The organism is Streptosporangium sp. NPDC002607 (genome assembly GCF_053592655.1).
The window spans coordinates 1-56,793 of sequence record NZ_JBSFWD010000052.1 but is presented as its reverse complement, the minus strand read 5'-3'; the positions used below and the strand labels follow the sequence as shown (position 1 = coordinate 56,793).

47 protein-coding genes and 1 pseudogene are annotated in these 56,793 nt (G+C 70.4%); 20 read left to right on the top strand and 28 right to left on the bottom strand.

The window, feature by feature from the left end; all coding sequences use genetic code 11:
* Positions 1–376 (top strand): annotated as a pseudogene (locus ACWD3H_RS38565) (hypothetical protein); the annotation flags it as partial.
* 85 nt (positions 377–461) lie between these two features.
* Here the strand turns inward: ACWD3H_RS38565 and ACWD3H_RS38560 are convergent.
* On the bottom strand, positions 462–1,208 hold the full coding sequence (locus tag ACWD3H_RS38560; protein WP_355556232.1) for an SDR family NAD(P)-dependent oxidoreductase: 747 nt from the start codon (positions 1,206–1,208) through the stop codon (positions 462–464).
* 85 nt (positions 1,209–1,293) lie between these two features.
* Here ACWD3H_RS38560 and ACWD3H_RS38555 point away from each other — a divergent pair, with 85 nt between their 5' ends.
* Together ACWD3H_RS38555 and guaA are read left to right on the top strand one after the other, a co-directional pair.
* Positions 1,294–2,127: an SDR family NAD(P)-dependent oxidoreductase gene (locus ACWD3H_RS38555; protein ID WP_451958506.1), complete on the top strand. Its 834-nt coding sequence runs from the start codon at positions 1,294–1,296 to the stop codon at positions 2,125–2,127.
* Between the two features lie 36 nt (positions 2,128–2,163).
* On the top strand, positions 2,164–3,735 hold the full coding sequence (gene guaA, locus ACWD3H_RS38550; RefSeq protein ID WP_451958509.1) for a glutamine-hydrolyzing GMP synthase: 1,572 nt from the start codon (positions 2,164–2,166) through the stop codon (positions 3,733–3,735).
* 161 nt (positions 3,736–3,896) lie between these two features.
* On the opposite strand, the gene ACWD3H_RS38545 is transcribed toward guaA, so the two are convergent.
* Together ACWD3H_RS38545 and ACWD3H_RS38540 are read right to left on the bottom strand one after the other, a co-directional pair.
* Positions 3,897–4,946 (bottom strand): YVTN family beta-propeller repeat protein, encoded by a 1,050-nt coding sequence (locus ACWD3H_RS38545; protein WP_451958505.1) that lies wholly within the window; start codon positions 4,944–4,946, stop codon positions 3,897–3,899.
* Positions 4,947–5,030: 84 nt separating this feature from the next.
* Positions 5,031–6,332 (bottom strand): Dyp-type peroxidase, encoded by a 1,302-nt coding sequence (locus ACWD3H_RS38540; protein WP_451958504.1) that lies wholly within the window; start codon positions 6,330–6,332, stop codon positions 5,031–5,033.
* A gap of 343 nt (positions 6,333–6,675) precedes the next feature.
* On the opposite strand from ACWD3H_RS38540, the gene ACWD3H_RS38535 reads away from it, so the two are divergent.
* On the top strand, positions 6,676–8,019 hold the full coding sequence (locus ACWD3H_RS38535) for an acyltransferase family protein (protein WP_451958503.1): 1,344 nt from the start codon (positions 6,676–6,678) through the stop codon (positions 8,017–8,019).
* Here ACWD3H_RS38535 and ACWD3H_RS38530 read toward each other — a convergent pair.
* Complete coding sequence (locus ACWD3H_RS38530; protein WP_355556244.1) at positions 7,923–8,741, bottom strand: polysaccharide deacetylase family protein; 819 nt, start codon at positions 8,739–8,741, stop codon at positions 7,923–7,925. The genes ACWD3H_RS38535 and ACWD3H_RS38530 overlap by 97 nt on opposite strands.
* 265 nt (positions 8,742–9,006) lie before the next feature.
* Between ACWD3H_RS38530 and ACWD3H_RS38525 the strand changes: the two genes are divergently transcribed.
* The gene (locus ACWD3H_RS38525) at positions 9,007–10,509 is read left to right on the top strand and encodes a hypothetical protein (protein ID WP_451958502.1); all 1,503 of its coding nucleotides are present in this window, start codon (positions 9,007–9,009) and stop codon (positions 10,507–10,509) included.
* 9 nt (positions 10,510–10,518) lie between these two features.
* On the opposite strand, the gene ACWD3H_RS38520 is transcribed toward ACWD3H_RS38525, so the two are convergent.
* The 3 genes from ACWD3H_RS38520 to ACWD3H_RS38510 all read right to left on the bottom strand — a co-directional run bounded on the left by ACWD3H_RS38520 (position 10,519) and on the right by ACWD3H_RS38510 (position 16,125).
* Positions 10,519–11,646 (bottom strand): glycosyltransferase, encoded by a 1,128-nt coding sequence (locus ACWD3H_RS38520; protein WP_355556249.1) that lies wholly within the window; start codon positions 11,644–11,646, stop codon positions 10,519–10,521.
* Positions 11,643–14,495, bottom strand: coding sequence for a bifunctional glycosyltransferase/CDP-glycerol:glycerophosphate glycerophosphotransferase (locus ACWD3H_RS38515; protein WP_451958501.1), 2,853 nt, complete (start codon positions 14,493–14,495; stop codon positions 11,643–11,645). The genes ACWD3H_RS38520 and ACWD3H_RS38515 overlap by 4 nt, the downstream gene beginning before the upstream one ends.
* A gap of 151 nt (positions 14,496–14,646) precedes the next feature.
* Complete coding sequence (locus ACWD3H_RS38510) at positions 14,647–16,125, bottom strand: NAD(P)/FAD-dependent oxidoreductase (RefSeq protein ID WP_451958500.1); 1,479 nt, start codon at positions 16,123–16,125, stop codon at positions 14,647–14,649.
* Positions 16,126–16,583: 458 nt separating this feature from the next.
* Here ACWD3H_RS38510 and ACWD3H_RS38505 point away from each other — a divergent pair, with 458 nt between their 5' ends.
* The 4 genes from ACWD3H_RS38505 to ACWD3H_RS38490 all read left to right on the top strand — a co-directional run bounded on the left by ACWD3H_RS38505 (position 16,584) and on the right by ACWD3H_RS38490 (position 23,254).
* The gene (locus tag ACWD3H_RS38505; RefSeq protein ID WP_451958499.1) at positions 16,584–19,994 is read left to right on the top strand and encodes a bifunctional glycosyltransferase/CDP-glycerol:glycerophosphate glycerophosphotransferase; all 3,411 of its coding nucleotides are present in this window, start codon (positions 16,584–16,586) and stop codon (positions 19,992–19,994) included.
* 228 nt (positions 19,995–20,222) lie between these two features.
* Complete coding sequence (locus ACWD3H_RS38500; RefSeq protein ID WP_451958498.1) at positions 20,223–21,173, top strand: CDP-alcohol phosphatidyltransferase family protein; 951 nt, start codon at positions 20,223–20,225, stop codon at positions 21,171–21,173.
* Positions 21,174–21,198: 25 nt separating this feature from the next.
* Positions 21,199–22,209 (top strand): sulfotransferase family protein, encoded by a 1,011-nt coding sequence (locus ACWD3H_RS38495; protein WP_030912683.1) that lies wholly within the window; start codon positions 21,199–21,201, stop codon positions 22,207–22,209.
* 1 nt (position 22,210) lies between these two features.
* On the top strand, positions 22,211–23,254 hold the full coding sequence (locus tag ACWD3H_RS38490; RefSeq protein WP_355556262.1) for a sulfotransferase family protein: 1,044 nt from the start codon (positions 22,211–22,213) through the stop codon (positions 23,252–23,254).
* On the opposite strand, the gene ACWD3H_RS38485 is transcribed toward ACWD3H_RS38490, so the two are convergent.
* The 3 genes from ACWD3H_RS38485 to ACWD3H_RS38475 all read right to left on the bottom strand — a co-directional run bounded on the left by ACWD3H_RS38485 (position 23,244) and on the right by ACWD3H_RS38475 (position 27,516).
* Positions 23,244–24,401, bottom strand: coding sequence for a glycosyltransferase (locus tag ACWD3H_RS38485; RefSeq protein WP_451958497.1), 1,158 nt, complete (start codon positions 24,399–24,401; stop codon positions 23,244–23,246). The genes ACWD3H_RS38490 and ACWD3H_RS38485 overlap by 11 nt on opposite strands.
* On the bottom strand, positions 24,398–27,190 hold the full coding sequence (locus tag ACWD3H_RS38480) for a bifunctional glycosyltransferase/CDP-glycerol:glycerophosphate glycerophosphotransferase (RefSeq protein ID WP_451958496.1): 2,793 nt from the start codon (positions 27,188–27,190) through the stop codon (positions 24,398–24,400). The genes ACWD3H_RS38485 and ACWD3H_RS38480 overlap by 4 nt, the downstream gene beginning before the upstream one ends.
* A gap of 101 nt (positions 27,191–27,291) precedes the next feature.
* Positions 27,292–27,516: a hypothetical protein gene (locus ACWD3H_RS38475; protein ID WP_355556271.1), complete on the bottom strand. Its 225-nt coding sequence runs from the start codon at positions 27,514–27,516 to the stop codon at positions 27,292–27,294.
* Here ACWD3H_RS38475 and ACWD3H_RS38470 point away from each other — a divergent pair.
* Positions 27,515–28,054: a dihydrofolate reductase family protein gene (locus ACWD3H_RS38470; RefSeq protein ID WP_451958495.1), complete on the top strand. Its 540-nt coding sequence runs from the start codon at positions 27,515–27,517 to the stop codon at positions 28,052–28,054. The genes ACWD3H_RS38475 and ACWD3H_RS38470 overlap by 2 nt on opposite strands.
* 109 nt (positions 28,055–28,163) lie before the next feature.
* Here the strand turns inward: ACWD3H_RS38470 and aroQ are convergent, their stop codons facing one another.
* The 4 genes from aroQ to ACWD3H_RS38450 all read right to left on the bottom strand — a co-directional run bounded on the left by aroQ (position 28,164) and on the right by ACWD3H_RS38450 (position 30,608).
* A complete protein-coding gene (gene aroQ, locus ACWD3H_RS38465) occupies positions 28,164–28,625 on the bottom strand; it encodes a type II 3-dehydroquinate dehydratase (protein WP_451958494.1) in 462 nt (153 codons plus the stop codon).
* Between the two features lie 113 nt (positions 28,626–28,738).
* Positions 28,739–29,500 carry a hypothetical protein gene (locus ACWD3H_RS38460; protein ID WP_451958493.1) on the bottom strand — a complete coding sequence of 254 codons (762 nt, stop codon included), beginning with the start codon at positions 29,498–29,500 and terminating at the stop codon, positions 28,739–28,741.
* Positions 29,497–29,874 (bottom strand): PadR family transcriptional regulator, encoded by a 378-nt coding sequence (locus ACWD3H_RS38455; protein ID WP_355556283.1) that lies wholly within the window; start codon positions 29,872–29,874, stop codon positions 29,497–29,499. Before ACWD3H_RS38455 ends, ACWD3H_RS38460 begins: the two co-directional genes overlap by 4 nt.
* A 14-nt stretch (positions 29,875–29,888) precedes the next feature.
* On the bottom strand, positions 29,889–30,608 hold the full coding sequence (locus ACWD3H_RS38450) for a CPBP family intramembrane glutamic endopeptidase (RefSeq protein ID WP_451958492.1): 720 nt from the start codon (positions 30,606–30,608) through the stop codon (positions 29,889–29,891).
* A gap of 531 nt (positions 30,609–31,139) precedes the next feature.
* Between ACWD3H_RS38450 and ACWD3H_RS38445 the strand changes: the two genes are divergently transcribed.
* Both ACWD3H_RS38445 and ACWD3H_RS38440 read left to right on the top strand, forming a co-directional pair.
* Positions 31,140–31,994 carry an LLM class flavin-dependent oxidoreductase gene (locus tag ACWD3H_RS38445; RefSeq protein WP_451958491.1) on the top strand — a complete coding sequence of 285 codons (855 nt, stop codon included), beginning with the start codon at positions 31,140–31,142 and terminating at the stop codon, positions 31,992–31,994.
* A gap of 91 nt (positions 31,995–32,085) precedes the next feature.
* Complete coding sequence (locus tag ACWD3H_RS38440; protein WP_451958490.1) at positions 32,086–34,539, top strand: FdhF/YdeP family oxidoreductase; 2,454 nt, start codon at positions 32,086–32,088, stop codon at positions 34,537–34,539.
* 141 nt (positions 34,540–34,680) lie between these two features.
* Here ACWD3H_RS38440 and ACWD3H_RS38435 read toward each other — a convergent pair whose 3' ends face one another.
* On the bottom strand, positions 34,681–34,803 hold the full coding sequence (locus ACWD3H_RS38435) for a hypothetical protein (RefSeq protein WP_355556295.1): 123 nt from the start codon (positions 34,801–34,803) through the stop codon (positions 34,681–34,683).
* A gap of 233 nt (positions 34,804–35,036) precedes the next feature.
* On the opposite strand from ACWD3H_RS38435, the gene ACWD3H_RS38430 reads away from it, so the two are divergent.
* Positions 35,037–35,573, top strand: coding sequence for an RNA polymerase sigma factor (locus ACWD3H_RS38430; protein ID WP_451958489.1), 537 nt, complete (start codon positions 35,037–35,039; stop codon positions 35,571–35,573).
* On the top strand, positions 35,573–36,724 hold the full coding sequence (locus ACWD3H_RS38425) for a hypothetical protein (RefSeq protein ID WP_451958488.1): 1,152 nt from the start codon (positions 35,573–35,575) through the stop codon (positions 36,722–36,724). Before ACWD3H_RS38430 ends, ACWD3H_RS38425 begins: the two co-directional genes overlap by 1 nt.
* Before the next feature lie 74 nt (positions 36,725–36,798).
* Here the strand turns inward: ACWD3H_RS38425 and ACWD3H_RS38420 are convergent, their stop codons facing one another.
* From ACWD3H_RS38420 to ACWD3H_RS38375, 10 genes are all read right to left on the bottom strand, one after another.
* The gene (locus tag ACWD3H_RS38420; RefSeq protein WP_355556298.1) at positions 36,799–37,665 is read right to left on the bottom strand and encodes an SRPBCC family protein; all 867 of its coding nucleotides are present in this window, start codon (positions 37,663–37,665) and stop codon (positions 36,799–36,801) included.
* A 319-nt stretch (positions 37,666–37,984) separates the two neighbouring features.
* Positions 37,985–38,866: an FAD binding domain-containing protein gene (locus ACWD3H_RS38415; protein ID WP_355556301.1), complete on the bottom strand. Its 882-nt coding sequence runs from the start codon at positions 38,864–38,866 to the stop codon at positions 37,985–37,987.
* Positions 38,863–41,277, bottom strand: a complete 2,415-nt coding sequence (locus tag ACWD3H_RS38410; RefSeq protein WP_451958487.1) for a xanthine dehydrogenase family protein molybdopterin-binding subunit — start codon at positions 41,275–41,277, stop codon at positions 38,863–38,865. Before ACWD3H_RS38410 ends, ACWD3H_RS38415 begins: the two co-directional genes overlap by 4 nt.
* Positions 41,274–41,774 (bottom strand): (2Fe-2S)-binding protein, encoded by a 501-nt coding sequence (locus tag ACWD3H_RS38405; protein ID WP_355556307.1) that lies wholly within the window; start codon positions 41,772–41,774, stop codon positions 41,274–41,276. The genes ACWD3H_RS38410 and ACWD3H_RS38405 overlap by 4 nt, the downstream gene beginning before the upstream one ends.
* Positions 41,775–41,867: 93 nt before the next feature.
* Positions 41,868–42,290, bottom strand: coding sequence for a nuclear transport factor 2 family protein (locus ACWD3H_RS38400; protein ID WP_451958486.1), 423 nt, complete (start codon positions 42,288–42,290; stop codon positions 41,868–41,870).
* Between the two features lie 152 nt (positions 42,291–42,442).
* Positions 42,443–43,354 carry a pyridoxamine 5'-phosphate oxidase family protein gene (locus tag ACWD3H_RS38395; RefSeq protein WP_451958485.1) on the bottom strand — a complete coding sequence of 304 codons (912 nt, stop codon included), beginning with the start codon at positions 43,352–43,354 and terminating at the stop codon, positions 42,443–42,445.
* Between the two features lie 6 nt (positions 43,355–43,360).
* The gene (locus ACWD3H_RS38390; protein ID WP_355556316.1) at positions 43,361–43,804 is read right to left on the bottom strand and encodes a VOC family protein; all 444 of its coding nucleotides are present in this window, start codon (positions 43,802–43,804) and stop codon (positions 43,361–43,363) included.
* Positions 43,805–44,103: 299 nt separating this feature from the next.
* Positions 44,104–44,679, bottom strand: coding sequence for a CGNR zinc finger domain-containing protein (locus tag ACWD3H_RS38385; protein WP_451958484.1), 576 nt, complete (start codon positions 44,677–44,679; stop codon positions 44,104–44,106).
* A gap of 60 nt (positions 44,680–44,739) precedes the next feature.
* Positions 44,740–44,958: a hypothetical protein gene (locus tag ACWD3H_RS38380; protein ID WP_350911566.1), complete on the bottom strand. Its 219-nt coding sequence runs from the start codon at positions 44,956–44,958 to the stop codon at positions 44,740–44,742.
* Positions 44,948–46,606, bottom strand: a complete 1,659-nt coding sequence (locus ACWD3H_RS38375; protein WP_451958483.1) for a PspC domain-containing protein — start codon at positions 46,604–46,606, stop codon at positions 44,948–44,950. The genes ACWD3H_RS38380 and ACWD3H_RS38375 overlap by 11 nt, the downstream gene beginning before the upstream one ends.
* 142 nt (positions 46,607–46,748) lie before the next feature.
* Between ACWD3H_RS38375 and ACWD3H_RS38370 the strand changes: the two genes are divergently transcribed.
* The 5 genes from ACWD3H_RS38370 to ACWD3H_RS38350 all read left to right on the top strand — a co-directional run bounded on the left by ACWD3H_RS38370 (position 46,749) and on the right by ACWD3H_RS38350 (position 51,563).
* On the top strand, positions 46,749–47,963 hold the full coding sequence (locus ACWD3H_RS38370; RefSeq protein ID WP_355611048.1) for an ATP-binding protein: 1,215 nt from the start codon (positions 46,749–46,751) through the stop codon (positions 47,961–47,963).
* Positions 47,964–48,048: 85 nt separating this feature from the next.
* Positions 48,049–48,687, top strand: a complete 639-nt coding sequence (locus tag ACWD3H_RS38365) for a response regulator transcription factor (protein WP_350911572.1) — start codon at positions 48,049–48,051, stop codon at positions 48,685–48,687.
* Positions 48,688–48,750: 63 nt separating this feature from the next.
* The gene (locus ACWD3H_RS38360; protein WP_355556331.1) at positions 48,751–50,220 is read left to right on the top strand and encodes a glutamate--cysteine ligase; all 1,470 of its coding nucleotides are present in this window, start codon (positions 48,751–48,753) and stop codon (positions 50,218–50,220) included.
* Between the two features lie 167 nt (positions 50,221–50,387).
* A complete protein-coding gene (locus tag ACWD3H_RS38355; protein WP_451958508.1) occupies positions 50,388–50,657 on the top strand; it encodes a WhiB family transcriptional regulator in 270 nt (89 codons plus the stop codon).
* A 177-nt stretch (positions 50,658–50,834) separates the two neighbouring features.
* Positions 50,835–51,563, top strand: a complete 729-nt coding sequence (locus tag ACWD3H_RS38350) for a CPBP family intramembrane glutamic endopeptidase (protein WP_451958482.1) — start codon at positions 50,835–50,837, stop codon at positions 51,561–51,563.
* Between the two features lie 7 nt (positions 51,564–51,570).
* Here the strand turns inward: ACWD3H_RS38350 and ACWD3H_RS38345 are convergent, their stop codons facing one another.
* A complete protein-coding gene (locus ACWD3H_RS38345; protein WP_355556337.1) occupies positions 51,571–52,368 on the bottom strand; it encodes an ABC transporter permease in 798 nt (265 codons plus the stop codon).
* A 32-nt stretch (positions 52,369–52,400) separates the two neighbouring features.
* Positions 52,401–53,120 (bottom strand): PIG-L deacetylase family protein, encoded by a 720-nt coding sequence (locus ACWD3H_RS38340; RefSeq protein ID WP_451958481.1) that lies wholly within the window; start codon positions 53,118–53,120, stop codon positions 52,401–52,403.
* 123 nt (positions 53,121–53,243) lie between these two features.
* Here ACWD3H_RS38340 and pcrA point away from each other — a divergent pair, with 123 nt between their 5' ends.
* Complete coding sequence (gene pcrA / locus ACWD3H_RS38335) at positions 53,244–55,499, top strand: DNA helicase PcrA (RefSeq protein ID WP_451958507.1); 2,256 nt, start codon at positions 53,244–53,246, stop codon at positions 55,497–55,499.
* A gap of 109 nt (positions 55,500–55,608) precedes the next feature.
* Here the strand turns inward: pcrA and ACWD3H_RS38330 are convergent, their stop codons facing one another.
* Positions 55,609–56,526, bottom strand: a complete 918-nt coding sequence (locus ACWD3H_RS38330) for a hypothetical protein (protein WP_355556343.1) — start codon at positions 56,524–56,526, stop codon at positions 55,609–55,611.
* Positions 56,527–56,793 lie beyond the last annotated feature (267 nt).

The following is a 56,793-nucleotide window of genomic DNA, read 5'->3' as shown; positions in this document are numbered from 1 at the left end:
GTCCACCGTGCTCGTGGTCAAGGCGACCGGGCGCGGCACCTACTGCCGTACCCGCACCGACCGCTACGGCTTCCCCCGGCTACGGCTCCCCCGGACCAAGCACGTCAAGGGGTTCGCCACCGGCGACCTGGTCCGCGCGACCGTCCCGACCGGCAAGAACACCGGAGTCCACACCGAACGGGTCGCGGTCCGCACCACCGGAAAATTCAACATCACCACCCGGCACGGCACCGTGCAGGGAATCCACCACCGCCACGTCCGCCTGCTCCAACGAGCCGACGGCTACGGCTACACCACCCACCCGGAAACGCGGCACCGTGCCGCGTTTCCTTCCCCGCCTGAAGGCGGGGGTCTCCACGCTGGAGGCATCGGATGACCTCGGTGCCACGGCCGGTTCCGGCGGGACCTCGGCGCCGCGCCCGCCGGGCCGAACGGCGGATCGAACCGCGTCACCCGCGGGATCAGTGGTCGACGGCCGTGGCGCCGCCGTCGACGACCAGGTGGGTGCCGGTGATGAAGGACGCCTCGTCGCTCAGCAGGAACCGTACGGCCGCGGCGACCTCCCCGGGGCGGCCGAGGCGGTGAAAGAGGGACTTGCGTTCGAAGGACTCCATGAAGCTCTGGTCGCCGCCGGTGGCTTTGACGAGCATGGGAGTGTCGATGTAGCCGGGGCAGACGGCGTTGATCCGGATCGGCGCCAGTTCGTGGGCCATGGAGCGGGTCAGGCCGAGCATGCCCGCCTTGGAAGAGCAGTAGGCCGGGATGAACGCCTGCCCGACCAGGCCCTCGACCGAGGAGATGCCGACGACCGCGGAGCCCTCCTGCTTGCGCAGGTCCGGAAGCAGGGCCTTGACCAGCAGGGCGTGGGCGCGCAGGTTGACGTTGAGCACCGCGTCCCAGGCCGCCTCGGTCAGCTCGCCGATGCCCAGGGGCGCCGCGATCCCGGCCGCGTGCACGAGGCCGCCGATCGCCCCCAGGGCGTCGCGGCTGGTGGCGGCCGCCGCGGGAAAGGACGAGGCGTCGGTGACGTCGACGGTGACGGAGATCGCCGGGGCGCCGTTCATGGCGACGAAGGAGGCGGTCTCCTTGGCGCCCGTCTCGTCGAGATCCCAGATCGCGACCGGGCGCCCGGCCTCGGCGAGCGCGAGCGCGCAGGCCCTTCCGATCCCTGACGCTCCGCCGGTGACGATGACTCCGGTGCCTGTCATGGCCTGCCTCCTCGACTGGTGGTGAGCTTAACGTTAGTTTTGTGCCCAACTGGTCGCTAGGTAAGGCAGCAGGGGAGGCGGCGCGATGCGTGAACTGTCAGGCAAGATCGCGGTTGTCACGGGGGCGGGCAGCGGGATAGGCCGGGCGCTCGCGCTGGGCCTGGCAGCGGAGGGGATGGCCCTCATGCTCGCCGACGTCGATCCGGGCACTCTCGCGGAGACCGCCTCGCTGGTGGAGGGGGTCAAGGTCCTCACCGAGATCACCGACGTCTCCGACCAGGCGGCCGTGCAGCACCTCGCCGACCGGACCTTCGGCGAGCTGGGCGCGGTTCACGTACTGTGCAACAACGCGGGGGTCTTCCAGGGTGGCCAGATGTGGACCAGGGAGCCCGAGGACTTCGCCTGGCTGCTCGGGGTGAACCTCTGGGGTGTGCTCCACGGCATCCGGTCCTTCGTCCCCCGTATGATCGCCCAGGACACCGAAGGCCACATCCTCAACACCGTCTCGGTCTCGGGGCTGTTCGCCGCGCCGTTCTCCGGCGCCTACTCGGTCTCGAAGTACGCCGCGTTCGCCGCCTCGCAGTCCCTCGCCCAGGACCTCGCGATGGCCGGCTCCAAACTCCGGGTGACCGCGCTCTGCCCTGGCGGGGTACGGACCGGCATCAACCGCTCGGAACGGGTCCGGCCGGAGAATCTCGCGGTCGCCAGGCCCACCGAGGACGAGGTGGCCTCCGTCAGGATCATCGACGGCCTGGTGGAACGGGGCATCGACCCCGAACAGGTGGCGCTCGCCGCGGTGGCGGCCATCCACGAGGAGCGTTTCCTGGTCTTCACCCATCCCGGCTACGCGGCGGGCCTGCGCGAGCAGACCGAGGCCCTGCTCGCGGGGACGCTGCCCCCGTTTCCCATCTACGAGTAGCGCGCTGACAGGCGCCGATAGACTGGCAGCACCGCTCTGTTCCTTTTGGGGGTCTTGGTGTCTGAGTTCGACACGGTCCTGGTCGTCGATTTCGGCGCGCAGTACGCGCAGCTGATCGCGCGAAGGGTGCGTGAATGCCACGTCTACTCCGAGATCGTCCCGTCGACGATGCCGGTGGAGGAGATGATGGCCAAGAAGCCCAAGGCCATCATCCTGTCCGGCGGTCCCTCGTCGGTGTACGCCGAGGGCGCCCCGGCCGCGCCCGAGGGACTGTTCGACACCGGTGTGCCGACCTTCGGCATCTGCTACGGCTTCCAGGTCATGGCCCAGGAGCTGGGCGGAGAGGTGGCCAGGACCGGCACCGCCGAGTACGGCGGCACCCACCTGGAGGTGAGCGACCAGGGCGTGCTCTTCGCGGGGCTGCCCGCGAAGCAGTCGGTCTGGATGTCCCACGGGGACAGCGTCTCCGCCGCCCCCGAGGGCTTCACGGTCACCGCCGCGACCGCCGAGACGCCCGTCGCCGCCTTCGAGAACCCCGAACTGGGCCTGTACGGCGTCCAGTTCCACCCCGAGGTCCTGCACTCCGAGCACGGCCAGGCGGTGCTGAAGCACTTCCTGGACGCCGCGGGCTGCCGCCCCTCCTGGACGATGCTCAACATCGTCGAGGACGCGGTCGAGGCGATCCGCGCCCAGATCGGCCCCGAGGGCCGCGCCATCTGCGGGCTTTCCGGCGGCGTCGACTCCGCGGTGGCCGCCGCCATGGTCCAGCGAGCCATCGGCGACCGCCTGACCTGCGTCTTCGTCGACCACGGGCTGCTGCGCAAGGGCGAGGCCGAGCAGGTCGAGCGCGACTTCGTGGCCGTCACCGGGGTCAAGCTCCGGGTGGCCGACGCCCAGGAGCGCTTCCTGAAGGCGCTCGAAGGGGTCACCGACCCCGAGGAGAAGCGCAAGATCATCGGGCGCGAGTTCATCAGGGTCTTCGAGGACGAGCAGCGCGCCATCATCGCCGACGGCCCCGTCGACTTCCTCGTCCAGGGCACTCTCTACCCCGACGTGGTCGAGTCGGGCGGCGGCACCGGCACCGCCAACATCAAGTCCCACCACAACGTCGGAGGTCTCCCCGACGATCTTCAGTTCTCGCTGGTGGAGCCGCTCCGCGCGCTGTTCAAGGACGAGGTCCGCCGGGCCGGCGAGGAGCTGGGCCTGCCCGCCACCATGGTCTGGCGCCAGCCGTTCCCCGGCCCGGGGCTGGGCATCCGCATCGTCGGCGCGGTCAGCCGCGAGCGCCTGGAGATCCTCCGCGAGGCGGACGCCATCGCCCGCGAGGAGCTCTCCCGCGCAGGTCTCGACCGGGAGATCTGGCAGTGCCCGGTCGTGCTGCTCGCCGACGTCCGCTCGGTGGGCGTCCAGGGCGACGGCCGCACCTACGGCCACCCGATCGTGCTGCGCCCGGTCTCCAGCGAGGACGCCATGACCGCCGACTGGTCCCGCGTCCCCTACGACGTGCTCGCCCGCATCTCCACCCGCATCACCAACGAGGTCCGCGAGGTCAACAGGGTGGTGCTGGACGTGACCAGCAAGCCCCCGGGCACCATCGAGTGGGAGTAGGCGCTCTCGCCGGAACGCGGTCGATCGGCGGGCCGGTGTCCCCGGCCCGGAAGGCGCAGGTCTCGGCCTTCCCACGGTCGGGGACAGGCGCGGGAACCGTGGCCGGTGCCGGGCGGGGGATGCTCGGCGGGCTGACGACGACCCGGTGGACGGGACGGTCGTCACGGGCCCACCGCCACGCCGTACGGGTTGCTGCCGACCGTGACGGTCGTGACGACCTTGAAGGTTCTCGGGTCGATGACCGCGAGGGTGCCCGCCCCTTGCTGCGTGACGTAGACCGCGCCGGGGGTGACCGCCACGTTGAACGGGTCGGTGCCCGGAGGCCCCACGGAAACCGTCGCCGAGACGCGGTGGCTACGGGTGTCGATCATGGATACCTGGCCGGGGCCGAGAGCGGTGACGTAGGCCGACCGGCCGTCCGGTCCGAGCGCCACGTCGAAAGGGCCCTCGCCGACCGGCACGGTAGCCGTGATCGTGCCGGTACGGGTTCCGACGACCGAGACGCTCGCCGCCACCTCGTCGGCGACGTAGACCGACCGGCCGTCCGGGGTGACGGCGACGCCCACCGGGGAGCGGCCTGCGGGAAGGACCCGGGTGGTCCGACGCGTACGGGTGTCGATGACCGACACGCTGCCCGATCCGGCGTTGGCGACGTAGGCCTCGGCGCCGTCGCGACTGACCGTCACGCTCACCGGGGAGATCCCGACCGGGACGGACGCGGTCACCCGGTTGGTTCGGGTGTCGAGTATCGAGACGCTGTTCGAACCGCCGTTGGCCACGTAGAGGAACCCGCCGTCCGGACTCAGCTCGACACCGCTGGGGGCCTTCCCGACCGGTACGGTGGCGACGATCTTTCTGGTCCGGGTGTCGAGCACCGAGACCTCGGCTGATCCGTTGTCGGCGATGTAGGCGTGCCTGCCGTCCGGGGCGACCGCGACGCCTTCGGGCGCCGTACCGGCCGGCACGGTCGCGATGACCTTGTTCGTTCGGGCGTCGATCACGGAGACCGTGTTGTCGAGCTGGTTGGTGACGTACACGTGGCCACCGGCGCCCGGGAGGACGACCGCGGGGGGCGCCGAGGCCGGACCGGCCGACGCGGCGGGCAGGCCGGAGGCCGGCAGGAGCCCGAGGCCGACCCCCAGCACCGTCCCGAGTGCCCTTCTTCGCCGCCGACCGGCGGTGCCGGCCCGGACTCGCCGGAGGAAACGCATCTTGCCTCCCGTGCGCATCGCAAAGGTTCGGTCTGTGGCCCGGACCGCCTCTCGCCGGAGGCGGGTCACGCCCGGCGGTAGCGATCAGGTCAGGAGTCCACGGGCGTAGTAGTCCCGGTCGTCGCGCACGCCTGGAGGGGCGAAGAAGTAGCCCCCGCCCCGCGGGCTGATGAACGGCACCAGTGCCTCGCCCTCCAGCCGGGTCTGCATGGTGATGTAGGTGTTCAGCTCGCGCTGGAAGCAGCAGAACGCATGTCCCAGGTCAAGGCCACCGTGTACGCCGAGAGTCTGGTTGTAGTCGTAGCTGCGACGCAGGATGGTGCTGGTCGCCGCGGTCTGCGGGGTCTGCGGATTGGCCAGGCGGACATGCGAGTTCAGCGGGGTGATCAGCCCCTGCGGGTCGTTGGTGTAGACGGGATCGAGGAGGTCGGAGGCGTTCTCGGACATGGCGTACATCGGGGCGCCGCTGGCCTTGCGGCGGCCGAAGATCCGCTCCTGTTGGGCAAGGGGCAGCTTCTGCCACGCTTCGAGGTCGAACCGGACGATGCGCAGCACCTGGTAGGTACCGCCCGCCGCCCAGGCGGGTTCGGCGGTGTGCGGCTGCACCCAGACCAACCGGTCCATCTGGGCGGTGTTCGTGGTGTCCGGGTTGGCGATGCCGTCCTTGAAACCGAACCAGTCCCGCGGCGTACCGGCGGGGCGCGGCGGATTGCGCTGGCAGTCGATGCGCCAGCGCAGCTTCATCACGCCGCCGGTGTGGGCAAGGATGTCGAGCAGCGCGTGCACCGTCGTGTCGCGGTGATCGGCGCACATCTGTACCAGCACGTCGCCCTGGGACAGCCCGGGGTCCAGGTCGTCGTGACGGAAGGGCTGCATGGTGATGAGCTGGATCGGCTTGCGCGCGCCCAGTCCGTAGCGGCCGTCGAAGATGGTCGCGCCGAGGGCGACGGTGATGGTGAGGTTGTCCGGCACGATCCTGGGTCCCAGGATGTCGTTGTCCGGTGGCGGTGAACCCGGGGGCGCCTTCGGTGGCGTGCCGCCCGTGGTGAGGAAGCGGGCCCGCGCGGTCAGCGTGCGGAACAACTCGGTGAGTTCTCCGCGGTCGGCGGCGGTCACGTCGAAGGAGGCGAAGCTCCCGACCGGCTGTGGAGGATTGGCGATGCCCGCCTGGTGGTAGCCGTGGAACGGAATCGCACCCGTGCTCGCGTTGCCGCCTGCCGCCCTGTCGGCGAGGGTCGCATCGCTGCCCGGCGGGCTTCTGTCCGCCGCTCCGACGAGGCCGGTGACAAGTGTGCCCTGAAGAAACGACCGCCGCCCAAAGGCACCTGCCGGACATTCTCCGCTGGGCCGGCTGCTTTCCGGGGTACGGGGTTTCTCGTCGGTCATGGTTTCTCTCCCGGAGTGAACCCGGTGGTGCCTTGCCGGTGCCGTGGCTTGATTTCCCTGGGCCGACCGGGGCGAGCGATTGCCACTGTTGGCGGTGATTTCCAAGCAGTGTCTGGCCTGCGGCCATAGGTAATCGGACAAAGATCCTAATATCGCAATATAATGGACGGTCGGTCCGGTGAATACTTGATCCGCGCGCCATCGGCCGACTTTGGCCCACTCTTTACGGAGCGTTACAAATCACTACCTCTTGGTAGTCGGAGCGATACCGGTCTCCGGCCACCGGGGACGGTTGCCGCTGATGGCGGGGTTTCACGGGGTGCCGAACGGTAAGTTGGGGCGGGTGTCCTCCTCCACCCTGACCGGCGCAGGCTCCACCAAGGCTTCCGTCCCCCGCCTGGCGTGGCTCGACGCGCTGCGTGGGATCGGCGCGGTCGCCGTGTTGCTGGAGCACATGCTGCCCTGGTTCATGCCCGCCCTGCGGCCGTACTGGTTCAACCTCGGGATGTACGGCGTCCTGGTGTTCTTCCTGGTCAGCGGGTACATCATCCCGGTTTCGCTGGAGCGGCGCGGTGATGTGCGGGCCTTCTGGATCAGCCGCGTGTTCCGGCTCTACCCGATCTACCTGCTGGTCGCGGTGGGAGTCCTGGTCATGGCGATCTGGATGCCCGTCCGCGAGCAGGTGCCCAGGGACCTGGCCTCGGTGTCCGCGCACGCCACGATGCTGCTGGACGTGGTGCACCTGGGCGGCCTGGCCGACACCATGTGGACGCTCTCGTACGAGATGGTCTTCTACCTGATCGTCACCGCGCTGTTCGTCGGCGGGGTGCACCGCGCGAGCGGTGCCTTCGCCATCGGCTTCGGGGCGGTCGCGGTCGTGGCGGGGCTGGTGTTGACGGGGCCGCCGCTGAAGGGCTCCGGGCCCGCGTACGTGTCCGGCGTGCTGTTCTTCGCGGGCCTGGCCTGCCTGATCGGCGGACGGTTCACGAAGATCGCCGCGTATGTCCTCGGCGCGATGGCCGTGGTGCTGCTGATCTTCTCCGGCTTCGTCCCGTGGCTGGGGGCGGCGATTCTCGCGGTGATGTTCGCCGGGACCGCGATCCGCCGCTGGGAGCACGGGGAGGGAGCCCTCTGGCCGGTGGCGGCCGCGACGGCGCTCGTGGCGCTGGCCCCGGTCTGGTCGGAGCAGGCCGGCTGGTGGTGGGTGCGGCCGGGGCCGTGGTTCGTCACCATGGCGCTGGCCGGGGTGTCGTTCGCGGGCGCGATGGCCCTGCGCGAGCGCCGGCTGCCCAGGTTCCTCGTCTGGCTGGGGCTGGTCAGCTACTCGGTCTACCTGCTGCATCACCCGCTGCTGCGGATCGCGCACGCCGTTGTCGGGGACGTGCGGGCCGCGGGGCCGGTGGTGCAGCTCTCCCTGTCCGCGGCGTTCGTGCTGGTGGTGCTCGGCCTGAGCCTGCTCACCCACCGCTACGTGGAGCTTCCCATGCAGCGGCTGGGCAGGCGGCTGGCTCGGCGGCGGTCCGCGGACGAGATCGCCGAGAGGACGCCCTCAGCTGAGATGGCCAAGAGGGCGTCCTCGGGTGAGGCGGCTCAGCTGCCGTCCGCGGGTGACTCCGCCCAGTCGCCCGGGTCGCCGGTGGGCGACTCGGAGGTCAGGTCCTCGTCCTTCTCGGAGCCGACGGGGTAGACCTCTCCGGCCTTCGTGGCCTTGGCGCCGCGCAGCGAGGAGACCGCCACCATGTGGTAGCCCTGCTTCTGCAGCGCGGTCAGCAGTTTCGGCATCACCTTGACCGTCTGCTCGACCCAGTCGTGCATGAGGATGACCCCGTCACGCTTGGCGTTCTTGAGCACCTCGTCGTAGATGGCCTTCTCGTTCTTGGTCGCCCAGTCGCGGGAGCCGCCGTTCCACAGGACGATCGGCATGCCCATCTCGGTGGCGATCGCCGCGACCCGCTGGTCGAACTCGCCGTAGGGCGGCCGGATCGTCGTCGGGTACTTCCCGGTGGACTTCTTGACGATGTCCTGGGTCTTGGTCAGCTCCTCGCGGATCTTGTCCTCGGACAGCTCCCGCAGGTGCGGGTGGCTGTAGCTGTGGTTGCCGATGTCGTGGCCCTCGGCGACCATCCGCTTGGCGAACGCGGGGCGGGACTTCACGTACTGACCCTCAAGGAAGAACGTCGCCTTGGAGTTGTACTTCTTGAAGGTGTCGAGCAGCTTGTCGGCGTACTTGCCGGGGCCGTCGTCGAAGGTCAGCGCGATGCACTTGACCTTCGCGCAGTCCACCGGCACGGGCTTGGGGGCGGGCTTGGCCTTGTCCGCCGACTTGGCCGTTGTTCTGGGTTGTTCCGCACTCCACGCGGCGGTCGGGGTGGCGATCATGGCCAGCGCACAGGATGTGGCCAGCAACATTCGGACAGGAGACTTCATGAGGGGATCTCCGGGTCAAATCGACGTCGGTCGAGTGGGCATCCTATCGAGGTGCCTGATGCCTCCCGGGGCTGAAGCGTCACAATGTCCTGTGAAAGCCCATGTGCTCCGGTGACCGCGCCACGGTGCGCGCCCTACCGCAAACTTGACGTTTCCCCAGGTCATGGCTGTGTATAGCGGCGTGGGCGCGCCCGGCTGCTGCCCGATGATGGGCAACGGCCCCCTGCCGGAAAACGCTGGGGAGAGCATGACGATCGCTACGGTGGGGCCGCCCTCGGTCGAGAGGGAGCGGGGCGATGTTCGCGACACCCGCGACCGGCGGTTCACGCTCGCCTGCTACGCGACCGGCCAGCTCGTGCTGCTCGGCTGGTGGCTCGCCTTCCACCCCGGGCTGATGAGCCCGGACTCCGTCACCTACGTCGCGCACGTCACGACGGGCCCCTGGGTGGCCGGCCAGTCGGTCGCCTACGACGCCCTGCTCGGCCTCTCGCTGAGGGCGACCGGCGACCTGTCCCCGGTCACCCTCGCGCAGACGGCGGCGATGGCCGCCGCGCTGGCCCACCTCGCGGGCGCGCTCAGGTCGCTGGGCGTGCGCGGGCGCGGGCTGCTCGTGGCGCTGGGATGCGCGGTGCTGTCACCGCCGCTCGGCGCCTTCACGGTGACGATGTGGAAGGACGTGCCGTTCACGGTGTGCGCGGTGCTGGCCGCGGGCACCGCCGTACGGCTCGCGACCGGGCCCGCCGCGGTACGGCGCGCGGCCGGGAGCGGGACGCGGGGCACGCTCAGGAACAGGGTGCTCAAGGGTGGGTGGACCTGGGATCCGCGGCTGGCCGCCCTCGGTGCCGAACTCGCCGGGCTGGGGTTGTTCAGGAACAACGGCTTCCTCGTCGCGCTGATCGCCGCGATCCTGCTGCTCCCGTTGCTGCCCGCGGCCCGCCGCCCGCTGGCGACGGTGGCCGCGGCAGCGGTGGCGGCGCCGCTGCTGTTGCTGGGCGCCGGCTACCCGGCGATGGGCATCGCGCCGCCGTCCCGCTCGTTCGCCTACCAGACGGTGTTCGGCGATCTCGCCGTGGCGTACGGGGAGCGCCCCCGGCTCTTCGACCGCGAGCAGCGGGCGCTCCTCGCCACGATCGCCCCGCTGCACGCCTGGCGGCGGGGTGCGACCTGCCAGACCATGGCGCGCGTCTTCTTCGACCCCGCCTTCAGCCACTCGCGGGCCGAGCAGCGGATCTCCGACGTGCTGGAACTCTGGCGCGGGCTGCTGGTCCGCGCGCCCGGTGTGATGCTGAGCGCCCGGATCTGCCGCGCCGCGCTCGCCTGGCAGGTCGGTTCGACCTCGGGCGAGCCCGGCGGCGAGCTCTATCGCTTCTCGCTGCGCGATCCCCGGCTCCCCGACGGCTGGGCGGGCACCCCGGCGGCCTCGGCGATGCGGCAGCGGCCGTTCTCCGCCGGTCTGCGGGCCGCCGGGCTGTCCGCGCTGGACGCGAGCACGGTCAGGCAGCTTGAGTGGCTGCTCTGGCGGGCACCCTTCTGGTGCTACCTCGGCTACGCGGCGGCCGCGCTCGCGTGGCGGCGGACCGGGAGCGGGGCGGCGCTCGCGGGGGCGGCCGTGGTCGCGGGGCAGCAGCTCGGCGTGATCCTCACCAACACCGCGCCGGACTTCCGGTTCATGGTGGCGCCGATCTTCGTCGGTGTCCTGTTCGTGCCGCTGCTGCTGCGGGAGGTACGAACCCTGCCGCCCCGGCGATGAGCGTCCGCGTCAGCGGTCGATCTCGTCGAACAGCGCCTCCCAGCGGTCCAGGACGCGGGGCAGCCGGTAGGCCCTCATCCGTTCCCTGCCCCTGGCCCCCATCCGCCGGCGCAACTCGGCGTCGGACATGAGGCGCTCCAGGGCGGCGGCGAAGCTCCCCGCGTTCCCCGGTTCGGCCAGCACGCCGTTGTCACCGTCCGAGACCAGGGTCCTGACCCCGGCCGAGGCGTCGCAGGCCACGGCGGGCAGCCCGCAGGCCGCGCCCTCGGCGAGGACCAGCCCCCACCCCTCGAAGTCGCTGCTCAGGGTGACGATGGAGGCGTCGAGGTACTCGGCCTCGACGTTCTCGACCTGCCCGCGGAAGACGATCCGGCCGCCGAGTCCGGTCTCGGCGGCCTGCGCCTCCAGCGCCGCCCTGAGCGGCCCGTCGCCGATGATGTGCAGCTCCCACGGTTCGGCGACGGCGGGGGCCGCGGCGGCGAAGGCGTCGATCAGCAGGTCGATCCGCTTCACCCTGACCAGCCGTCCCGCCGAGACGATCCGCGGGTTGCGCAGCTCGGCGGCCTGCTCGGGAAAGACGCTGACCGGGTTCAGCATGGTCCCGCAGTTGGCGAGCCGGTGGTTGGTGAAGGACGTGGCGTAGTCGTCGCAGAGGAAGAGCGCCTTGTCGAGGGGCGCGTAGTGCTTCTTGATCAACCGAAGGTTCGGGGAGTCCACGGCCTCGGCGTACGACTGGTGGTACTGGCCGATCTTGGCGATGTGCGGCATGGGCAGGTCGGCGATCCAGTGGGCGGCCCAGGGCGAGGCGATGACCAGGTAGCCGCCGTCGATCCGGTCCGTCAGCCGGAGCAGCCGCTGCCTGGCGGTGGCGATCTCCTCCGGGGTCCGCCGCGCCTTCGCCCTGCGCCACGGGAGCGAGCGGGGGGCGGCCTCGGGGGCGGGTGTGTCGTACAGCGTGGCGTGCCGGTAGACCGGGTCGGCGAAGTAGGTCTGCGGCTGCCTGGAGGGGTTGATACTGACCAGGGTCACCCGGTGCCCGCGGGTGGCGAGGCCCTGGGCCAGGGTGTGGATGACCCGCTGGGAACCGCCCATCGAGTCGCCGTCGGTGCTGAGGAAGATGACGTTTCGCGCTCTCATCGCACGACCTCCGGGAAGAAGGCGTCCACGACCTTGCCGCTCGCCTGCCCGTCGTCGAGGCCGCACCAGCGGTCGCGGAACTCCGCGTAGCGCCGCCCGTACCGCTCGGTGATCTCACCGAGCTCCTCCAGCGCGGCGGCGAGCTCGCCCGGGTCGCGCAGCAGCGGCCCGGGGGCGACCTCGGCCAGGTCGAAGCAGACCCCCCGCTGGGCGGAGGCGTAGCGCTCGTGGTCGTCGACGTAGTAGAGGATCGGCCGGCCGAGGCAGGCATAGTCGAACATGATCGAGGAGTAGTCCGTCACCAGCACGTCGGAGGCCAGCATCAGGTCGTTGACCTCGGGATACGCCGAGGCGTCCCGGGCCAGCCAGCCGAGCGGGTCGGGCACCGTGAAGCGGTCGTAGGGGTGGGCGCGGACGAGGACCACCCAGTCCGGGCGGAGCGTGGCGGCGAGGGCCGGCAGGTCGATCCGGAGTGATTCGCCGCTGAAACGCCCGTTGTCGCGGTACGTGGGCGCGTAGAGGACCACCCGTTTTCCGGCCGGGATCTCGAAGAACTCCCTGACCCGCCGCGCCCGCTCGCGCTGCGCCGGTTCGGCGTGCCGCACCAGCACGTCGGTACGCGGGTAGCCGGCGTGCAACAGCTCGCCCTTGAAGCCGCTGGCCTCGGCGAAGTCCCGGCGGAAGTCGCGGCCCGGGGTGAGCAGCATGTCCCAGCGCGCCACCGCCTCGGTGTACTTCTTGGCCAGGGCGGGCTGCGTCCGGTGGCGGGGCTCGTCCAGCCCCATCTTCTTGAACACCTGGCCGTGCCAGGTCTGCAGGTAGCGGGTGCCCTTGCGCTTGCGGTAGCAGTAGGGGAGGTTGTGGCTGTCCACCCAGTAGCCGGCGCGCGCCAGGGTCCAGGCGTAGCGGAAGGTGTCGCGCTGGACGAGGTCGACGTCCTCGGGAAAGCGCTCGGGGACGCCCGCGTGGGACCAGACCGCGCGCAGGCCGCCCGCGCGCCGCTGCAGCTCCTCGTAGACGTAGCGCGGGTTGCCGGTGTAGCCGCTCCCCTCGGCGGACTCGAAGAGCACCAGGCGGCGGTTGACCGGCACCGTCGCGCTGACCAGCCGGTAGAAGCGACCCAGGTTGCGGGGGGTGGCCAGGTCGGACAGCAGGTGCCGGCAGAGCTCCGCCATGCTCGGCAGGCGTCGCGCGGGCACGTGGCCGAGCCTGCGCGCCACGAGCCGGAACGGGATGTCGGCGGACGCCTCCAGGACCAGGCGGCCCGTGCCCACCGTGCCCACGGAGGTGAACGACAGGCCGGGGGACGCCAGCAGGGGCCTGGCGTTGCGGCGCTCACCCTCGTGGAGCGAGATCGTGACCGCCTGCGGCCTGACGGCGTTGTCCGGCCAGTCCAGCTCGGGCAGGGAGATCGACACCGTCGCCTCCAGGATGCCCGTCCCCTCGGGAATCTGGGTGCCCTCCGCCTCCTCCGGGTCCCACTGCCCTTCCAGCCCCCGCCGCTCCCACGCGCCCTCAGGCGGCTCGGTCACGACGGGTGCCGGCTCGAAGGGGATCGAGGCGATCGTCTTCTTCCTGCCGCCGATGTGCAGCCAGGCGGTCAGCGAGCGGCCGTCGAGCACCCGGCCGGGGTCGTAGGTCCGCAGGCGCAACCGGACCTCGTCCCTCGACGCCTGCAGGTCGACGAGCTCGTGCCGGAGCAGCGCGCCGGCCAGTGGTTGCTCCGCCAGGTGCAGCTCGGTGACGTCCAGCTCGTTCCGGCCCTGCTCGCTCAGCGGGAGCGTCGCCCCCCAGAACATCCGCCCGCCTTCCGCGGTGACCGCCCGGGGCGGCACCGAGTGCCTGGCCCCCAGCTCGACGGCGGCGAGCGCCGCCTCGGCGCCGCGCCGCTCGCGGACGAGCTGGAGGCAGACCCGCTCGGCCCTGCTCAGCCGCTCGATCGCCGCGGGTTCGAGCGTGTCCACGTACGGGATGACGAGGTCGGCGAACTCGGCGATCCACCCCGGGTCACGCTGGGGCAGGTCGCCCAGGTAGAGGCGGAGGTCGTGGGAGAGGAAGCGGAAGTCCTTGTCCTCCTTGAGATCGAGGGAGTGGGTGGCGGCCAGCACGCGGTCGCTCAGTACGGCGGCCGTGACGCGCTGGCGCACGTTCTCCAGCTCGTGCCGCCGCGACGAGATCGACCTGGTCGCGGGCGTGGCGGCGAGCAGCCAGCGGTAGACGGGCCACGGTACGACGGCGAACAGCTTGCTGCGGCAGAACAGCTCCGTCGACCAGACGATGTCCTCGTGGTGGATGTCCTCGTGGAACCGGATGCCGGTGCCGTCCAGGAAGGTCCGCCGGTACAGCTTGTTGGTGGCCAGGCAGTTGAAGAGGAGTTCGGGTTCGGTACGGATGTCGTCCACGATCCGGCGCTCCGCGAACAGCCGGGGGTACCAGAGGGTGACGGCGCCATTCGCCTCGTCGACGCGTTCCACGGTGCCCATGACGAAGTCGGCACCGGTCGCCTCCGCCTCCAGCAGCAGGCTCTTGCAGGCGTGCCTGGGCAGCTCGTCGTCACTGTCGAGGAACATCAGGAAGGGTGCGCGGGCGGCGTCCATGCCCGCGTTGCGGGGGGCGCCGCAGCCGCCGCTGTTGGCGGGCAGCCGCACGTAGCGGACCCGGTCGTCCTCCTCGGCGAGCGCCTTGGCCACCGCGGGGGTGTCGTCGCCCGAGCAGTCGTCCACGACGATCACTTCGAGGTTCTTGAGCGTCTGGCCGAGTACGGAGCGCACGGCCCGGGGTAACCGGGGTGCGTCGTTGTAGGTGATGACGATCACGCTGACGTCCGGGACCGTGTAATGCTGTGTCATGATGCGCAACTCCAGGGCGGCTGGGAGGAGAGCCTTGACCCGCAACGGCCGGCAGCGGCCGGGCAAGGCGTCATGGGATTGCCGGTTTCGGTGTTCCGCCGGTGTCTGTCGGCGTCCGTCGGTGACGGGTGGTGGATGAGCGGCCGTCAGGTCAGGGAGCCGTCGGGCCGAGGAGGACGGGGGCGTCGCGGCCGGTGCCTCTCGCGGTCCGGTGGCCCGCGCGCTCCTCGTGGTACTCCGCGTCGACGTTGACCTCCCAGACGTCGTGCCTGGCGCCGTCGACGAGGTTCTCCACGGTCAGCATCGCGGTGAGCATGGAGTGGTCCTGGTTGTTGTACCGGTGCATGCCGTTGCGGCCGACCGGGTGGATCCGCGGCCACTCCACGTCGAGATACTTCCTGAGCACCTCCACGTTGTGGACGTAGCCGGCGTCGTAGACCGGGTAGGCCTTCGGCATCCGCACCACGTAGCCCCGCTGGACCTCACCGGGGGTGACCAGGCCCAGGTGCTCCAGCTCCCGGGTGCCGAACGCGACGAGGTCGTCGTCGGGCATCCGCCACAGGTCGTCGCCCTCGTTGACGAAGTACTCCAGGCCGAGGCAGGTCCGTCCGGCCCGGACCAGGTACGGCGACCAGGAACCGTAGTTCTGCACCCGGCCGAGCCGCACCTCGGGGGAGTGGATGTAGATCCAGTTGTCGGGGAAGGAGAACCGCTCGGGGACGACCAGCGCGACGGTGAGGAAGTCGCGGTACCTCAGCCCCGCGGCCGCCTCGGCGACGATGTCCGGCACGTCGGGCCCGAACGCGTGGATCAGGGTGCTGAGCGGCATCGAGGAGATGAGGTTGTCGCAGTACACCTCGCGGGTGGTGCCCTCGCCCTCGCCCGTGCGGACGGTGAGGGCCAGCCGGCCCCGGTGGCGGCGGACGCGCTCGACCCGGGTGCCGAGGCGCACCGTGGAACCCAGCTCGCGGACCCGGTCGGCGCAGGCCTCCCACATCATGCCCGGCCCCAGCTTGGGGTAGCGGAACTCCTCGATGAGGCTGGTGACCTCCTTGTTGTTCCTTCCGGGCAGCAGCGCGCCGGCGATCGCCCTGCCCAGGGAGAGGTTCCTGATCCGCTGCGCGGCCCAGTCGGCCTGGATGCTCTCCGCGGGGACGCCCCACACCTTCTCGGTGTAGGTCTTGAAGAAGATCCCGTAGAGCCGGCTGCCGAACCTGGCCGTGACCCAGCCCTCGAAGGTGGACTGGTCCGCGGGCGGCCTGATCCGGGCCCAGGCGTAGGAGCCGACACATCGTGCGGATTCCAGGACACCGAGATTGCGCAGGGCGTTGGAGGCCCTGAGCGGGTAGTCGTAGAAACGGCCCCCGTAGTGGATGCGGCTCATCCTCGGGCGGAGCAGGAAGTCCTCCTCGTCGAGGATCTCGTTCCAGAAGTCCGTCACCCGCGACACCTTCGTGAAGAAGCGGTGTCCGCCGATGTCGAAGCGCCAGCCGTCGCGTTCCTCGGTCCGGCTGATCCCGCCGACCACCCGGTCGGCTTCGAAGACCTCGCACGGGTGTCCTCGCCGGGCCAGCTCGTAGGCCGCGGTGAGCCCGGCGGGCCCCGCTCCCACGACGACTGTTGAGTCCATGCGCTTCCCCCCGCGAATGCCGTTTCCTGCGATCTCGCCCGTCTCGGTCACCCGATCGTGTCGGACGGTCCGGGGGGACCGAAGGGTCATTACGACTTACTAGGACGTGTGCATTCCCAGCCTTGACCAGGACATGGTGAAGGCGTTGCCGCACCGCGGGCCGGAGGCGGGGCCGGCCGGGTGCGAGAGATGGTCAAGTCTCGGTCTGCTCAGTCCATCGCGGTCATATTTTGGGCGCGCCCCATCGGCCGCGAAGCCATGCTGCTGACGTGACGTCCACCTCGCGCGCATGGCCGCCGGGTCGTGCCGGCGGGCACCCGGGTCTTTCGCCGAGCCCCGCCACGCGCCCGGGACGTCCTCCACGATGAGTGGATCTTCACCTGCGTGGCGTGTCCGGTGTTCGCGCGGACGGACCGGACTGTGAGCTTTCGACTACCGGAGGACCGATCGTGGCCCCAGTGAGCATCATCGTGCCCATCTACGACGTGGAACCGTACCTTGAGGCGTGTCTGGAGTCGTTGGTCGCGCAGACCTGGAGTGACATCGAGGTCGTCATGGTGGACGACGGTTCTCCCGACTCCAGCGCGGAGATCGCCGAGGCGTTCGCCGCGCGCGACGCGCGGTTCCGGCTGATCCGGCAGGAGAACGCGGGCCTGGGCACCGCGCGCAACACCGGCATAAGACACGCCACCGGCGAGTTCCTCGCCTTTGTCGACAGCGACGACATGCTCCCGCTGACGGCGATCGAGACGATGGCGTGCAGCCTTCAGGAGAGCGGTTCCGATTTCGCCACCGGCAACGTGCTGCGTTTCAGCGGGCAGGGGGTGCGCCAGTCGGCGATGCACAAGACGATCTTCGCCAACTCCGCCCGGCGAACCCACGTGACCCGTGACGAGATCCTGCTCAAGGACCGGCTGGTCACGAACAAGCTCTGGCGCCGCTCCTTCTGGGACGAGCACGGGCTGAACTTCCCCGAGGGGGTGCTCTGGGAGGACATCGCGGTCTCGCTGCCCGCCCACTTCCTGGCCGGGGCGGTGGACGTGCTCTCCACCCCGGTCTACCTGTGGCGGGAGCGGGAGGGGGAGAGCGTCTCGATCACCCAGAACCGGGGGCACGTCAAGGGGATCGAGGACCGGTTCGCCGCGGTCAACTCCGTGCGCCGCTTCCTGACCGACACCGGCAGGGCCGAGCACCTGCCCGCGTGGGACCGGATGGTCCTCGACAGCGACCTGCCGAACTTCCTGCAGGTGCTCGACCAGGCGGGCGAGGAGTTCCAGCAGCGCTTCCTCGACCTGGCCTGTGCCTACCTCGACCAGGCGGGGCCGAAGGTCCTCTCGCGCATCCCCGCGCAGCGCCGGGCGAAGTGGGCGCTGGTACGACAGCGCCGGATGGACGACCTGGTCCAGCTGCTGGAGTGGGACAGGACGGTCAAGCCGACGGTCCGGGTCGGCGGCGGCGGCATCCGCGGGTACCACCTCAACAGTCCGGTACCCGTCGAGCGGTCCGCCATCCGGATGCGCGAGGAGCTTGACCTGCGGCAGCGGGTGGACGGCCTGAACTGGAAGGACGACAGGCTGATCGTCGAGGGCAGGGTCTCGCTGCGCTACCTGCGGCCCCGCCGGCGGATCCAGCAGCACGTCTTCGCCTGGCTGGTCCCCGAGGGGGCCGGGCGCAGGATCCGGCTCCCGGTCACGGTCAAACGTGGTCTGTCGCTGGTGGACACGGGCCCGCGCAGGCGCAAGGACTGGTGCGGGTTCCGGCTGGCCGTCGACCCGGCCGGGCTTCCGGTCGGCTCGTCCTGGCATGTCGACCTGTGCGTACTGTCCCGGGGCCTGCTGCGGAGAGGCAGGCTGGCCCAGCCGAGTCCGGCCGCGCGGCGGCTGGAGCTCACCGATGACGAGTCGGAGAGCGTGGCGTGGACGGAGTGGACGCCGGCCGAGGAGTTCAGGCTCAGGGTGGAGCGGCCCGGCGGCCGGGTCACCGGTCACCGGGTGGCCGAGGGCAGGCTGCGGGTCACCGGCCGGTGCGGCGACGACCTCGGTGCCGCACCGGTGCTGCGGCTGACCCGGCCGCAGGGCGGCCGCGACCGGCGCTACCCGATGGCCACCTCGGACGGCACCTTCGAAGCGGTGATCGACCTCGACGAGGTGCTGTCCGAGCGCTGGCCCGGCCTGGACCCGGCGAGCCTGGAGATGAGCGCGCTCAACCCCGGGGCCGAATGGCACTTCGAGGTCGTCCCGGAGCAGGGCGACGCCCGGCCGCTGATCGTCGAGCGTGACGTGGAGCGCGGCCTGCACCGGCTCCGCGGCCGGGACGTGGTGCTCGACAGGTCGCGGACGGGCGGGCTGGTGCTGCGCGAGCAGCGGCCGACGTTCTACGTGGAGCGGGTGGAGTGGACCGAGCGGGGGCACCTGGCGCTGACCGGGGCGGCGATGCGCCCCATCGACGGCCAGGCGTGGCTGGTCCTCACCTCGCGCAACCGGTTCAACGAGCGGCTCTTCCCGATCGTCGGCGGCAGCGCCACGGTGACGCCCGAGGGGACCGCCACGCTCGGCGGGTGGCTACCGCTGCCGGCGGGCACGCACGGTTTCGCGATCCGTACCGACGCGGGCGACATGCGGGTGGAGTTCCGGCTGTCCGCGCCGCTGGAGCACGTCTCCGCCACCCGTACGTTCACCTTCGACACCGACCTGACCTCCGAGGCCGTCTTCACGGTGAGTGACGACCTGCGCGCCTCGGGCAGGCCGAAGCAGCAGCGACTGCTGCGCGAGGACTTCTATCCGGCCAAGCGCCAGGAGGCGCTGCGGCCCGCCGTCCTCTTCGACAGCTACGCCGGCAGGCAGTTCTCCGACAGCCCGAAGGCGATCTACGAGGAGCTGGTGCGGCGGGGCGCCGACCTGGAGTTCATGTGGGTGGTCAGGGACGGGCAGGTGGAGCTGCCCGAGGGGGTGGCGCCGATCCGGCGGTACGGGCGGGAGTTCTACGACGCGCTGGCCCGCTGCCGGTACATCGTCACCAACAGCCACCTGCCCTCCTGGTTCGAGCGCAGGCCGGACCAGACGGTGCTGCAGACCTGGCGCGGCACCCCGCTGAAGCGCGTCGGCTTCGACGTCGAGAAGGTGCTGTTCGCCAGGCCCGACCATCACGAGCGGCTGGCCAGGACCGTCGCCAGGTGGAGCCATCTGATCTCGCCGAGCCCCTGGTGCACCTCGGTCCTGGACAGCGCCCTGCGGTTCGAGGGGGAGATCCTGGAGATCGGCTCTCCCCGAGCCGACCTGCTCCGCCGCGACGGAGCCGCGGAGATCCGGGAGCGGCTCGGCCTGCCCGAGGGCAGGAAGGTGATTCTGTACGCCCCGACGTGGCGCGACGACAAGCTCTACAGCAGGGGGCGCTACCGGCTCGACCTGCGTCTGGACCTGCAGCGGATGTCCGAGGAACTCGGGGACGACCATGTGCTCATGATCCGTAAGCACCCGAGCGTCACCGACAGGGTGCCCCGGATCGGCAAGGACTTCGTCCTCGATGTCTCGATGTATCCGGATATCCAGGAGCTTTACCTGGTCGCGGACATGCTGATCACGGACTACTCGTCGGCGATGTTCGACTTCGCGGTGACCGGCAAGCCGATGCTGTTCTACACCTATGACCTGGAGCGCTACCGCGACGAGGTGCGCGGCTTCAACTTCGACTTCGAGGCCGAGGCCCCGGGCCCGCTGCTGCGCACGACCGAGGAGGTGGTGGAAGCCGTACGGGACGTCGACGAGGTGCGCACCAAGTACCTGAGGCTGTACGACGCCTTCACCGCCAGGTTCTGCCCGCTGGAGGACGGCGGCGCGGCGGCGCGGGCGGTGGACCGGATCTTCCGGTAGCCGCGCCCGCCTCGCGAGAACGGCGGGCCCGGAGCGAAGGCGACTGATGGTTCCGGAGCGAAGGCGACCGGTGGTTCCGGAGAAAGGCCGGGGAACCCCTCCCCGGCCTTTCATGTCTCCAAAGCAGCCGATCACTGTGGCGCGGGTCGGTCAAGAAGTGGCATGGAGATCTTCTAGTAGTTACAGAGCGTAGATGACAGGAGACGTGGCGTGGCCATGCTGGGACGCATGAGGGCCTATTCGTTGGACGACGTCCACGCGACCCGGAAACGAAAAGACTCCTGGTGGACCGTTTTCCTGGTTGACCCGGTGGCGTGCAGGCTCACCCTGCTCGTCGCCAACCACACGTCCATCACCCCCAACGGGCTCACTCGCTTCTCCCTGATTCTCGGGATGTGCTCGGCGATCTGCTTCGCGGCCGGACGGCTGGTGCCGGGGGCACTGCTGTTCTACCTGAGCTTCATGGTCGACTGCATGGACGGGAAGATCGCCCGGCTCAAGGGGACGGGCACCGCGTTCGGACTCTGGCTCGACTACGTGGGCGACCGGATCAGGGTGGTCTGCTGCGCCGCGGGGGTGGCGTCCGGGCAGTACGCGGTGACGGGGGACATCGCCTACATCCTGCTCGGTGCGGGGGTGGCGGTGCTCGACCTGTTCCGTTACGTGAACGCGCCGCAGATGAAGCGCGTGCGCGAGGTGGTCAAGGAGAACCGGCTCGGCCGCCTGGCGGCCGTCGAGTCCGTGGTGGCCCCGGGACACGTCAGGCCCGCGGAGGCCGTGGTGGCCGCCGGACACGCCGGACACGCCGGGCACGTCAGGCCCGTCGAGGTCGTCATGCCCCGCGAGGCCATCACGCCCCGCGAGCCGATGCGGGTCGTCCCCTTCGAGGGCCGGCGGCCGGGGCCGCGGGGCGGCAAGCGACAGAAGCTGCCCCGCAGGTTCGGCCGCCTGCTGGCCCGCCACCGGGTGCGGAGCCATCTGATCAGCGGCATCGAGTTCCACGCCGCGGTGTTCGTGGTCGCCCCGCTGGTCGGGAGGGTCGCCCTGGTGCCCCTCGCGGTCGCCTCCGGGGCGCTGCTTCTGCTGAACGAGGTCTTCCTGATCTATCGAATGTGGCTCTTCTCCCGGGTGGTGCCCGCCGCGCCGCTGGTGGAGAAGGTGCCGCGCGTATCTGTTTGACCAAGCTTTACGGGGGTTCGTTGTCATGCAGTCCGACCGCCCGATCTTCGTGATCGGTTGTCCACGTTCAGGCACCACCATGTTGCAGCTGATGCTGCACTCGCATCCACGTATCGCGGTGCCTCCGGAGACACGGTTCGTGGTGCCCGGCTACTACCGCAGGTTCTCCTTCGGGGACCTGCGCGAGGAACGGAACCGGCGCAGGGTCGGCCGGTGGATCGTGAGCGACAAGGACACCAAGTTCAAGGAGCTCAAGCTCGACGGGGACAGGCTGATCGACGACATCGTCGCGGGGCCGCCGACGCTGGGCTCGGCGATGGGCATCACCTTCCGCTCGTACGCCGAGCAGTACGGCAAGAGCCGCTGGGGTGACAAGCGGCCCAGCTACTACCACCACGTGGACCTGTTGACCAGGCTCTTCCCCGACGCCCAGTTCGTGCACCTGATCAGGGACGGCCGCGACTGCGTGGCGTCGCTGAAGGAGATGCCCTGGTACACCAAGGACGTCTTCCACGCGGTGGTCAACTGGAGTGAGGCGATCGACTACGGCCGCCACCACGCCAAGAAGCTCCCCGCCGACAGCTACTACGAGCTGCGCTACGAGGACCTGACCGCCTACCCGGAGACCGAGCTGAGCAAGCTCTGCGAGTTCCTCGGCGAGGACTACGACCCGGCGATGTCCGAGCCGTACCACGTCGCCAGGGTGGCGATCCCGCAGCACAAGGTCTGGCACAGCAACACCCACGGCGATGTCACGACCGCCAGGGCGGGTTCGTGGAAGGCCAGGCTGGAGCCCTGGGAGATCTCGGTCTGCGAGACGGTCCTGGCCGAGCGGCTGACCGCCAACGGCTACGAGCTGAGCGGCGCGCCCAAGGCGGGCAAGGCCCACATCCAGGCGTGCGAGAAGGCCGCTGCCAAACGACGCTGGGCGCGCAGGCGCAAGGAGTTCCGCGACCGCGTCAACCGGTTCCGCGAGCCGAGCCCGGTGGCCGCGAGGCTCACCAGCCGGCAGCTCGGCGAGCTGGCGAAGGTCTGACGTGAAGCCCGACCGCCCGATCTTCATCCTGGGCTGTCCCCGTTCGGGGACGACGATGCTGCAACTGATGCTGCACGCCCACCCGCGCGTCGCCATCCCGCCGGAGACCCGGTTCATGGTCTCCACCTACCAGCGGCGGCTCCAGTTCGGTGACCTCAACGACGCGGAGCACCGGCGCGAGCTGGCCGAGTGGGTGGTCGACCGGCGCCAGACGCGCTTCCACGAGCTGAACCTGGACCGCGACGAGGTGCTCGGACAGATCGTCGACGGGCCGCCGACGCTCGGCTCCGCGCTGGGCATCGTGCTGCGCGCCTACGCGACCAGGCACGGCAAGGCGCGCTGGGGTGACAAGCGGCCCTCGTACTTCCAGTACACCGACGTGCTGCTCCGGCTCTTTCCCGATGCCCAGTTCGTGCACCTGGTCAGGGACGGCCGCGACTGCGTGGCGTCGCTGAAGGAGATGCCCTGGTACAACGGGAGCGTCTACAGCGCGGTCTCCGCCTGGGCCGAGGCGATCGACTTCGCCAGGCACGGCGCGCCGAGGCTTCCCGAGGGCAGCTACCACGAGCTGCGCTACGAGGACCTGACCGCCGAGCCGGAGGCTCACCTGCGCAGGCTGTGCGAGTTCCTCGGCGAGGACTTCCACCCGGCCATGTGCGACCCGGCCGCGGTGGCCGGCATCGCCGTACCCGTCAGAAAGACCTGGCACGCGCGCACCTACGGCGAGGTGACCACCACGCGGACCGGCTCCTGGCGCGAGCGGCTCGACCCCGGCGAGGTCTCGCTCTGCGAGAGCGTGCTCGGCGACCGCCTGGAGACCTACGGGTACGAGCTCAGCGGGGCGCCGAGGATCGAGACCTCTCGGCTGGTCTCCTACGAGCGGACCGCGGCCAAGCGGAAGCTGGCCCGGGTCAAGCGGGTCACCTTCGACCGGCTGATGCGGCTCCGCGAGCCGAACCCGCTGGGGGCGCGGCTCACCTCCGCCCAGATCGTGCTGGCGGGAGTGCCGATGCCACGCAACGAGCCGGTGGCGGTCACCGGGTGACCTGCTCGAACAGGGCCTCCCACCGATCCAGCACGCGATCGGGCCGGAACGCCTCGACGTGAGCGCGGGCGGCGGCTCCCAACCGCCGCCGCTCCTCGGCCGAGGCCATCAGCTCGGCCAGCGCGGCGGCGAGCGCGGTCACGTCGGCCGGGGGCACCAGCACCCCGGTCTCCCCGTCCAGTACGAGTGACCTGAGCCCCCCCGACACGTCGAACGCCACCGAGGGCAACCCGTAGGACGCCGCCTCGCCGATCACCAGCGGCAGCCCCTCGTGCTCGCTGGCCAGCGCCAGCACCGACCCGCCCAGATACTCCTCGCCCATCAGGGGCGCGGGCACCGTGCCACGGAAGACCACCCGGTCGCTCACCTCGCATTCCGCGGCGTGCGAGGTGAGCCGCTGCCGCTCGGTCCCCTCACCGATCAGGTGCAGCTCCCAGCCCTCGCCCGCCTCGCGACGGGCCTCGGCGAGGTCCGCCCGCAACTCGGGCTCGCCCGGGGCGGAACGGCCACAGGCCTGGGCGAAGGCCGAGATCAGCCGGTCGAACCGCTTCACGCCCTCCAGCCTGCCGATCCCGAGCACCCGGCGGGCGGTCAGCTCGGCGGTCCCCGACGGCCAGGCGAACAGCGGGTTCGGGATGGACCAGGTGTTGGGCAGCAGCGCGTGCTCGGCGAAGAGCCACGCGTCCTGCTCGCTGAGGAAGACCGCCTTCTCCAGGGTGCCGTAGTGGTCGCGGACCGAGTCGAGGTGCCAGGAGCCCCGCGCGTGCTCGTACGACCCGTGGTACTGCCCGATCGGCAGCAGCCGTTCGGGCAGCAGGGCCCTGATCCGGGCGACCACGCTGGGCGAGGAGAGCACGGCGAACCCCGGCCCCACCTCGCGCAGCAGCCTGCCGAGCTCCCGGTGCTCACGGCGCCGGCCCAGCGGTGACAGCCTGCTCACCGGAGTGCGGTGGATCACGTGGCTGGTGTAACGCGGCCGCTCCACGTAGCGGAACGGGCTCCTGGCGCGGTGCAGTCCGATCACGTGCACCTCGCGGCCCCGTTCGGCGAGCCCCTGGGCCACGGTGTGGGTGACCCGCTGGACGCCGCCCAGGGTGTCGGCGTCCACGCAGGCGAACACGACCGCCCCCGCGCGCCCGCCGCTCACCCTGACCACCTGGGCAGTTGGATCGGCCGCCGCACCCCCGGCAGATGCCCCAGCCCGCCAGGGGGGCGCCGCTCCCGCCCGCCGGGCGCCCGGGGAGCCTGCGCGGGCACCTGGACCGAGGGGAGATCGAAGAAGGCGTCCACCACCTTCGCCGAGGCGTGGCCCTTCTCCTCCGCGCACCACATCCTGCGGAACGCGATGTACCTGGCGGCGAAGGAGACGGTCACGCCGTCGAGGTCGCGCAGCGCCTCGATCAGCTCCTCGGTGGTGGTCAGGCAGGGGCCGGGAGCGATCGCGGGCAGGTCGTGGTAGACCCCGCGTTCCACCCGGCGGTACTCGTCCCAGTCGTCGATCAGGAACAGCATCGGCCGCCCGGTGATCGCGTAGTCGCACATCAGCGACGAGTAGTCGGTCAGCAGCGCGTCCGAGAGCAGTATCAGGTCGTTGACCTCGGGGTACGACCCGGCCTCGCGGACGAAGTGGCGCAGCTGCTCGGGCACCTCGAACCGCTCGACCGGGTGGGTGCGCAGGACCACCGTCCAGTCGCCGGCCAGGGCCTCGGCCATCGCGGACAGGTCGGCCCTGACCGACTCGCCGGACCCCTTGGCCCGGTCGCGGTAGGTGGGGGCGTACAGCAGCACCCTGGACCAGTGCGGGATCTCCAGCCGCTCCCTCGCCCGCCTGGCCGCCTCCCGGTCACCGTGCACGAGCACGTCGCAGCGGGGCGAGCCGTGGCGCAGCAGCCGCCCCCGGTAGCCGTTGGAGGGCACGAACACCCGCTCGAACTCGGCGCTGGGCGAGACCAGCGCGTCCCAGCGCTCCACCGCGGCCCGCCAGGTCGCCCTCGGCCCGTCGAAGTCGGCGCGCAGGTCGGGCGCGTCGAAGCCGACCGACTTGATGCCCTGACCGTGCCAGGTCTGCAGGTAGCGCGTGCGCGGCGGCTTGGGATAGGCCAGCGGCATGCCGTGGCTGTCGACCCAGTAACCCGCCCTGGCCATCGTCCAGATGTGCCGCCAGCTCATCCGCCGTACCAGCCTGGCGTCGGGAGGAAAGCCGTGCGCGGTCCCGGCCGCCGACCAGACCACCCGCAACGGCGTGCCCCGCCGCCTGAGCTCCTCGTAGATGTAGCGCGGGTTCCCGGTGTATCCGGCGCCGACGTCGGACTCGAACAGGGCCAGATCCCGGCGGGGCGGCAGTACGGAGATCAGCCCTTTGTAGACGCGGAGCTTCACCTCGGGGCCGTCCATCCTGCGCAGCAGCTTCAGGCCGACCCGCCCCACCCGGGCCAGCTGCCTGAGCGCTCCCCGGCGGCGCCAGCGCAACCGCAGGAACGCGGCGATCCCCTCCGCGCCGACGGTGACCTCGTGCCACGGGACGACGACGACGAACGGTGGGCTGGACGAATCGACCAGCAACTGGTCGGAGGTGATCCTCCCGTCGGGGTTGACGATCTCGACCACCGGCTCGTGGCGGCCGTCACAGCCCAGGCGGCCGGGGCTGAGCGCGGCGAGGTCGATCGTCGCCTCGCTCAGCAGACCGCCGTCGTCCCGCTCGCGCGGCGCCAGCCGTATCCGGTGCTTCCCGGCGCGCAGGAACGCGGTCCAGCCGGGGGTGGCGGCGAGCACCCCGAACGGGTCGTAGGTCCTGATCACCAGCCTGAGCACGGTGCCCTCGCCGGTGACGACCGCCTCGTGGCGCAACCTGGAGGCGCTGTAGGGCAGCTCGGCCATCCGGAGCGAGGTGATCTCCCGCATCTCGTCGGGGACCGTGCCCCAGTAGGTGCGTCCCTCCTCGCGCAGGGCGACCCGCGGCGGTGCCTTCGGCCCGTTCAGCGAAGCGGCGGCCACCAGGAGCTCGTCAGGCCGGTCGGCGAGGATGAAACTACAGCAGACCCTGATGAGCGGGTCGATCGTCTCGAACACCACCGGGTCGAGCTCGGACAGGTAGGGGCGGATCACCGAGACGAACTCCTCGACCCACGCGAGGTCCCGCGCGGGCAGCGGGTTGAGGTAGACCCGCAGGTCCTGGCGGAGGAACCGGCGCTGCCGCTCGTGCACCAGGTCACCGAGGCCGTTGTCGCGCAGGATGTCGTCGCTCAGCCGGGCCGCCCTGATCCTGGAGCGGACGTTGGACATGTCGGTCAGGCTCAGTGAGATCGACAGCCGCGCGTCGCTCTCCGCCGAGGCCCGGTGCCAGAGGTAGACCACCCACGGAACCACGGCGAACCGCCGCGCCGCGCAGTACAGGGCGGTGCTGAAGACGTGGTCCTCGTAGTGCATGTCCTCGGGAAACGGCAACCGCCGCAGCAACTCGGCCCGGTAGAGCTTGTTGGTGCTGAAGGAGTCGAGGAACATCTCCGGCTCCTCGGCGATCCCCTCGACGGTCCTGCGTCTGGCGAACAGGGCCGGGTAGTAGCGCGCGGTCTTCCCGCTCTTCTCGTACAACCGGGTGATCTGCCCGGTGACGAAGTCGGCACCGGTCCGCTCGATCTCCAGCAGCATGCTCTTGCAGGCGTGCCGGGTCAGCTCGTCGTCGCTGTCCAGGAACATCACGTACGGCGCCCGCGCCGCCGCCACGCCCCTGTTCCGCGGGGTCCCGCACCCCCCGCTGTTGACCTCCCCGCGCAGGTAGCGGACCCGCGCGTCCTTCCGCTGCAGCTCCCGGGCGACCTGCTCGGTCTCGTCGGTGCTGGCGTCGTCGGCGATGATCACCTCGATGTTGCGCAGCGACTGCCGGAGCACGGACCGCACGGCCCTGGGCAGCCGCGCGGCATCGTTGTAGGTAATCACCACAACACTGCACTCCGGGACATTGATCACACCCCGAGGTATCCCCGAGAAAAAGTAACCGGTTGTCCTACTTGTCCACTGATAACACTCTTTTTGACGCTCTATGAGACAGGCAGTCCCACTTCGACCGGGGCGGAGCCGCCGTGTTCACCACTACTGGGTGGGCGGCGTTCATCGGAGGCGTCAGGAACCACGAGTTCGACGCTCGCTGAAGAGGTATGAGCCTGTGTGCGGGGGCGGCATTGTCGCAGGTGGTCTTTACGATCGACGGCGATGGTGAAGCAGCGATCGGTGGAGGCTTTGGTGAGAAAGATCTTCTCGTTCATGATGACCACCCTTGACGGGTATTTCGAGGGGCGGAACCAGGATCTCGGCTGGCACAACGTCGACGAGGAGTTCGGCGAGTTCGCGGCGCGCCAGCTCGACGAGAGCGGCACGCTCGTGTTCGGGCGGGTCACCTACCAGCTGATGGCGGGCTTCTGGCCGACGCCCGAGGGGGAGGAGGCCGATCCGGCGGTCGCGGCGAGGATGAACGGCACGGACAAGATCGTCGTCTCACGAACGCTGGACAGGGCCGAGTGGGCCGGCACTCGGCTGATCAAGCAGGATCTCGTCGAGGAGTTCACCAGGCTCAAGCGGGAACCCGGCAAGGACATCGCCATCCTGGGCAGTTCCGACCTGACCGTGAGTCTTCTCCGGCGGGGACTCGTCGACGAGCTGCGGATCATGGTGAACCCGGTCGTCCTCGGCGAGGGCACCCCGCTCTTCGGGACCGCGAAGGCCAGGATCGACCTGAAGCTGCTGAAGACACGGCCTTTCAACTCCGGCAACGTCCTGCACTTCTACCGGCCCGCCACCGCCTGACGCCGGCCAGGATCAAGGCGCAGCGAGGACGGGTCGGGGGCCGCTCATTGGTACAGGTCTGTGCGGGGTGGAAGGTCAGGAGCGGCGTACCCGAGGAGCCTGTGGTCCCCTACGTCAGGGACATCCTGTGCAGGGCGTCGATGGCGAGGCGGTAGCCGTCCACGCCGAGGCCGACGATGGTGCCGCGCGCGACGAGGGAGATGTACGAGTGGTGGCGGAAGGACTCGCGGCGGTGCACGTTGGAGATGTGCACCTCGACGAGCGGTAGCTCGGTGCCCTCGATGGCATCGTGCAGGGCGATCGAGGTATGGGTGTAGGCCCCGGGGTTGAAGACCGCGCCGATGACCTCACCGGCCTTGACCCGCGCCCCGGCCTCGTGGATCCAGTCGATCAGCTGGCCCTCGTGGTTGGACTGACGGAAGACCAGGTCCAGGCCGAGCCGAGTGGCCTCCTCGCGGCACAGTTCCTCGACGTCCGGCAGCGTCATGGTGCCGTAGACCTCGGGTCTGCGGGTGCCGAGCAGGTTCAGGTTCGGGCCGTTGAGCACGTGTACGCCGGTCACGGGGATCATTCTCGCTCATCCGCGGGACCGGCGCTGCCAGGGGGTGCCTGCGGTGTGCGGGTCGGGAAGCGGGGGATGGGGCCGAGACACTCCCCGTCGTACGCCGTACCTGATCGGGGGGCTCAGCGACCCCTGCCGTGCCGTCGAGCGGCCAGCCACAGCGCGGTCATCACGGCCAGTGCGCTCACGGCCATTCCGGTGAGCAGACCCAGGATGGTGTCGAGGCCGCCGTCGAAGGTGTCGAGCCCCGCTTCGGCGACCTGCAGCAGTAGCACCAGGGCCACCGCGGTCAGCACCAGCAGGCCGGCGATCAAGGCGTAGAACTTCGGGCTGAGGAAGATGTTGCGCCTCGGCGTTCGCGGCGGGGCGGTCAGCTCCGCGGCGGGCCCCAGGCTGGCGGCCTTGGGCCGCTTGAAGTATTCGAAGCACACCCACCTGCCGCACGGCTCCCAGCCGTCGGGGGTGAGCAGGTCGAGCACGCTCTGGCGCCGGCCGGGCGAGACCAGCTCTCTCCGGTACTCCCACTGCTGAGGGTTCTCGGGGTCCCGGACGCTGACGAACAGGCCCTTCCCATCGACCCCGTCGACCTCCCAGCCCTGGGCGCCGTACTCGTTGAGCGTCTTGACGTCGTGGAACAGGTCGGCGGTCCAGCGCCAGGTACGGGCGTCCGCGGCGGGCGGGGCCGAGGTGACGGCCAGCTCACGGGCCAGCTCGGCCGCCGGGCCGAACTCCTCCTCGGGGTCGCCGCCACCACTCTCGGCGAGGTAGCCGGCGAGGTCGTCCAGCATGGCCCTGACCCGGTCGGCGGGCATGCCCGCCTCGGCCAGAACCACGGCGAGCTCGTCGAAGTAACCACCGGCGGTCTCGTCGACGTGGCCGCTCATCGAACTCTCCCTTCAGGTGAACCCGTTGGCTGAGGCGCCTCGGTGTGGCCCTTGGCCAGTACGGCGCGTACCGACTCGTCGAAGTTCAGCCAGAGCCCGCCCTGCTCGGCGAGTGTCTGCCTGCCCTGGTCGGTGAGCCGGTAGTAGCGACGGCCGGGCCCGCGCTCGGTCACCCGGAACTCGGCGGTGAGCAGCCCCGCCTCCTCCAGCCGGTTGAGCACCGGGTAGAGCGTGCCGCCCTTGATCTGACCAAGACCGGACTCGGCGAGGTCTTTGGCGATCTCGTAGCCGTAGTTCTCGCCGGCCGTCAGGCTGGCGAGAACCAGCAGGTCGAGCACGCCCTTGAGCCAGCTCGCACGTCGATCGCTCGTCATGGTAGCGATCCTACTTAGCCTGTGTACCCGACTGGCTCACGTCGCGGCTGCGGGGTGAGCACCAGGCCGCGAAGGTCGATCAGCGCGTGCAACAGGATCGGCATGAGCAGGCTGCCGGTCCTCAGGTAGAGCAAGGTCAGGCCGAAGCCGACCAGGGTGACCGCGAGCATGCCGCGCCAGCCCTGGTAGAGGTGGCCGGCGACGAACACCGCCAGCGCGCCGAAGGCCGCGACCTCCTTGCTCAGGCCGAGCGCGCCCGTGCCGACCGCGATGAGCAGGCCTCGGTAGACGATCTCCTCGGTGATGCCGGCGGTCACCGACAGGCCCGCGGCGTACCAGCGCTCGACCGCGGTGCGCGGCAGCAGGTGGTTGAAGGCCTGCTGGCCGGGGACGGGCTTGCCCCTGGCGGCCAGCCACTTGAAGACGAGCATGCCGGCCGCGGCGGCGACCAGGAAGCCGACGATCGTGCCGAGGGTGTCGTCCAGTGGCTCCGTGATCACCAGGCCGATGTCCGCGGCGTCGAGGTTCGGCTCCACGGCGACGATGAGCAGTGCCACGGCGGCCAGTGTCCACAGCTCGGCGCTCCAGAGCGTGAACATCCGGCGGTAGGCCATGGGGTCCTGGTCACGAGTGCGGGCCAGCCTGTCGTAGGTGCGTTTGCCGAGCAGAGGGCTGGCGACGGCCAGGTAGCCGACGAGGGCGACTGTCAGGACAAGCGTCAAGGGGGATGACAAGGGAGACCTCCAAAGGTGCTCTGCTACCTAGACCGTAGAGCAAGCTAGTTAGATATACAACCTATGTTGCGGTGAAGGGGTCAAGGGGACGGACTCGGCGAGGGCACCCCGCTCTTCGGGACCGCGGCGGGCAGGGTCGACCTGAAGCTGCCATCCGGTGAGGACCGGGGTCGCTTTCCGCCGGGGTGAGCGTCCCCGCGGTGGCGGGCTCTGGGGCGCTGCCCTTACCGCGGCGCGGTCCAGGTGGCGGTCATGTCCGCCGTGACGTCGCGCAGGACGTCAGGCTGCGCGTCCGTGCGGACCTCGCCGGTGGCGCCCAGGGGGTCGGCCACAAACGTCGACCGATCCCTGTCCGGGTGACACGCATCGCCATACGACTGTTCGTGCGTGCGCGGCCCTCATGCCTGCGCGCACGCTTTACGCATATAACCATCTGACCAGGTCTTTTATCGAACAGTGAGTCTGTACGGTGGGTGGTGATTGTCCGGAATCAAGGCATCACGCAACGCTGGTCCTGGAGGGGGCGATCCCATGAAAATAGGTTTCGGCCTGCCGGTAAGCGACCCCGTGTGCCTGCTCAGCTGGGCCCGGCGCGCCGACGTCGGCCCCTTTTCGACCCTCGGTCTGCTCGACCGCATCGTGTACGACAACCCGGAAGCGATGGTCACTCTGGCGGCCATCGCAGGGGCCACCTCACGGATCCGCGTACAGACCGAAGTGCTGATCCCGCCCTTGCGCGCGACCGCCCTGCTCGCCAAGCAGGCCGCGACCCTGGATCGGATTTCTGGTGGTCGCCTCACCCTCGGCGTGGGGATCGGGGCACGCGAGGACGACTACCGGGCCGTGGACGTCCAGGTCCGCGGCCGGGGGCGCCACCTGGATGAGCAGATGGTAGCTCTCCGGCGGGTCTGGGAGGGCGAGCCGTACGCCCAGGGCATCGGACCGATCGGCCCCGCCCCGGCCCGCCGGGGCGGACCCGAAGTGCTGTTCGGAGGCTTCGTTCCCGCCACCGTCGAGCGCATCGCTCGCTGGGGCGACGGATTCCTCGGTGCTCATCTCACGCCGGAACAGATGGGGCAGTTCTACCGAGCCGTCGAGGCATCGTGGCAGGCCGCCGGGCGTGCCGGTCGTCCTCGGCTGGTGGCTCAGTCCAACGCCGCCCTCGGCCCCGAATCAGTCGTGGACGAGGCGAAACGTGCCCTCGGTGACTATTACCGCTTCATGGGGGACGGTGCGAAGGAGGTGGTCGACGAGATGCTCACCACACCGGAAGCGATCCGGCAGGCCGTCACCGCGTACGGCGAGATCGGCGCCGACGAGGTCATGCTCTACTGCTGGTCCTCCGACGTGGACCAGATCGACCGTGTCGCCGACACCGTCACCTGAGGGGGTTCTTGGCGGTCCAAGCTTGGGGAAGGCCGGAAGGTTGTTTGGGGCTGGGGTGGGGGCGGGGGCGGTAGACCGGGAATATCGCGGCATGTGCACGCATGTCGGGCTCGACTGCGCCACCCCGGGGGGACCGCTCATGGCCGACGACATTCTTGCCTCAGGAGAGAACTTCGGACAGGGGATGCCGGGGGTTCCGGCGCGGGGGCGCGGGCCCAACACCGGCGCGCCCTTCTCCAGGCGTGACTACCGGCACCCGGCGGCGGGCTGGGGCGCGGCGCTCAGCGTCGGGAGGGTGCTGGCCAGGACGAGGGAGCCGATCGAGGGGACACGGGCGATCTTCCGGATGAACCACGAGAACCACGGTTTCGACTGCCCGGGATGCGCGTGGCCGGACGACAGGAAGGGCCTGCGCCTGGACATCTGCGAGAACGGCATCAAGCACGTCACCTGGGAGATGACCCCCAAGCGCGTCGGGCGCCGGTTCTTCGACGAGCACACCGTCACCGAGCTGTCCGGCTGGAGCGACTTCGCGCTGGAGGACCAGGGCAGGCTGACCGAGCCGATGGTCTACGACCCGGACTCCGACAAGTACCGGCCGATCTCCTGGCCGGACGCGTTCGAGCTGGTCGGCTCGACGCTCAGGAAGCTGAGCAGCCCGGACCAGGCGTCGTTCTACACCTCCGGGCGGCTGAGCAACGAGGGCACGTTCCTCTACCAGCTCTGGGCCCGCGAGTTCGGCACCAACAACCTGCCGGACTGCTCGAACATGTGCCACGAGGCCAGTGGCCGGGCGCTGAAGGCCGCCCTGGGCACCGGCAAGGGTACCGTCGACCTGGACGACTGGGGCAAGGCCGACGCGATCTTCCTTCTCGCCTCCAACGCGGCCTCCAACGCGCCGCGCATGCTGACCGCGCTGGTCGAGGCGTACCGGCGCGGCGCCCAGATCGTGCACATCAACCCGCTGATCGAGGCGGCGGCCGGAAAGACGATCGTGCCGCACGACCTCCTCTCGATGGGCACCTTCCACGCCACCAGGACCGGCACGCTCAACGTGCAGCCGAGGATCGGCGGCGACCTGGCGCTGCTGCGCGGGGTCGCGAAGGCCGTGTTCGAGGCGGCGAAGATCGACCCGAAGGCCATCGACCACGAGTTCATCGACAACCACACACACGGCTTCGAGGACTACCGGCGGGCGTGCGCCGAGGCCGGCTGGCCGCAACTGGAGCGCCAGTCGGGCGTGGCCGAGGCGAGGATTCGCGAGCTAGCCGACGTCTACCTGCGTTCCAGGCGCACCATCATCAGCTGGTGCCTGGGCATCACCCAGCAGGAACACGGCGTCGACACCGTGCGAGAGATCGCCAACCTGTTGCTGCTCCGGGGCAACGTGGGCCGGGAGGGCGCGGGTCCGTGCCCCATTCGCGGGCACAGCAACGTCCAGGGCAACCGCACCTGCGGGGTCGACTCCCATCCGAGCGAGCGGCTGCTCTCCCGGCTGGCCGAGGTGTGCGGCATCGACCCGCCGCGGGCCTGGGGCCTGGACACCGTCGGCACCATCGAGGCGATGCGCCGCGGCGACGTCAAGGTGTTCGTGAGCATGGGCGGCAACTTCGCGCTGGCCACGCCCGACACCCCGCACACCTTCCAGGCGCTGCGCAACTGCGAGCTGACCGTGCAGGTCAGCACCAAGCTCAACCGCAGCCACCTGGTGCACGGCGAGAAGGCGCTGATCCTGCCCTGCCTCGGCCGTACCGAGAAGGACTGGCAGCGCCGCAGGCTGCAGGGGGTCACGGTCGAGGACTCGATGAGCATGGTGCACCTGTCGATCGGCATGCGGAACCCGGCCTCGCGGCAACTGCTCTCCGAACCGGCGATCATCGCCGGGATGGCGCGGGCGACCCTGCCGGACAGCGCCACGCCCTGGCAGGAGTACGTCGACGACTACGACCGCATCCGCGACACCATGGCCCGGGTCCTCGACGGGTTCGAGGACTTCAACCGCAGGGTCCGGATGCCGCTGGGCTTCCGGATCCGCCAGCCGGCCCGCGAGCGGGTCTTTCTCACCGAGTCCGGGCGAGCGGAGTTCTCCACCGCCCCGGTTCCGAACGTCATACCGGAGGCGGGCCGCCTGACGCTGGGCACGGTGCGCTCCCACGACCAGTGGAACACCACCGTCTACTCCGACGACGACCGCTACCGGGGCGTCGAGAACCTGCGCACCCTGGTGCTGATGAACCGCGACGACATGCGGGACCGGGGCCTGGCCGAGGCCGACCTTGTCGACATCACCAGCATCGCCAAGGACGGCAGCAGGCGCAGCGTCTACGGCTACCGGGCCTTCGGCTACGACATTCCGCGCGGCAGCGCGATCGGTTACATGCCCGAGCTGAACGTGCTCTGCGCGCTCGTCGACTTCAGCCCCCAGAGCGGGCAGCCGCTGGCCAAGCACCTCACCGTCGAGATCACCCCGATGGCGGGAGGCGTGGTGGACGAGGCCCGGCGCGAGGCGGAGCGGGAGCGGATGGCCGGACGGGGCGGCCGCTGAGCGGGCATCGGCGTGGTGGGTTCGACGCCGCCAGGGAGCGGTCCACGGCATCGCCGCCCATCTGATCTTGGCAACTTCGCTGTCCGGTCCGGTGCTGGTGATCCTCCAGATGTGGGGTGAGCCCGTGCCGGTGGATGATTTTTAGAGCCGTCCGGTTTTCACGGCCCCCAGGAAGGCCGCGAACACGGCGCTCTCGAACAGTCGAGAGCGTTCGTCCAGGGCGCGGATCCAGTCGTGGATCTCGTTGGTGACGCGGATCTCCACTCCCGCATGCCCGGAAGTGTAGAAAATCCTTTACTCCGACAGCATGTGGTGCGTCACGCGCTTCGCGTCCTGCCCTATGCGATGGGTTCGCCCCTGAACGTTCACCGGGTCCGTAGCGCAGCCCGGAGGTTCCGGCTGCTCCCGCCGAAAGGGTCGGCGAGAAACAAGGGAAGGGTGGGGTGGCCGCCGGGCAAGAAGGGGTGTCCTGTCCTTCCGGCAAGGGAGTCCCTTGCATGATCGCTGTTTCTGAGGTGGCCTCGGTGGTCGACCGGGAGCGGTTCGCCGCCGTCTTCGACGCCCACTACGAGGAGATCCGCCGCTACATCGGGCGGCGGCTCGACCTCGATGTCGCCGAGGACCTGGCCGCCGAGACGTTCCTGATCGCCTTCCACCGGCGTAGCCGGTTCGACGCGGCCAGGGGCGGGGTCCGGCCCTGGCTGTACGGCATCGCCACCAACCTGATCGGCCGCCATCGCCGGGCGGAGATCCGCCGCTATCGGGCGCTGGCCAGGACCGGGCCGCCTCCCGACGACGACGGCCATGATCAGCGAGTCGCCGAGCGGGTCACGGCGGGGGTGACGGTCGGCCGGTTGTCAGGGGCGCTGGCCCGGCTGTCCAAGGGTGAGCGGGACGTGGTGCTGCTCATCGCGTACGGCGGGTTGACCTACGAGGAGGTCGCCGAGGCGCTCGGGGTCGCCTACGGCACGGTGGCCTCCCGGCTCAGCCGGGCCAGGACCAGGCTGCGCGACACGCTGGGAGTGGAGGTCTGATGAAGGAGTTCAAGCTCATCGACGAGGTGATGCCGGATGCGCCGCTCGCCGATCCCGCGAGGACGGCGGAGATCAGAGCCAGGGTGCTGAACGGCGGCCGGCGGCCCCGGCGGAGGTCCACGGCACGCTTCGGAGTGCGGCTCGGGTGGGTGATCGCAGCGGCGGCCACGGCGGTGGCCACGGCGGCGGTCGTCGTGACGGTGACGGTGTTGCCACGGCTGGAGGCGGTCACCAGCTCTCCGGCCGTGGGTCCGAGGGCGGATCTGGAGATCGCGGCGGACCTGATGGCTGGGCGGACCGAACCCGAGAGCGGTCGTTACTGGCGGACGGTGACGGAGGTCACCAGTCGCCTGAAGATCGACAAGAGCTACTTCGTGGATGAACGTGACCGCCGGACCAAGTGGCTGAGCAGCACTGACCTGCCCAAGGTCGCAGAGCGTCGGCTCATCGGCATAAAACCGGTGACATCGGCTGATCTGGCCAAATGGAAGCGCGCGGGTTCGCGGGAGCTCTGCGAGGGCGGTGAGGACTGTGCGGGCGGCTTCCTGCGGCCGGGCCAGACGGAGTATGTGCCGTCTTCGGGGCAGAAGGCGAAATACCTCCGCGGCGGCCTGCTCGGGGCCGACCTGAACATGCTGGAGTTCATGAGGCTGCCGGACGATCCGGTGGCGCTCAGGTCGGAGCTGCTCGGCTCATGGTCCGCCTTCCCGGCCATAACGATAGGGGCGGGAGAGAAACCGGTCACGGGAGAGAAACCGGTCATGACCAGGGATGAATGGCTCTGGGCGGTGGGCACCGGCATCCTGGATGAGGCGCCGATCTCCCCGGCTGTGCGGGCCGCGCTCTATCGCATGCTGGCGGATGTTCCCGGTGCCCGCGTCCTCGGTGACGGGCGGACGGTGACGGTGGCCAGGGCGTTCCAGAACGGTTTCATCGACAGTCACGTGGTGATCGACCGGGCCACGGGAGAACTGTCGGCCATCCGGAGCGTGCTGCTGAAGCCGGATCCGCAGCAGAAGGGCTCTCTGACCGACTTCAGGGGGCTGCCGCAGAAGTCGGTCATATTCGAGGTCGTGTTCCTGGCGACGGGCTGGACCGACGAGGCCCCCGTGCTCCCCGAAGGCTGCGAGCGGCGGAAGTGCGTCCGTTAGCGTTCTCACCGGAGGTCGTTCGACGGGAGGGTGAGGGCGACATGCGCTTCCCGTCGAACGATCAAACCGGATACTCAGCGGCGGCGCAGGGCGCGGCTGACCAGCCAGGCGATCAGGGTGACGGCCGCCAGTGCGGCGACCAGTGGGGCGGCGCGTTTGAGCAACGGCAGGCCCGCCACCTCCAGGAGGTTCATGGCCTCCTCGTCAGGGCTGAGCGAGGTGCGTGAGGTGCCCGCCGGATGGCTCTGGCGGGACCCGGACTTCTCGTCGACGACGAGGCCGGGCGGTGTCGGCACCGCGCTGAGATGCCGCCCGGATGCGCCCGCTCCTGCCCCGCTCAGCTCCTCCCAGCCGGCCGGGGTCGCGGGGCCGGGGCCCGAGGCCGCCGAGACCACCGGAACCTCGTCGTCCGGGCCGGGCTGGGAGGGAGCACTCCAGCCGCCCATGCCCGGCGTCTCGGCAGGCGTCTCGGCGGCGGTTTCCACGCCGGGGCTCTCGCCCAGCAGCAGGGAGAGGTTGGCCGCGAACCTGTCGATCAGCTTCTCGCCGACCTCGGACATCACCCCTCGGCCGAACTGGGCCGGGCGGCCGGTCACGTTGAAGGAGGTGTCGACGGTGACCCTGGTGTTCCGCCCCTCGGGGTACAGACGCGCGACGACCGTGGCACCGGCGGTGCCCGAGCCCCTGGCCTCCTTGCCGGAGGCCTTGATGGTCATGGAGTGGGTGTCCTCGTCCACCTTCTCGAAGGAGGCCCGGCCCCGGTAGGTCACCGTGATCGGCCCGACCTTGACCTTCATCCTGCCGGTGAAGGAGTCCTCTTCGACCTGGTCCACGGTGGCACCGGGCAGGCAGGGGCCGACCCGCTCGACGTCGAGCAGCACCGGCCACGCCTGCTCGACCGGCACGGGAACCGTGAACTCGTGCTCGAACCGCATCGCCATCGATCCGCTCCTTGTCGGTCGGTCGCTGTTGCGACATTACGACTACACGGGGGCGTATTACCAGTATGCCGCCACGGGGCCGGTTGACCGCCACACGTCGGTACGTGTCGGTCGGCGTCCATTCCTCCCTGCCCCTCCGGGCGGGGATGATGCCTCCGCCCTCCCACGAGGCGCTCCGGCCCGAGGGACGGGGCGGCGCTCTCGGCCTCCAGTGTGAGGGGGGCTCATCTGCCGCCCTCCCCGCCGTTCATGGCGAGGACACTCGCAGGCCCGTCGGGGGGTGAGAGCCCGCCGGGTTCTCACCCCGTCACGGCGGGACTCAGCCGCTCGCGGCCCTGACCGCCCTGCGGGTCAGCACCCGGGCCAGATGCCGGCGGTAGTCGGGTCCGGCGTGCAGGTCCGCGGGGGGCGAGGTGCCGTCGTCGGCCTCGGCGCACGCCTCCCCGACGGGGTCGGTGCCGGTGGAGCCCACGGGCGCGAGATCCACCCCGCGCAGCGCCGTCTCCACCGCACTCGCCCGCACCGGGGTGGGGCCCATGTTGGTCAGCGCGATCCTGGCCTCCTCGACGGCCCCGCCACTCCGCCGTACGGCCGCCGCGACGCCGACGATCGCCCACGCCTGCGCCGTCCGGTGGAACTTCTCGTAGTGGAAACCCCACCCGGGGCCGAGTACCGGCACCCGGGCGCCGATCAGCACCTCATCGGGTTCGAGCGCGGGCTCCAGGTAGTCGACGAAGAAGTCCGCGGCGGGGATCTCCCGCTCGCCGTCGACGGAGCGGGCGACGAAGACGCAGTCGAGCGCCAGGGCCACGGCCGGCAGGTCCCCCGCCGGATCGGCGTGGGCCATGGAACCGCCGAACGTGCCACGGTGCCGTACCGCGGGGTCGGCCACCGTGGCCGTGGCCAGCGCGAGCAGCGGGACGCGCTCCCTGATCACCCCGGAGCGCAGCACCTCGTCGTGGGTGGTGAGCGCGCCGATGAACACGTGGTCGCCACGGTCGGAGATGCCGCGCAGGCCGGGCAGGCGCCCGAGGTCCACCAGCGCCGACGGGTAGGCCAGCCGCAGCCGCAGCAGCGGTAGCAGCGACTGGCCGCCGGCCAGCACCTTGACGTCGTCGCCGGAGGCCGCGGCCTCACCGAGCACCTGGCACGCCTCCTCCACCGAGGAGGGCCTGACGTAGTCGAACGACGCGGGGATCATCGGTCTCCTCCCTCGGCGGCCGGTCCCGGCCGACGTGTGGCGTCCGCCTCGGTGACGATCCGCCAGATCCGCTCCGGGGTGCAGGGCATCCGCACGTCGTTCACCCCGTACGGGCGCAGCGCGTCGACGATCGCGTTGACCACGGCGGGGGTGGAGGCGATGGTCCCGGCCTCGCCGACGCCCTTGACGCCCAGCGGGTTGGTCGTCGCCGGGGTCTCGGTGCGGTCGGTGACGAAGTCGGGCAGGTCGGCCGCCGAAGGGATGAGGTAGTCGGCCATCGTGGTGGTGAGCAGGTTGCCCTCGGTGTCGTAGACCGCCTCCTCGAACAGGGCCTGGGCGATGCCCTGGGCGATGCCGCCGTGCACCTGGCCCTCGACGATCAGCGGGTTCACCACCGAGCCCACGTCGTCGACCGCCACGTAGGTCCGGATCTTCGAGGCGCCGGTCTCGGTGTCCACCTCGATCGCGCACAGGTGGGTGCCGTGCGGGAAGGAGAAGTTGTCCGGGTCGAAGGTCGCGTCGGCGTCCAGCGCGGGTTCGAAGCCGTCGGGCAGGTCGTGCGCGGCGAAGGTGGCCAGCGCCAGTTCCTGGATGGTCCTGCCCGCCTCGGTGCCCCGGACCTTGAACGTGCCGTCGGCGAACTCGATGTCGTCGGCGGAGGCCTCAAGCAGGTGCGCGGTGAGCTGTTTGGCACGGTCCTTCACCTTCTCGCAGGCGGCCAGCACGGCGACGCCGCCCACCACCAGGGAGCGGGAGCCGTAGGTGTCCATGCCCCTGTGCGAGACGGACGTGTCGCCGTGCAGCACGGAGACGTCCTCGAACGGCACGCCCAGCGCGTCGGCGACGATCTGGCTCCAGGCCGTCTCGTGTCCCTGGCCGTGCGGCGAGGAGCCGGTGACGACCTCGACCTTGCCGGTGGGCAGCATCCTGACCGAGGCGTGCTCCCAGCCGCCCGCGCCGTAGTTGAGGCTGCCGAGCACCCGCGAGGGCGCCAGCCCGCACATCTCGGTGAACGTCGAGACACCGATGCCGAGCTGGACCGGGTCGCGCCGGTCGCGCCGGTCCGCCTGCTCGGCCCTGAGCTTGTCGTAGCCGAGCAGGGCCAGGGCCCGCTCGGTCGCCGCCTCGTAGTTGCCCGAGTCGTAGGTCAGCCCGCAGATCGTGGTGTACGGGAACTCCGCGTGGGTGATCCAGTTGCGGCGCCGCAGCTCGACGGGGTCCATGCCCAGCTCGTGGGCGAGCTCGTCCATGGCGCGTTCGATCGCGAACGTCGCCTCGGGGCGGCCCGCGCCCCGGTAGGCGTCGGTCGGCATCTTGGTGGTGAAGACGCCGGTGCACTTGAAGTCGTAGGCGTCCATCTTGTAGATGCCGTTGTACATGAACGCGCCGAGCAGTGGCACGCCCGGCGTGACCAGCATCAGGTAGGCGCCCATGTCGGCGAGCAGGTCCACCTTGACGCCCCGCACCCGCCCGTCCCGGTCGGCGGCGACGGAGATCCGCTGGAGCTGGTCGCGGCCGTGGTGCACCGTCAGGTTGCCCTCGGAGCGGGACTCGGTCCACTTCACCGGCCTGCCCAGCCTGCGGGTCAGCAGCAGCGCGAGCACCTCCTCGGCGGTGACCTGGAGCTTGGAACCGAAGCCGCCGCCCACGTCGGGGGCGACCACCCGCAGCTTGTGCTCGGGGATGCCCGTCGTCAGCGCGAGCATGACGCGCAGGATGTGCGGGATCTGGGTGGACGAGTAGAGCGTGAAGGTGTCGCCGTCGGTGGTGGCCACGACCGCGCGAGGCTCCATGGCGGTCGGGATGAGCCGCTGCTGCACGTAGGTGCGCTCGATCACCACGGGGGCGTCGCGGAACGCCTCCTCGATGTCGCCCCCGGCGAACTTCCAGGTGAACGCCTGGTTTCCGGCCTCGTGGACCTTGGGGCTCCCCTCGGCGAGCGCCTCGGTCATGTCGAGCACCGCGTCCAGCGGCTCGTAGTCGATCTCGATCGCCTCCAGGGCGTCGGCCGCCCGGTAGCGGTCGGTGGCGACCACGCAGGCCACCGCCTCGCCGACGTAGCGGACCTCGTCCACCGCCATGGGCGGGTGGTCGGGGATGACGATGTCCTCGCTGACCGGCCAGGCGCAGGGCAGGCTGCCCTGCTCGCCGGCGAAGTCGCGCCCGCTGTAGACGGCGACCACGCCCGGCTGGCCGCTCGCGGCCGAGGTGTCGACGCGGGTGATCCTGGCGTGGGCCATCGGGCTGCGCAGGAAGGCCACGTACATCATGCCGGGGAGCTGGATGTTGTCGGTCCAGGTGGTCCTGCCGGTGACCAGCCGGGCGTCCTCCTTGCGCCTGCGCGCCCTGCCGACCTCGTGGGCGGCGGACGGGTCGTTCAGCCGGTCGCTCTCGATGAGCTGCTCGGTCATGGCGCCGGCACCTCCTGCCCGGATGTGCTCCGCCGGGACATCTCCGCCGCGCCGCGCCGCACCGCCCTGACGATGTTGCAGTACCCCGTGCAACGGCACAGGTTGCCCTCCAACCCCTCGCGGACCGCCTCCTCCGACGGGTCGGGGTCGTCCCTGAGCAGATCGATCGCCGCCATGATCATGCCGGGGGTGCAGTACCCGCACTGCAGGGCGTGCTCTTCGTGAAAGGCCTGCTGCATGGGATGCCACTCGCCTCCCTGGGCCAGGCCCTCAACCGTGACGACATCGCTCCCGTCGGCCTGCACGGCGAGCACGGAGCAACTCTTCGCGCTCCTGCCGTCGAGCATCACGGTGCAGGCGCCGCAGTTGCCGGTGTCGCAGCCGATGGGCGTGCCGGTCTTGCCCAGCCGATCTCGTAGCAGATGGACGAGGAGAAGGCGCGGCTCGACCTCCTCCTCGTATGCGATTCCATCGACGTTGACGGTGATTCGGGGCATACGTCCTCCAAAAGCAACCACAGGGGCATAGGAGAAGTGAGAACCGATAAATGAGAACTTACGCCCCAGTTCTCCCCGGTCAACCCTTTGGTCTCAGGCCAACGGAAGTTCCTCGGGTTCGCGGTCGCCGAGAATACGGCGGTCCGTTTCGTCGATTCCGAGGTCGTTGATGCTCGCCTCGCGGCGCCGCATCAGCCCGTCGTCGGCGAACTCCCACAGCTCGTTTCCGTAGCTGCGCCACCACTGGCCGCCCGCGTCGTGCCACTCGTACTGGAACCGCACGGCGATGCGGTTGCCACCGAACGTCCACAGCTCCTTGCGGAGCCGGTAGTCCTGCTCCCTGGCCCACTTGCGGCTCAGGAACTCCCTGATCTCCGCGCGCCCGGTGAGGAACTCGTCCCGGTTGCGCCAGCGGGAGTCGGGCGTGTAGGCGAGCGAGACCCGCTCGGGGTCGCGCGTGTTCCACGCGTCCTCGGCGGCCTGGACCTTGGCCCTGGCCGTCTCCTCGGTGAACATCACACTTCCTCCATGGGTTCCGCGGCCTCCTCGACCGCGTCGATCAGCGGGTCGTCGGGTCCGGCGACGTACGTCAACCGATCATCGTCCAGGTCGGACGGCGCGGGCGTGACGAACACGCCGCCCGGTCCACGATGATCCCGATGACCCCGTCAAGGGTTTCCCAGCGCCCCGTCCGCGGCGCGGGCGGCGTGCGCCGGCGGGTTGTGGCGGGAGTAGTCCCCGAGCCGCCAGCGGAGCGGGCTGGCTCCCCGGACCCGGACGATCCGGTCCACCTCGAACCCGACCAGCCGCTGTGCCCCCGGCACGTCGCCCGGCTCCCAGTCGACGCGGGCCCGCCCGGTCAGGTGCAGCGCGTCGCCGTTCTCCCAGTCGAGGAAGAGCAGGCCGCAGTGTTCGTCCAGTTCCAGGTTGCCGAGCGTCATGTACATCAGGTTGCCGGCGTAGTCCGGCCAGACCAGCCGTCGCTCGTCCAGCACCCGGACGAACCCCGGGTTGCCGCCCCGGTGCGACAGATCCGCGCCCAGGCCGGGGGCCGAGGTGGCGACGAAGAACGTGTCGGCGCCCTCGATCCACGCTCGGTCGCCGTCGCCGAAAACCGTCGCCGAGGAGGAGCCGGTGGCCGGCCCGGTGACCTCCGCGACGATGTCCCGTGTCTGGATGTACTTGGGACAGTTGGCGTACGCCTGCTCGGTGTGGACGACCAGTCGCCCGCCGTCCCGCCGGACCGTGCCGTTGACCCGCATCCTGCGCCTGGTCAGGGGCTCGATCGCGAGCATCCCGATCTCACCCCCGTCCAGTCCGGCCAGCGGATCGTGCTCACCCGGCAGCGTGTCGATCACCACGGTCCGTTCGTCCGCGGCCCTGGCGAACCCCTCGGGCCCGGTCAGGACCGTCGCCCACGGGAGCCCGTCCCGCCCCGCGGCTCCGATCAGCAGCATCCGCTGCCGCCTGAGGAACTCGGCCGCCACCGCCGGGATCTCCGGCCGGGTCCTGGCCGAGCCCAGTGCCACCGCGCGGACCCCGGTCCTGCGCTGTACCGCGATTTCTCCCCCGTGCTCCATGGTCGTCTAGAAGAAGCCGCAGGTGGGGGCGCCGGTGGTCGGCGCGGGTCGCTCATCGGCGCCGCTGGGCGCGAAGATCTCCAGCCGGATGCCGTCCGGGTCCTCGAAGAACACGCCCCCCGAGGACGCCCCCTCGCCGTGCGGGACCACGCCGTCGTGGTGGAGCGTGGCCCCGAGTCCCCGGATCACGGTCTCGGCTCGGCGGACCGCCTCGATGTCCGGCACCTGGAAGGACAGGTGGTGCAGGCCCGGCAGCCCGGTGGCGAAGCTGCCCTCGCTCTGCTGCCAGAGGGTGAGCACCAGCTTCCCGTCGAGACCGAGGAAGGCGTAGCGCCGGTCCGGCTGGTCCGACTCGCCGAAGATCTCGAAGCCGAAGACCTTCAGGTAGAAGTCCTTGGACCTGTCGAGGTCGGAGACGTTGAGGCCGACGTGGTCGGTCTGGAAGGTCATTTGATCTCTCCTCCACGTTTTCTAACGGCTCGATCCGTTAGCTCTACTGCCCGCAATCTAACGCAAAATCGGCATTTGTCACGTTAGAAAAATATGGCGTAAATCACTCTTGGCGGGCAGGGTGGGCCCGGATGAGGAGAGCAGCCGAGGGGAGAGCCCGCCGAATGGACACGCGACAGGTGGGAGCGGGTGACCACTGGAGGCGACGTCACCTTGGTGTGCGGTCAGGAAAGCGCGACGCGGGCAGACGTCACCGGATGCGGCGACATGAGAGGTGGGCCGCCTGGCGCCGGGGTGGGTCAGCCGTTCCGGTGCTGGCGGTAATGGCGGGCGGCTCGGGCCCGGTTGCCGCAGCCGAGCGAGCACCACTCCTGCCGGGCGTGCTCCTTGATGAAATAGAGCACGCAGCGGGGGGCGGGGCAGACGCGGATCTGCTCGCGCCGGGGGCCGGCCAGCAGCTCGATCGCCGACGTCGCGAGGGTGGCCCGGATCCGTTCGGACTCCGTGGCCCCGACGCCCGGGACCGTCCGCGCCCGGGGCGCCTCTCCGGCGGGCCACTCCAGCCGCGGGGCCGAAGGCACGGCCAGTGCCGCGGCGTTGACCAGGTCGAGCGACTCGGCGAAGTCCGGGAGCCGGTGCGCGTCCGCGTCGCTCGCGGCGCCCGGCGCCACGGCCCTGGCGAAGAGCGCCCGTACGGCCTGCCGCAGCTCGGCCACTTCGCTCCGCAGTTCCTCAGAGGCGGTGAAATCCGGGGCGATCCCCAGTTCGGCGGCGTGCGCCCGGCCCCACGCGGTCATGCCCTGCACGTCGGAGAGCAGGTCCGTCAGACCGGTCCGCGTCGCGCGAACGGTGCTGACGAACTCCAGGGCTGACATGCTCCGAGCCTAATGCCCGATATGACCTGTTGCTCTGACGTCCGGGCAGCCCCGATCTCCCTAGCTCCGGGTGACCTTGGCCAGGATGGCTACCAGGCCCGCCAAGCCCAGGCCGCTCACCAGGACCGTGAGCATGACCAGCGGCTGGACGGCCGGTCTGCTGATGAAGACGACCCCGATCGCGATGAACAGCATGCCGCTGAGCAGGGCCATCCAGTCGGTGCGGTGTACGCGCCGGGACACGGGCCGCTGTTCGGGCCGGTCGTGCTCAGGCAGCACGGCGCACCTCCACATCCCCGATGCCGGCCTTGATGTTCAGCACGATGGTCGCCACGTCGCCCTTGGGGGGCACCTCGGGCTCCAGGATTCTGTCGTGCCGGATGTCAGCACCCCCCTCCACCGTGTGGTCGATCTTGACATCGCCGAACCTGGTATGGCCCCGCACCTCGATCCTGGCGGTCGCCGGCAGGATCACGCTGATCTCACCGACCGAGAGCGAGACGTCCACGGCGGTCCGCGAACCCGGCGGCAGGGCCACCTCGCTCAGGTCCAGCACCCCGTCGCCCACCCCCACCGAGTAGCTGCGGGCCATCTCGGACAGGCTGGTGGGCTGCCAGTGATAGCTGCCGAACTTCTTCGGCATGCCGCCCAGCATGGGTCCCGCGACCAGGGCGATCGACAGGATGGTGCCGGTCGCGACCAGCCCGGCTCCCCGGCCGAACCAGGCGGCGGCCAGCAGGCCGGCGCCGATGACGACGAGTGCCGCGCCGCCCGCGACCGTCATGTTGACCGGTCCTGAAGCGGACTGGATCGCCACGATGATCCCTCCAACGATCATGGCCAGGAAGATGGTGACGCCCCCGACGAACGATCTGGGCCGCCGCGGCCTGGGCGGCGCTGTCACCGTCGCGCCGTACCCGGACGGCGGGTAAGGGGCGTAGGGGGAGTACGGTTGCTGCCGCTTCCGGGGGTCCAGCGGCTGGTAGGGGCCGTACGGCGAGAAAGGCGCACCGGAGGAGTCGAACGACGGCCTGGCGGGGTGGTACGGCTCCGCTGGGACGTCTCCGCGGGGCGGGGCGGGACGGGGAGGTGCACCCGGAGCAGGCCCGGCGAAGGTCTCGGCGACGGGGTCGGGGACGAAGGGCCTGTCCGGGGCGGGTTCGGTGCGGGTCTCCGAGACGGGGGCCGGGGGCGGCCGCTCCGCCGTGGACGCCGGTCCGGCCTCCGTCTCAGTCCCCGTCTCGACCCTCGTCCCAGCTCCCGAGGCGGGCGCGTACCGCTCCGTGACCGTCTCGCCGCCCGGGCGGGCGGCGTACGCCGCGGGACCCGAGGCCGGCGGCGCGGCGGTGCGGGCGGCCGGATCCTGCTCCCCGACGGGACGCCGGCCGTCGGCGCCGCCCGGCCCGTAGGCGAACGGGTTCGGCCACTGATCGGCCGGGTACGGCGCCCGGCGCCCGCGCAGCCGGTCGGGCAGTGACCTGGCGGCGGCCAGCAGGTCCACCCCGCGGGAGTGGGCGGTGAGCAGGGCGATGGCGAACACCGTGCCGACCACGACCGTGCCGGTGCCGACGCCGTCCGAAGAGATGTTGACGATGAGCCCGAGGGCGAACAGGCCGGCCAGCAGGGTCAGGACCGTCTCGCTGTCGAAGTCGCGCCGGCTCCACTGCTCCACGTAGCCGGGGCCGCCGTTGGCCTCACGCATCAGCAGGAACGCCGCGACGTAGAGCATGATGCCGATCCCCGAGCCGAGCACCAGCACCGCGAAACCCACCCGCAACAGCACTGGGTCGACCCCGGCGTACCGCCCCAGGCCCGCGCAGACGCCGGTCAGCATGCGGCCCTCGTCGCTACGCCGCAGACCGCGATCCTCCGTGGGGAAGCCGGGCCGCGAGCCGGACGTGGCGCTCGCCGGATCGGTATCGTTCATGTACTTATCGTGGCCTTTCCTCGGCCCGTGCCGCATCCGGGACACCCCTGAGTCGTCCCGGAGGGGAAACGCCTCTCTCAGGGTCGCTTCAGGGGAACGCCTGATGCGCTGGCATGGTGGTTCGTGTGACGATGCTGACGATATGGCTGACCGAACGACAATTCATGACACGGCGCCCGTGACCTCCGAAGACGCGCCTCTCCCTCGGCTGATGAGGCCGGTGGAGGGGCGGCTGGTGGCCGGGGTGGCCCAGGGGGCCGCCGCCCAGCTCCGGCTCGACCCGGTCGTGCTGCGGCTGGCCTTCGTGCTGCTCACCGTCCTGGACGGGTTCGGAGCCGTGGCGTACGCCGCCCTGTGGATGTTCACCCCGCGCGAGCCGTACGAGGGCAGGGAACCCGCCAGGGACTGGAGCCAGCTCGCCGCGTACACCGCGATCGGGCTGGCGCTGCTGGCCCTGGGCTGGCTCACCGGAACCTCGGGGGGCGGGATCGGGGCCTGGCCGATCGCGGTGGGCGGCATCGGCTCGCTGATCCTGTGGCAGCAGGCGGATCCGGACCGGCGGCAGCGCTGGATGACCACCACCGTCGGACAGGTCCGCCAGAACCGGGTCCGCACCGTCGCCGGGCTGGTGCTCGTCATGGTCGGCGCGATCGGTTTCCTGGTGGCCAACGACGAACTGGTCGAGGCCCGTTCCGGCATCATGTTCACGCTGGTGGTCGTGGGCGGTGTCGCGCTGATCGCGGCCCCCTGGCTGGCGGCCCTGTGGAAGGAGTTGCAGCGCGAGCGCCGCGAGCGCATCCGGCAGGAGGAGCGCGCCGAGGTGGCCGCCCACGTCCACGACTCGGTGCTGCACACGCTGACCCTCATCCAGCGCAACGCCTCCGATTCGCGCGAGGTGATGAGGCTCGCCCGCTCCCAGGAGCGGGAACTGCGCAACTGGCTCTACCAGCCCCAGCAGGACGCCGACGCGTCGGTGGCCGCGGCCGTGCGGCGGGTGGCGGCCGAGGAGGAGGACGCGCACGGGGTGCCGATCGAGGTCGTCTGCGTGGGCGACTGCCCGCTGACCCCCGAGCTGTCCGCGATGGTGCAGGCCGCGAGGCAGGCCATGGTCAACGCCGCGAAATACTCGGGGTCCGAGGTCATCTCCGTCTACGCCGAGGCCGAGCCGGAGGAGGTCACCATCTTCGTCAGGGATCGAGGGGTCGGGTTCGACATGGAGGACGTGCCCGAGGATCGTATGGGTATCCGCCAGTCGATCGTCGGCAGGATGGAGCGCCACGGGGGCAGCGCCCGGGTGCGGACCGAGCCCGGCGAGGGTACGGAAGTGATGTTGACCATGAAGCTGGAGAAGGTGTGAGCAGCGAGCGAGCCACGACAGAGCGAGCCCTCGGCCGGGCCGCGCGGTGTGACGGCGGACGGACGCGACCGGCGGGAGGGGCCCGATGAGCGCGGTGAAGGTCCTGATCGTCGACGACCACCGGTTGTTCCGCTCCGGCGTCCGGGCCGAGCTGGGCGACTCCATCGAGGTGCTCGGGGAGGCCGAGGACGTGGAGTCCGCGGTCAGGGCGATCGCCGAACTGGGGCCCGACGTGGTCCTCCTCGACGTGCACATGCCCGGTGGCGGTGGCCAGGAGGTGCTGCGCCGGGTCCTCGGCGCGGGCTCCACGGTCCGCTTCCTCGCCCTGTCGGTCTCCGACGCCGCCGAGGACGTCATCGGTGTGATCCGGGGCGGTGCCCGGGGCTATGTGACCAAGAACATCAGCGGGCGCGAGCTCACCGACGCCATCCGCAGGGTGGCCGACGGGGACGCGGTCTTCTCCCCGAGGCTGGCCGGGTTCGTGCTGGACGCGTTCGCCTCCAGTGAGGCCCCGCCGATCGACCCCGAGCTCGACTCGCTGACCCAGCGCGAGCGCGAGGTGCTGCGGTTGATCGCCAGGGGGTACGCCTACAAGGAGATCGCCAAGGAGCTGTTCATCTCGGTGAAGACCGTGGAGACCCATGTCTCGTCGGTGCTGCGCAAGCTCCAGCTCTCCAACCGTCACGAGCTCTCCCGCTGGGCCACGGCGCGGCGCCTGGTCTGACCGGCCGGCCGGTGAACCGGCCACTCCTGTACGAGCAGTGACTTATGTGCGACTCTGCGAAGTATGGGACGCGACGTACCTGCGATGGTGTTCAGTCGCGAGGACCGGCGGCGCTACCGGGACAAGGTCCGCCGGTGCCTTGACGTCTTCGCGCAGATGCTCCACGAGTCCAGGTTCGAGTTCGACCGGCCCAGGGCCGGGCTGGAGATCGAGCTCAACCTCGTGGACGACCGGGGCGAGGTCGCCATGAAGAACGCCGAGGTGCTGGCGGCCATCGCCCAGCCGGACTGGGCCACCGAACTCGGCCAGTTCAACGTGGAGATCAACGTCCTGCCCGAGTCCCTGGAGCAGGAGGGCGCGGTCCGGCTGGAGAAGGTGATCAGGGACCGCCTCAACCACGCCGAGGCGCGGGCCCGTACCGTCGGCGGGCACATGATGATGGTCGGCATCCTGCCCACGCTGCGGGAGAGCGACGTCCACGAGGGCACCCTGTCGGCCAACCCCCGCTACAAACTGCTCAACGAGCAGATCTTCGCGGCCAGGGGAGAGGACATGCACCTGTCGATCGAGGGGGAGGATCTCCTCGAGACCTACGCCGACAGCATCACCCCCGAGGCCGCCTGCACGAGCCTCCAGCTCCATCTCCAGGTCAGCCCGGAGACGTTCGCCGCCAACTGGAACGCCGCCCAGGCCATCGCGGGCCCGCAGGTGGCCATGGCGGCCAACTCGCCGTTCCTGTTCGGCCGCAGGCTCTGGCAGGAGACCAGGATCCCGCTGTTCGAGCAGGCCACCGACACCCGCCCGGTGGAGCTGAAGGTCCAGGGGGTGCGGCCCAGGGTGTGGTTCGGCGAGCGGTGGATCACCTCGGTCTTCGATCTCTTCGAGGAGAACACCCGCTACTTCCCCGCGCTGCTGCCCCTGTGCGACGAGGCCGACCCGCGCGAGGAGCTGACGCGCGGGATCACCCCCCAGCTCGGCGAGCTGACCCTGCACAACGGCACCGTCTACCGGTGGAACCGGCCGGTCTACGCGGTGGTGGACGGCATCCCGCACCTGCGGGTGGAGAACCGGGTGCTGCCCGCGGGCCCCTCGGTGGCCGACATCGTCGCCAACGCGGTGTTCTACTACGGGCTCATGGGCGTCCTGCCCTACGCCGAACGCCCGGTGTGGACGCGCATGTCGTTCGCCGCGGCCAGGGACAACCTGCACGCCGCCGCCCGGTACGGCCTGGACGCCAGGCTCTTCTGGCCGGGACTCGGCGAGGTGACCGCCTCGGAGCTGATCCTGCGCCGCCTGCTGCCGCTCGCCCACGAGGGGCTCGATCTGTGGGGCGTGGCCCCCGCCGTCAGGGACCGGCTGCTGGGGATCGTCGAGCGGCGCTGCCTGACGGGCAGGAACGGGGCGAGCTGGCAGATCGACGCGGTGAACGCGCTCGGCGACCTCGAAAGACACGAGGCACTGCGCCGGATGACCCTGCGGTACATGGCGAACATGCACACCAACGAGCCGGTCCACGGCTGGCCGACCCTCTGATCGCACCGCCCCCGAGGGCGTGGCGAGCCTCGGTGAGAAGGCAGGTGGAGCGTTCTCCCCGATCCGTCGAGATGAGTACGCGTGAATCCGCCGAGAGGTTGATGTCCCGACGCCGCGATCCACCTAGTCTGAGGGCCGAGCCATCAGGGGGTGATGACGTGCGGGCAATGGTTGAGGAGATCGGCTGGGCCGTGCGAGGTGCCTGCCGCACCAGCGATCCCGAGTTGTTCTTTCCGCTGACCCAGTCGGCCGAGCAGGAGGCGCGGGCGAAGGCGGTCTGCGAGCGGTGCCCGGTCCTCAAGGAGTGCCGGGCGTACGCGGTCCGGGCGGCCGAGCCCGAGGGGATCTGGGGCGGCCTGACCGTGAAGGAACGCCGCGGCCTGCGCTTCCCGGCCGGCTGGCGCCAGGCCGCCACGGATCCGGCCCCGGTCGCGTAGCCTCGAACCGGATTCGAACGGGATCTCCACGGGCTCGGGCGGAAGGACACCGTCCCAGGGGTCGCGGTCCCCGGCACGCGGGGTGTGGAACCGAGGTCCGAGGGGGCTGAAGGGGTGGAGCGGAGGCCGACGCGGGACACCGGTGCCGGGCTTCCACCGGGGGCGTCGGTGGGAGCGGTGACAGGGGCGGTGGCGGTGCTGGTGGGGGCCAACGTGCTCAACAACCGCCTGGCGCCGAGGCTGGCACCGCTGACCTCGGCCGTGGCCACCGGTGCGCTGCTCGTGCTGGCCCGCCGTGCCGGGATCTCCTGGTCCGAGCTGGGGTTCCACCAGCGCTCGCGGGGCCTGCGGATCGGTGGCACGCTCGCCGCCGCCGTGGCGGGGGCCTACGCCGCGGGCGTGGCGGTCCCGGCCACCCGTCGCCTCTTCCGCGACGAGCGCGCCCTGTCGCTCTCCCGCGCCCGCGCGCTGGAGGAGGCACTGATCCAGGTGCCGGTCGGCACCGTACTGCTGGAGGAGGTCGGCTTCCGCGGGGTGGTGCACGCCCTCGTCGCCCGCTCCCACGGCCACGGCGCGGCGACCGCCGTCTCCTCGATCCTTTTCGGCCTCTGGCACGTTCTCCCCGCCGTGGACATGACGGCCGCCAACCCCGCCCTGAGCCGTCTGGCCTCCGGGGAGGCCGCCGGCGGCGGCTCCGGCGCGCCCGGATGGCAGGCGACGCGCGTCGTGGCCGGTTCCGTGGTCGCGACGGGCCTCGCCGGGGTGCTCTTCACCGAGCTGCGCAGGCGGGGCGGCCTGGCCGCGCCCGCGATGTTCCACGTCGCGACCAACTCCCTGGGCTACCTGTTCGCCCGCCTGGCCCCGCCGGACCCCGCGTCCCGGGAGGCTCCCGCCCCGAACCGCTGACCCGCTCCTACTTCCTTCGCCTGCCCGGTCTCCACACCGGTTCACGGGTGCGCGAGCCGGGCGACGGCTCGTGGGCGCCGAAGCGGCCGCGGGCGGCGAGTTCGATCGTGACGACCACGGCCACCGCCTCCGCGGCCAGCAGCGCGACCAGCACGACGAGCTGTACCACTCCGGCCTGGAGCGGATTGGCCCCGCCCAGGAGCATCCCCACGAAGGCGCCGGGCAGTGTGACCAGGCCCACGGTTCTCGTCTGGTCCAGCGCGGGCACCAGGGCCTGCGCCGCGGGCGGCCGGCAGATCTCCAGTGCCGCGTCCCGGTCCGAGAAGCCCAGGGAGAGCGCCGCCTCCACCTCGCCCCGCCGGTGGGCGAGCTCGTCCAGGGCCCGCCGTCCCGCGAGCGCCGTGGCCGTCAGGCACCCGCCGAGCAGGATGCCCGCGATCGGGATCAGCGTGATGCCCCGCGGCGGGACGATGCCGCCGCCGAACAGCAGCGCCAGCACCGGCAGGGTCCCGGCCGCGATGGGCACCGCGGCCCACCCGGCGGCGCGGCCCGAGGTGATCCTGCGTCCCGCGGTCAGGCTCGCCACCCCGTACATGATCAGCACGAAGACCGCCACCACGGGCACCCGTTCGACCGCCCACACGATGACGAGCGAGACCGCGACGAGTTGGACGGCGGCGCGCAGGGAGGCCATGAGTATCCCGGGTGCGTGCCCGAGGTGGCCGAACCAGGCGACGGCGGCGGCTCCGACGGCCAGCAGGACGATGACGGCGGCGGTGGCGAACGACAGGTCGATGGTGTTCAAGGGGCGCGGTGTCCTTGTGGCCTCATGCGAGGTCAGGCGGTGGGGACCCGCTGGAAGGACTCGACGTAGCGGCCCTCGCCGAAGCCCGCCTCGACGGCTCGCTGGGAGAAGCGGTCCCGCAGGAAGCTCTCGAAGTCCTCCAGGTGGCCGACCTGGCTGACGTGGGCGCGCAGCGCGGCCAGCTTGCGGTCGAAGGCGTCGGTGATGTCCACGTGGTGGTCGGCTACCGGGCCGCCGTTCAACCAGACCTCGCGGACGGTCCACGCCTCAAGGCCCTCGTCGAGCAGGAGCGAGGGGAAGGTGTAGGGGTTGCGCGCGTCGGGGTAGACGGCGTCGAGGGCGCAGCCGCCGACCGCGCGGTGGTCGGGGTGGCTGGGGGCGATGAACCGGTGGTTGCGCTCGGGGCTGTGGGTGATCACCAGGTCGGGCTTGACCTGGCGGATGACCCGGGTGATGTCACGCCGCAACTCCAGGCTCTGCACCACCGTCCCGTCGTGGTAGCCGAGGTAGCGCACATCGGTCACGCCGACGGCCTTGGCGGCGTTGGACTGCTCGGCGCGGCGGAGCTCGGCCATGCCGCCGTTGTCCAGCTCGCGGTCGAAGCCACCCGCGTCGCCGTCGGTGACCACGCAGTACGTCACCTCGACGCCCCGGTCGGTGAATCGCGCGATCGAGCCCGCGGCGGCGAAGTCGACGTCGTCGGGATGTGCGGTGACCGCGAGTACGCGGCCGATCTCGCCTTCGGACAGCATGGGAACCCTTCCGTCTTCTCCGCGTACGTTCGATCGTCACAACCGCAGCGGGGTCCGCCCACATTCCTTTACGACCGTTGGACCCGGTTGTCGGCCAGTCGTTCTAACCTAGGGGACGTGTCGATCCCAGCCTCCTCTCTGACCCACCCGTTGCTCGACGGGCTCAACCCTCAGCAGCGCGAGGCCGTCGTGCACCACGGCAGCCCCCTGCTCATCGTCGCGGGCGCGGGTTCCGGCAAGACCCGGGTGCTGACCCACCGCATCGCCTATCTGCTGGGCGAGCGGGGTGTGCAGCCGCAGGAGATCCTGGCGATCACCTTCACCAACAAGGCCGCACGGGAGATGAAGGACCGGGTCGACAAGCTCATCGGCCCGCGTTCGGCGGCGATGTGGGTGATGACCTTCCACAGCGCGTGCGTGCGGATCCTGCGCCGTGAGGCCAAGCGCCTGGGCTTCCCCTCGGGATTCTCCATCTACGACCAGGCCGACTCGCAACGCCTGATGGCGATGGTCTGCCGCGAGATGGACCTCGATCCCAAGCGTTACCCGCCGAGGTCCTTCTCCGCCCAGGTCAGCAACTTCAAGAACGAGCTGATCGACTACGAGACGGCGGCCGCCCAGGCCTCCACCCACCTGGAGCGCAAGCTCGCCGAGGCGTACCGCAACTACCAGCAGAAGCTCACCGAGGCCGGAGCGATGGACTTCGACGACCTCATCATGCTGACGGTGACGCTGTTCCAGATCTTCCCCGACGTGGCCGAGCACTACCGGCTCCGCTGGCGCCACATCATGGTCGACGAGTACCAGGACACCAACCACGCGCAGTACACCCTGATCCGCGAGCTCGCGGGCCGTCCCGAGCTGCGCACCGCCGACGGAGACCTGGTCAGGGAGGGGGGTGTCGCCCCGGCCGAGCTGTGCGTGGTGGGTGACGCCGACCAGTCGATCTATGCCTTCCGCGGCGCGACGATCCGCAACATCCTGGAGTTCGAGCGCGACTACCCGGAGGCCAGGACGATCCTGCTGGAGCAGAACTACCGCTCCACCCAGACGATCCTGTCCGCCGCCAATGCGGTGATCTCGCGCAACGAGAGCCGCAAACCCAAGAACCTCTGGTCCGACCAGGGGGCCGGGGCGAAGATCATCGGCTATGTCGCCGACAACGAGCACGACGAGGCGATGTTCGTCGCCCAGGAGGTCGACAGGCTCACCGACCACGAGGACGTGGTACCCGGCCAGGTCGCCGTGTTCTACCGGACCAACGCCGCCTCCCGGGTGTTCGAGGAGATCTTCATCAGGACCGGCCTGCCGTACAAGGTGGTGGGCGGGGTGCGCTTCTACGAGCGCAAGGAGGTCCGCGACCTGCTGGCCTACCTGCGCTTCCTGTCCAACCCGAACGACGTGGTGTCGCTGCGCCGCATCCTCAACGTGCCCAAGCGCGGCATCGGCGAGCGGGCCGAGGCGATGGTCGAGGCGTTCGCGAGCAGGGAGCGGATCCCCTACTGGGAGGCGCTCCGCCGGGCGGACGACGCGCCGGGCATGGCCACCCGCTCGCTCAAGGCCATCGCCGAGTTCGTCGATCTGATGGACGAGCTGATGGTGAAGGCCGACGATCTGTCGCCCTCACAGCTGGCCCAGGAGGTGCTGGGGAGCACCGGATACCGTCTGGAGCTCACCGCCTCCAACGACCCGCAGGACGAGAGCCGCCTGGAGAACCTGGACGAGATGATCTCGGTCGCCTCCGAGTTCGAGGAGGCCAACCCCGAGGGCACGCTGGTGGAGTTCCTGGAGCAGATCTCCCTGGTCGCCGATGCCGACCAGATCCCGGCGGCCGACGGGGGCCAGGGCGTGGTGACGCTGATGACGCTGCACACCGCCAAGGGACTTGAGTTCCCCGTGGTGTTCCTCACCGGAATGGAGGACGGGGTCTTCCCGCACATGCGCTCGCTCGGCGAGCCGAAGGAGCTGGAGGAGGAGCGCCGCCTGGCCTACGTCGGCATCACCCGCGCCGAGCAGCGCCTCTATGTCTCCCGGGCCGCCGTCCGCAGTTCCTGGGGTTCGCCCGCGTTCAACCCGGCCTCCCGGTTCGTCGCGGAGATCCCGGCCGATCTGGTCGACTGGCGCGGCAACCCGGAGAAGAGCGCCTGGAGCGCCGCCACCCGCCGCGACTCCCGCCCCGCCCCGGTCAGGAAGTCCGAGGGCAGGCAGATCCCCAACCTGGCCCCCGGCGACCGGGTCACCCACGACAAGTTCGGCCTGGGCACCGTGGTGTCCGTGGACGGCGTCGCCGAGAAGACCAAGGCCAAGATCGACTTCGGTGGCGGAGTGGGGGAGAAGGTCCTGCTGCTGGCGTACGCGAAACAACTGGAGAAACTCTGAGATCTCCGGAGCGTCCGGTGGCCCCCTGCCGCCGGTTCCGGACTCGGGGGAAGGGGAAGGGCACGGCGGCCGCCGCTCGCCGTGCCCTTCCCGCGCTCCGGCTCCCGGATCAGTTCGTGAGGAGTTCCCTGATGGGGTCCTCGGGCTGGTCGGCGCCGACGGTGAGCTCGTCGAAGTCGGCCACCTGGTCGGCGGGCGGTGCCTTGACGGTGACCTTGGTGCCCCAGCCGGTGTAGCGGGTGTCGTTGACGTAGGTCAGCTCGGTGCTGTTGAGGCCCCGGGTGGACTCGGTGTACGACGACACGATCCGGCGGACCAGCTGGTCGGAGCCGATGTAGATCTTCCAGGTCACCGGGAGGGTGGCGGACCTGCCGGTGGGCTTCGTGCCCAGCATCGCGCGTACCGAGGGGGAGACCTTGAAGAGCTCGCCCAGCGTGATCGTGCCCGAGTGGACGGTGGTCCGGGTGCCGTCCCAGGTGCCGCCGGGGCGCCTGGCGCCGGTGTGGGCCAGGGTCGCCTTCAGCGTTCCCGGCTCGACGGTGCTGATGATCTGCTGGACGGGGCTGACCAGGACCAGCCCTCCGCCGGGGACGCGCAGCCACTTCTTGCCCTCGGGCATGGAGTCGGCGAAGAAACCGCCCGAGGTGTAGGAGACGTTCTTCAGCGAGATCGTCCGCGACGGGGTGAACAGGCCCTTGAACTCGCCGTCCTGGGTGGGCAGGTTGAACTTGGTGGTCAGATCCGAGGCGACCAGACCCGACTTGCCGAACTCCAGCACGCCGTTACGCCTGGTGAAGATCGTCCGCTGCTTCTTGCCCGCACCGACGATCTTCGTGTTCTCGGTGAGCTTCACGCCCCTGTGGGTTCTGAACTGGCGCTTCAGCGCCGAGACCGGGTCGGACTTCGCGGCCTGGGCGGTCTTCGTGGTCTGAGCGGTCTGGGCGCTCGCCGGGGCGACGGTCACCAGCGTGGGAACCATCAGGGCCGCCACGGTGGCGCCGGTCAGGGCGGCGATCGTTCGCCTCATTGGGGTCCTCCCGTATGTGTCCTCGCGTCGTCGCGGAGGGGGAAGAAGATTCTTCCCTATATGCCGAAATATTGGATCAAGAATCACCGGGCCCCGCGCGGCTGAGGGGAACCGGCGCCCGGTGGGCGAAGCGCGGCCGTGCCCGGCAGGTGCACCTGCCGGGTACCCCAGCTGGTCGACATGAGGGCCACAGCATGCCGGCCTAGCGACTCGGCGCGGCCATAATTACCCTGCTTGTATTCGAAAGAGGCAGCCTCGGGAAAGACC

Excerpts from the sequence above, each read along its gene's own strand:
- ACWD3H_RS38500 (WP_451958498.1), top strand. The coding sequence starts at position 20,223 with ATGAGGGCCTATTCGTTGGACGACGTCCACGCGACCCGGAAACGAAAA.
- ACWD3H_RS38375 (WP_451958483.1), bottom strand. The coding sequence starts at position 46,606 with ATGAACGATACCGATCCGGCGAGCGCCACGTCCGGCTCGCGGCCCGGC.
- ACWD3H_RS38400 (WP_451958486.1), bottom strand. The coding sequence starts at position 42,290 with ATGTTCACCGAGGAGACGGCCAGGGCCAAGGTCCAGGCCGCCGAGGAC.
- ACWD3H_RS38525 (WP_451958502.1), top strand. The coding sequence starts at position 9,007 with ATGACGATCGCTACGGTGGGGCCGCCCTCGGTCGAGAGGGAGCGGGGC.
- ACWD3H_RS38430 (WP_451958489.1), top strand. The coding sequence starts at position 35,037 with ATGATCGCTGTTTCTGAGGTGGCCTCGGTGGTCGACCGGGAGCGGTTC.
- ACWD3H_RS38470 (WP_451958495.1), top strand. The coding sequence starts at position 27,515 with ATGATGACCACCCTTGACGGGTATTTCGAGGGGCGGAACCAGGATCTC.
- ACWD3H_RS38440 (WP_451958490.1), top strand. The coding sequence starts at position 32,086 with ATGTGCACGCATGTCGGGCTCGACTGCGCCACCCCGGGGGGACCGCTC.
- ACWD3H_RS38370 (WP_355611048.1), top strand. The coding sequence starts at position 46,749 with ATGGCTGACCGAACGACAATTCATGACACGGCGCCCGTGACCTCCGAA.
- ACWD3H_RS38455 (WP_355556283.1), bottom strand. The coding sequence starts at position 29,874 with ATGACGAGCGATCGACGTGCGAGCTGGCTCAAGGGCGTGCTCGACCTG.
- ACWD3H_RS38560 (WP_355556232.1), bottom strand. The coding sequence starts at position 1,208 with ATGACAGGCACCGGAGTCATCGTCACCGGCGGAGCGTCAGGGATCGGA.
- ACWD3H_RS38495 (WP_030912683.1), top strand. The coding sequence starts at position 21,199 with ATGCAGTCCGACCGCCCGATCTTCGTGATCGGTTGTCCACGTTCAGGC.
- ACWD3H_RS38365 (WP_350911572.1), top strand. The coding sequence starts at position 48,049 with ATGAGCGCGGTGAAGGTCCTGATCGTCGACGACCACCGGTTGTTCCGC.
- ACWD3H_RS38415 (WP_355556301.1), bottom strand. The coding sequence starts at position 38,866 with ATGATCCCCGCGTCGTTCGACTACGTCAGGCCCTCCTCGGTGGAGGAG.
- ACWD3H_RS38395 (WP_451958485.1), bottom strand. The coding sequence starts at position 43,354 with ATGGAGCACGGGGGAGAAATCGCGGTACAGCGCAGGACCGGGGTCCGC.
- ACWD3H_RS38555 (WP_451958506.1), top strand. The coding sequence starts at position 1,294 with ATGCGTGAACTGTCAGGCAAGATCGCGGTTGTCACGGGGGCGGGCAGC.
- ACWD3H_RS38385 (WP_451958484.1), bottom strand. The coding sequence starts at position 44,679 with ATGTCAGCCCTGGAGTTCGTCAGCACCGTTCGCGCGACGCGGACCGGT.
- ACWD3H_RS38475 (WP_355556271.1), bottom strand. The coding sequence starts at position 27,516 with ATGAACGAGAAGATCTTTCTCACCAAAGCCTCCACCGATCGCTGCTTC.
- ACWD3H_RS38360 (WP_355556331.1), top strand. The coding sequence starts at position 48,751 with ATGGGACGCGACGTACCTGCGATGGTGTTCAGTCGCGAGGACCGGCGG.
- ACWD3H_RS38460 (WP_451958493.1), bottom strand. The coding sequence starts at position 29,500 with ATGAGCGGCCACGTCGACGAGACCGCCGGTGGTTACTTCGACGAGCTC.
- ACWD3H_RS38545 (WP_451958505.1), bottom strand. The coding sequence starts at position 4,946 with ATGCGTTTCCTCCGGCGAGTCCGGGCCGGCACCGCCGGTCGGCGGCGA.
- ACWD3H_RS38410 (WP_451958487.1), bottom strand. The coding sequence starts at position 41,277 with ATGACCGAGCAGCTCATCGAGAGCGACCGGCTGAACGACCCGTCCGCC.
- ACWD3H_RS38330 (WP_355556343.1), bottom strand. The coding sequence starts at position 56,526 with ATGAGGCGAACGATCGCCGCCCTGACCGGCGCCACCGTGGCGGCCCTG.
- ACWD3H_RS38390 (WP_355556316.1), bottom strand. The coding sequence starts at position 43,804 with ATGACCTTCCAGACCGACCACGTCGGCCTCAACGTCTCCGACCTCGAC.
- ACWD3H_RS38515 (WP_451958501.1), bottom strand. The coding sequence starts at position 14,495 with ATGACACAGCATTACACGGTCCCGGACGTCAGCGTGATCGTCATCACC.
- aroQ (WP_451958494.1), bottom strand. The coding sequence starts at position 28,625 with ATGATCCCCGTGACCGGCGTACACGTGCTCAACGGCCCGAACCTGAAC.
- ACWD3H_RS38425 (WP_451958488.1), top strand. The coding sequence starts at position 35,573 with ATGAAGGAGTTCAAGCTCATCGACGAGGTGATGCCGGATGCGCCGCTC.
- ACWD3H_RS38520 (WP_355556249.1), bottom strand. The coding sequence starts at position 11,646 with ATGAGAGCGCGAAACGTCATCTTCCTCAGCACCGACGGCGACTCGATG.
- ACWD3H_RS38340 (WP_451958481.1), bottom strand. The coding sequence starts at position 53,120 with ATGCTGTCCGAAGGCGAGATCGGCCGCGTACTCGCGGTCACCGCACAT.
- ACWD3H_RS38540 (WP_451958504.1), bottom strand. The coding sequence starts at position 6,332 with ATGACCGACGAGAAACCCCGTACCCCGGAAAGCAGCCGGCCCAGCGGA.
- ACWD3H_RS38420 (WP_355556298.1), bottom strand. The coding sequence starts at position 37,665 with ATGGCGATGCGGTTCGAGCACGAGTTCACGGTTCCCGTGCCGGTCGAG.
- ACWD3H_RS38445 (WP_451958491.1), top strand. The coding sequence starts at position 31,140 with ATGAAAATAGGTTTCGGCCTGCCGGTAAGCGACCCCGTGTGCCTGCTC.
- ACWD3H_RS38530 (WP_355556244.1), bottom strand. The coding sequence starts at position 8,741 with ATGTTGCTGGCCACATCCTGTGCGCTGGCCATGATCGCCACCCCGACC.
- ACWD3H_RS38355 (WP_451958508.1), top strand. The coding sequence starts at position 50,388 with ATGGTTGAGGAGATCGGCTGGGCCGTGCGAGGTGCCTGCCGCACCAGC.
- ACWD3H_RS38405 (WP_355556307.1), bottom strand. The coding sequence starts at position 41,774 with ATGCCCCGAATCACCGTCAACGTCGATGGAATCGCATACGAGGAGGAG.
- ACWD3H_RS38510 (WP_451958500.1), bottom strand. The coding sequence starts at position 16,125 with ATGGACTCAACAGTCGTCGTGGGAGCGGGGCCCGCCGGGCTCACCGCG.